The sequence below is a fragment of the Pelodictyon luteolum DSM 273 genome (assembly GCF_000012485.1).
GTDB classification, from domain to species: Bacteria; Bacteroidota; Chlorobiia; order Chlorobiales; family Chlorobiaceae; genus Chlorobium; species Chlorobium luteolum.
The window spans coordinates 1,500,871-1,558,541 of the sequence record NC_007512.1; the positions used below are offsets into that span (position 1 = coordinate 1,500,871).

Sequence of the window (57,671 nt, forward strand, 5' to 3'; positions counted from 1 at the left end):
AGGTCGGAAGCTGCGCCGAGCACTGGAGAGACCACGGCGACAAGCAGCATGGAAATGCTGACGCCGGCACCCCAGAGGGCGTCTCCGGAAGGGTCTCCCCCGCAGATGACGTTCTTGAAGTAGAGCGGGAAGACGAAGGTGACCATCATCACGCTGAAGGAGGTGTTGGCATAATCAAACAGCAGCCATGCAAACACCTTTCTTCGCTGGGTCACGATGGTGGCGGGAGTTAAAGTTGCCGGAAGAGAGATGCGAAGAGGCGCCGTCCGTCTTCGGAACCGAGCAGTTTTTCGCTGGCGCGCTCGGGATGCGGCATGAGGCCGAGTACATTGCCATTGCGGTTCATGATGCCGGCAATGTTTCCAACCGAACCGTTGGGATTGGCCTCATCACTGACATGGCCCTCACGATCGGTATAACGGAACACCACCTGGTCATGCTCCTCAAGGCTTTCAATCACCTCGGGCGGGGCAAAATAATTGCCCTCCCCGTGGGCGATCGGGATGCTGAGCACCTCATCCTCACGGTAGAGACCTGTAAACATGGTGTTGCTGTTCACCGGACGGATGTACGTGTCGCGGCAGAGGAATTTCTTGTCACGGTTTCTGGAGAGCGCACCATCAAGCAGTCCGCTCTCAAGCAGCACCTGGAAGCCATTGCAGATACCGAGCACAGGAAGCCCTTTTCCTGCAGCATCGACCACCTCCTGCATGATGGGCGAAAAGCGAGCGATGGAACCGGCGCGGAGATAGTCGCCATAGGAAAAGCCGCCGGGAAGGATGATCGCCTTAGCCCCCTGGAGGTCATGCGAGCCGTGCCAGAGCATGACGGGTTTCACGCCCTCGAACGATGCGACGGCATGCATGGTGTCATGATCACAGTTCGATCCGGGGAACACAACGACCCCTATGGTGATGTCAGCCATGTGTAGTAGCGAATTTGGTGGGTGAGCTGAAAACCGGCACTCAGGCTTTTTCCAGTTCGAATGAATAATTTTCCATAACGGGGTTCGAAAGCAGCTTCAGGCAGATTTCGTTGCAGATGCGTTCGGCTGCAAGGGCATCGTCTTCATTGATGCTCACCTCGATGTACTTGCCGATCCTTGCCGAACCCACGCTGCCGTAACCAAGGTTCAGGAGGGCATGCTCAACGGCTTTTCCCTGGACATCAAGAATGGACTGGCGGAGCGTCACCTTAATCTTAGCGGTATATGCCATGGTCGGAACAGGTGGTTTATTGGTGGAGATTCAGCCGGCCCGCTGCCGCACGAGCAGCATCAGCGAGCGCAGGATACCGAGCAGAATATACAACAACATGGCAAGAAAAAAAGCCTTCGACTGAAAGACAAGAACCGAGAATCCGGCCAGGGCGTAGAGCGCCATCTGAAACGGCCTCTGGCGGATTGATTCTACGGTCGGCTTGGGAAGAGCGTCGTAATTGACCTTGCTCACCATGAGCAGCGCCAGCGTCACCGACAGCCATGCAATTACTGTCGGCATCATCTCAACGGGGAAAAAGCGTTCGGACTGCATCCAGAGGACAAAGCCCGAAATGGTCAGGGCCTGGGCGGGGGTCGGAAGCCCCGAAAACGAATCCTTGCTGTAGCCGATCATGCTGATGTTGAAGCGGGCCAGCCGGAGCCCGCTGCCAATCATGATGAGGGCGCTCACCGCGATGCCGAGCATGCCCGGCATCCCCTCGAGCCCGAATTTATAGACCAGGTATGCAGGAGCTGCGCCGAAGGAAACAAGGTCGGAGAGTGAATCGAGCTCAAATCCGAAATCGGAGATTCCGTTGGTGGCCCGGGCGACGAATCCGTCAACGGTATCGAAAAAAGCCGCAAGGATGATGAACCAGCAGGCTGCCACATAACTGCCCTCGCCGGACATGACGATGGAGGCGTAGCCTGAAACCATGTTCATCACGGTGAAGACGGAAGGGAAAAACGAACGGGAAACGAAGCCGAAACGCTGCGGCCGCACACCGGACTCCTCCGTAATGAAGGGCGGATAGTGTTTCGAAGCATTACTGTTGGGGGGGTCGGCCATAGAGGATAATCAATTCAATCATGAAAATCGGCAGCCTGGAGCACGCCGTATAAAGTACAATGTTTCACCGGAGCTGTAAAGCTCCGTGGCCATTTCAGGAGGCTCAGTAGCTTTCATCGACCGAGGGAAATCCGCCGCTCCGCACATCCTCCACATACTGCCGGACGGCCTGTTCGATGACGGTGTTGAGATCGGCGTACTGGCGGACGAACCGTGGATGGAACTCCCTGTTGAGGCCGAGGATATCATTGACGACGAGTACCTGCCCGTCACACTCAGCCCCGGCACCGATACCGATTGTCGGAATGGAAAGCAGGCGGGAGATCTCAGCGGCAAGGCCGGCAGGAATCTTTTCAAGCACAACGGCAAACGCGCCCGATCGCTCGAGCGTCACTGCATCCTCGAGCAGTTCTTCGGCTTCGGCCGGATCTTCGGCCCGCACCTTGTAGCTGCCGTATTTATAGATGGACTGGGGCATCAGGCCGAGATGGCCCATCACCGGTATGCCCGCATCGGTGATGCGCCTGACGGTATCGGCGATGGTGCGCCCGCCCTCCATCTTGACGGCATCGCACTCATGCTCCTTCATGATCTTGCCGGCATTGCGAAGCGCATCTTCCGGCGAGAGCTGATAGCTCATGAACGGCATGTCCACGACAACCATGGCCCTGCTGGTTTCAGCCTGCACCCCGCGCACGACCCCCTTGGCATGGTAGATCAACTCATCGACGGTGATGGGGAGCGTGGTGTTGTGGCCTGAAAAGACATTGCTGGCAGAATCACCCACCAGGATGACATCAATGCCGGCCCGGTCGAGGATCCTGGCCATGGTATAGTCGTAGGCGGTCAGAACGGATATCTTCTCACCGTTCTGCTTCATGTCGTAGAGTCGCCTCGTGGTGACATGGGCTGCCTTCTGCTGTGAATTTTTGTTCATGGTGCCAAGCTCTCCGTGATGGATGAAGGTAAAAGCCGTCCGTCGGGCCCCGGTGCCCCGGGAGACCGAAGCCGCACCGGCGCACTGCCGCCATGGGTTTCAAGTGCGGCAAGCATCAGCTCCACAAGCCGCCCGTAGGATGGAATGTAACCAAGAATCTCCTCAAGGGAAACGGTTTTCCGCTCCATCTCCGCCCTCAGATCTTCTGCATCCGCAATCCCACCCCCCGGAACGTACCGGGAAAGGTCCATGTGACGGCGGGACAACGGCAGCGAACCGTGCTGGAGCAGCACCCTTCCGCTTCTACGCTGCGCCGACCCCACCAGCTTCCGTCCGTCAACCTGCAGTTCATGGCGCGCCGAGGCGGTGAAGCATGCAACAGGAGCCGTGACGCCGCGGGCGGGCAGGGTCGAGCGGCAGAACTCTGCATGGACACCGAGCCCTTCAAGCGCAATCCGTATAACTTCATGCACATGACGATACAGCTCGGTGTTCTCTTCGGGAGAATCCGCAATAAAACTGTAGGTAAATTCCTCGCCATGCAGGACCGCCCTGCCGCCGGTCGGCCGCCTCACGACATCAATACCCTCCATCCGGCACCTCCCGGTATCGAAAAGAGCGATATCCTGATTGTAGCCGATGGTAAGGGCATGGGGCCGCCAGCCGTAAAACCGCCAGAGGCAGCTCCCCTCCCCGAACTCTTTCTGGAAGAGACCATCGGCGAACGCCTGCATCATGCGGCGGTCGAACGCCATGTTCTCCTCCCCGGTCCCGAAACCGGTGTCGATAGCCAGTACCGCTGAAAAAGAGGGATGCACGGCAGTCAGTCGTTCTTCAGACATTTATCGTTACGGACAGTATGGGGACAGCGCCAGATGGAGCCGGTCTCGATAATGCCTAAGATAGCCCAAAAAGTACGCGTCGGCAATACGCAGGACGGATCGGTCCCCCGCAACCGTCGTGGGACCCCGGGAAAACAGACGACAGGACTGATGCAGAAAAAAAAGCAGTTTCAGGACCTTATTGTGGCCCGAAGCATTGTTTGTCTCCTCCTCGAGGGGTATTTTCATGAAAAATCTGGTCTGCCCCGCACCCGGCCGCCAGCTTTGTAACATATTCCCCGGCAGATGACATGGGAACACCAGCTCCCTCCATAGAGGACATACTCGGCACATGCCGCGTCCTGGCCATCGTCGGGCTCTCACCGAAGCCGGAACGGCCTTCAAATGCCGTGGCGCGCTACATGATTGCCGCCGGATACACCCTCATCCCCGTCAACCCCGGCCAGACAACGATCCTCGGGCTCCCCTGCTATCCGTCCCTCAAGGCGCTGCCCCCGGAAATTGCCGAATCGGTGGAAATCGTCAACATTTTCCGCAAACCCGCAGATATCCCGCCAGTCGTCGACGAAGCCATTGCCATCGGGGCGAAAGTGATATGGATGCAGCTGGGCATCACCAATGAACCCGCTGCAGAAAAAGCCCGTCAGGCCGGCATCTCCGTCGTACAGAACCGGTGCATTTCGGTTGAACACCAGCGACACTTCATTTGAACCAAGAACACCCGCCGCAGACCACCATGCACCATACAACCGTAGCCCTCCTGTTCGGAGGCCGCTCTCTAGAGCATGAAATATCGGTCATTTCCGCCCGCGCTGTGGCCGCCAACATCGACCGGGACCGCTACCGGGTTCTAGCGGTCTACATCACCCGTGATGGCGGGTGGTATGCCGGCGGAGTAGCCGAACAGATTCTCAAGCTTGACATCGCCGACCTCATCCGCACCACATCGCTTGAAGCCACAGCCGCAACCCTGCGTGAAATGGTGGCGGCATCGGCAGAGCCGCCCTTCAACTTTGATTTCCGGGGTATCGACGTCGCATTTCCGGTTCTGCACGGCTCTTACGGAGAAGACGGCCGGGTGCAGGGCCTGCTTGAAACCCTGCAGGTGCCCTGCACCGGCTGCGGGGTCCTTGCGTCTGCCCTCACCATGGACAAAGCGCTGACGAAACTCGCTGCCGCCGATGCAGGCCTTGCCGTTGCAGTGTCGGTGACCGTCATGAGCCATGCCTACCGCCGTGACCCTGAAGCAACGCACAGGCTGGCCGTTGCATCACTCTCGTTCCCGATGTTCGTTAAACCCGTCAGCCTCGGTTCATCGGTCGGCATAACCAAAGTGAACTCCGAAAGCGAGCTCGCTGAAGCCATCACCCATGCCTGCAGCCTGGACTCGAAGGTACTGATTGAACAGGCCGTCAAAGGCCGGGAAGTGGAAGTCGCCGTCATCGGCAATGACACCCTGGAAGCTTCGCCCTGCGGGGAAATCGAACCCGGCAGCGAATTCTACGACTACGAAGACAAATACATCCACGACACAGCGAAACTCTTCATTCCCGCCCGAATACCCGGCGATCTGCAGGAAAAGGTCAGGGAGGCTGCGCTCTGTGCCTACCGGGCGCTTGGATGCCGAGGAATGTCGAGGGTCGACTTTTTCGTCGACGAAACCACCGGAAGCATCGTCTTCAATGAAATCAACACCATCCCCGGCTTCACACCGGTCAGCATGTACCCCCGGCTCATGGCGGCTGCCGGAACCGGGTTCATGGAACTGACGGACCGCCTGATCCGCCTTGCAATGGAACCTGAAGCGGGGGCGTCCGCCTGAAAAAGCCATGCAAGGCAACAACACCACAGCACGTATCCGGAACCCCCATCTTTTTTTTGCGGAAGTATCGCTTGACATTTCCCGGGGAGAGTACCAGATGGCACTTGAGCGCCTCAGCCCCCAACGGGAGATGTTCGGGGACTCATACCTCTTCAGTCTCCTCTATGCACGAGCGCTGCGGGGCCTCGGCAGCACCTTGAACGCCATGGACCACCTCAGGAAATGCTGTGCAATCGCACCCGCAAATCAAGTGGCCCGGAGGGAGCTGCAGGAACTCTATACCGCACCTCCCGAAGCGGCAGGGCCGGAAAGCGAAGCACCGTCGATGGGAGAAGCCGGATTCGACCGGGTGACGGCCGAACTCGAAGAGCTCTCGGAAGCCCTCCTGCACTTCGAACCATTAATGACATCGGAAACCGCCGATCCCACCCCCATCGTCGAACAGAAAATGCCCTTCTCCGACGAAGAGGCGATTGAGGTGCCCACCGAGACACTTGCCCAGCTCTTCAGCATGCAGGGCGCGACGAAAAAGGCCATCAAGGTCTATACCCAGCTCATCCGTCTGCAGCCGGAAAAAGCTGCCGGTTACATGCGGAAAATCGATACCCTGCTTGAAAAGCTCTGAGGATCTGCAGCGCTTCGACATCTCCTTCACACGGAAACTTTTCAGCCGATTCGGCGGTAGTAATCTCCATATGTCCCATATGCTTACGGCGGCTTTGCCTGCAGTTGGCTATATTGAGTTTGAAGGGCAACAGCTTGCAGCATGAACCGCTCCGACTGCCCGTAAACCTGTAGCGCATTACCAACATTGACTTCTACACTACGCTCCTTCATCGCCGCAGCCATCATCCTTCTTGCTCCGCCCTTTACCCTGCGGGCAGCTGAAGCAGAGCCGCCGGCCCGGCTCACGCTGAAAGAGTGCGTCAGGGAAGCTCTTGCCACCGCCTCAGAGGGCAAAAAAGCAGAAAACGCCCTGCAGCTCCAGGCAACCGACGTGCTCCGGAGGTATGGACGGTTTCTTCCGGGCGTAACGGCATCGGCCACATACTCGCCTTACAGCCGGGCAAAAGCCTACTCGCCAGCTACCACTCTGGCGGATTACACAACGACCTCAACAGAATCTGCCACTGCCACCCTGACGGCGAGCCTGAACCTGTTCAACGGCTTCAGCGACTACTCTGCGCTGCAGGCGGCCCTGAAAACAAAACGCGCCCTCGGCTACAGCCTCACGAGAGCCTATGAAACCATAGCCTACGACGTAACCCAGACCTACTACCAGGCCCTCCTCGACCGGGAGCTCCAGGCAATTGCCGAAGAGGACCTGCTGGCATCGGAAGACCAGCTGAAGCTGACCGAGAACCAGTTCAGGGTGGGACTTAAATCCATGACCGAACGCTACCAACAGGAAGCCGAAGTAGCCTCGAGGCGTCTTGCATCCATCCAGGCTGAAGCCAGAGCGCAGAGAAGCCTCCTTGAGCTCCTGCGGCGCATCAACCGGACCCCCGCCGTCCCGGTCACCCTCGCCGACGCTCCCGAAGGAACCGGAACCATGCCGCCGTACCTTCCTGCGCTTGACTCCCTCATGACGACGGCCTTCCAAAAAAGACAGGACCTCATCGGAAGCGAACTCGAAGCACGTGCTGCCCGCTGGCAGGTCCGTGAAGCCCGGGGCCAGCGCCTGCCATCCCTTGATGCCACCTGGACCCTCTCGAGCGGTGGGTCCCGCTACCTCAGCGGATCAACCATTACATATCCTACGCCGACCCTTGACGACCAGCTTGAGCGTTCCATCGGCCAGTCGGTCTCCATCGGCCTCAGCTGGACCATCTTTGACGGCTGGCAGACCGGGTACCTGGTGCAGTCCGCCAAAATCGGCTGGCTCAACAAGTCCCTCGACTACAACGACCTGCGTCGCGACATTGCAATCGATCTCGGTCAGGCATATAACGACTTCCGCTCAGCCCGGATGCAGACGGAAACCGCCCAAATCAGCCTGAAAGCCGCACAGTCCGCATATCTGGCGGTCAGAAAGAAATACGAGCTCGGTGCTGCCGGGTTCGTCGACCTCTCCACCGCCCGAGCCGCACTGTTCAGCGCCCGCTCAAGCCTCACACAGGCGCGCTACAACCTTGAGCTCCAGAAGAATGTGATTGCCTATGCCACCGGCACCCTTGAGCTGCCCATGAATCCCCAACCCTGAGAGAGAACCGATGAACAGGAAAAAATCGTCCACGAAAAGAAACCGGCTCCTCCTTATGGGTGCGGCCGCCATTGCCGCGCTCGCCGTTCTTGCCGCACTCTTGTTCGGGAGGCAAAAGCCGGTCGAGGTGACACTTGAACCCGTATTCCGCAAGGAGGTCATTCACCTCGTCACCGCAACAGGCAAAATCCAGCCCGAAACCGATCTGGCAATCTCCCCTGACGTCTCGGGTGAAATCATTGAACTGCCGGTCAGCGAAGGCCAGCAGGTCAAAAAAGGGGCACTGCTCTTCAAGATCCAGCCGGACGTCTACATCAACCAGGTCGAACAGAGTCTGGCGCAACTCAACCAGGCAAAGTCACTGAGCCTCGAAACCCGATCGAAACAGGTCAAGGCAGAGGATGATTTCCGCAAGGCATCCATCCTCTTCAATGAGAAGCTTATCTCGGAAAGCGACTACATCTCAGCCAGAACCAATGCCCAGGCGGCGCGTGCCGCCTATCAGTCGTCACAGTATGCCATCGCCCAGAACCGCAGCCTGCTCGACCAGAACCAGGACCGGCTGAAAAAAACCGTCGTTCCGGCGCCGATCAGTGGCTCGATAATCTCGCTCCAGAGCAAGCTCGGTGAGCGTGTAGTCGGTACAGGACAGTTCCCGGGTACCGAAGTGATGCGCCTTGCCGATCTCGACAGCATGCAGGTCGAGGTGGAAGTGAACGAAAACGACATCGTCAACGTGCGACTCGGCAATCCCGTCTCGGTGACCGTCGATGCATACGGCAAACGGGTCTTCCGGGGAACCGTGCATGAGATCGCCAATTCTGCCATTTCAACGGCCGCCGGCACGCAGGAAGAGGCCACCAACTTTTCGGTCAAGGTGCGCATCTTCAACCACGAACGCCTCCTCAAGCCCGGCATGAGCGCCACGGCGGACATTGAATCCGAACGGGTACCCGATGCTCTGGTGGTCCCCATCCAGAGCGTAACATTGAGGTCACCGAAAGCGGAAAGCGGCAGAAAAAAAGATGACGCCCCGGGAAAGCATCAGGAGGAAAGCCGGCAGGGGGTCTTCGTCTTCAAAAACAACCGGGTCAGTTTCGTGCCGGTCACTACAGGAACGACCGACAACACCCACATCGTCATCACCGGAGGACTGAAGGAGGGCGAACGGGTGGTTTCTGGCAGTTACACAGCCATCAGCACCCAGCTTCAGGATGGAGAGAAGGTCCGTCTCGCAGAGTAAAGAGAGAGCAAGAACCCTACGCCCTATGCCGTCAAATGCAGTCATCACCATGCAGTCGCTCTCGAGGTATTACGAAATGGGGGACCAGATCGTCAAGGCACTCGACAACGTCAGCCTCGAGTTCCTGAAAAACGATTATGCCGCAATCATGGGGCCCTCCGGCAGCGGCAAATCCACCCTCATGAACATCATAGGCTGCCTCGACACGCCAACCTCCGGAACCTACGACCTGAACGGCCAGAATGTCGCCGACATGGACGATGACGAACTGGCCCGCATCAGGAACCGTGAAATCGGCTTTGTATTCCAGACCTTCAACCTTCTCCCCCGCCTCAACTGCCTCCAGAACGTTGAGCTGCCGCTGATATACGCCGGTATCGACCCTTCAGAACGGAGGGAGCGGGCCGAATCGGCGCTTACCCGGGTAGGGCTCGCCGACCGTATCACCCACCGCCCCACAGAACTCTCGGGAGGGCAGATCCAGCGTGTTGCCATCGCCAGGGCGCTCATCAACAAGCCATCGATAATCCTTGCCGATGAACCGACCGGCAATCTCGATACCGCCACAAGCCACGACATCATGGAAATCTTCGGCGAACTCTCCAGGGCGGGAAACACCATTATCCTGATCACCCACGAGGAGGATATCGCGCACTGCACGTCAAGGATCATAAGGCTGCGCGATGGAAAGATAGAAAGCGACGAACGGCGATGAACGACGGCATGCACCGTTTCCGTTACGAATCGGCGGAAAGTTTCAGGATGGCCCTGTTCCAGATTAGGGACAATAAGATCCGCTCGTTCCTCACCGCGCTCGGCGTCATTATCGGCATCGTGGCCATCACCATGATGGGAACGGCCATCAACGGCATCGACAGCGGTTTTGAACGGAGTCTGGCCATGCTCGGATACGACGTCGTCTATGTACAGAAATCATCCTGGAGCACCATGGGCCAGTGGTGGCGCTACCGCAACAGGCCCGACTTGAAAACAGGCTACAGCGAAACCATCAACCGCATCATCGAAAGCAACCCCCGCTCGGAGCTCTCGGTCGCCGTCCCCCAGATATCGACCTACCAGGCCTCGGTCCGCTACCTCGGCCAGACGGTCGAGCAGGCATTCGCGCTCGGCACCAACGAGGATTACCTCCAGACCGCCTCCGGCGACCTTGCCGAAGGACGGTTCTTCACCCCCGGTGAGGCTGCCTCAGGCGATAGGGTCGCGGTCATCGGCGACGACATTTCGAGCGGACTTTTCGGTGAAGCATCTGCCGTCGGACGCACCATCATGCTGAAAAACACCCGCTTCCGGGTTGTCGGCACATTCCGCAAACAGGGGAAGTTCCTCGGGCTCTTCAGCTTCGACAACCAGATCATCATGCCCCTCGGCGCATTCGAGCGGGTCTACGGCAAGAACGCGTTCGTCACCATGCGGGTGAAAATACGGGACCAGAGCCGCGTTGCGGAAGCAAAGGAGGAACTGCTCGGCATCATGCGCCGTATCCGGCGCCTCGCCCCCGGAATGGAGGATGATTTTGCAATCAACGAACAGAAAGCCTTCAAAAGCCAGCTCGACCCCATCAAGAACGGCATTGCCGCCGCAGGCATATTCATCACCGGCATGTCGCTTTTCGTAGGAGCCATCGGCATCATGAACATCACCTTCGTCAGCGTCAGGGAGCGAACCCGCGAAATCGGCCTCCGCAAGGCGCTCGGGGCCAGGCGGAAGACCATTCTCATGCAGTTCCTCATCGAATCGGTGATGATCTGCCTCATCGGCGGCTTCATCGGACTCCTGACCGCCCTTGGCATCACGCTGGCCATAGGCAGAATCGTACCGGACTTCCCGGTCAGCTTCTCACTCGGCCTCTTGACAGCAGGACTCATCGTGTCCGTGGCCACCGGCATCGTTTCGGGACTGGCACCGGCCGTCACGGCCTCAAAACTTGATCCGGCCGACTCGCTCCGCCATGAATAAGAACGCCCATGTCACTCATTGAAATCATCCGGCAGGCCGTCTCATCACTCGCCGCCAACAAACTCCGCTCATGGCTGACCCTTATGGGCGTGGCCGTCGGGGTCTTTTCGATCATTGCCGTAATGACCACCATCGACGCCCTCGACAGGAGTGTAGAGTCAGGGCTGGCGAGCCTCGGAGCCAACACCTTCCAGATCCAGAAATATCCCGCCACCGTCTTCGGCAGCGGTCATAGAAGGAACATCTACGTAAACCGGCAGGACATCACCTGGAGGGAGGCCCAGGCGTTCAGGAAAACCATGGAACAGAAGGCGCGCACCATCGGCTTTATCATCTCCAGCCAGGCCAACCAGGCCAAGTCCGGCGACAGAACGACCAATCCCGATGTGGTGCTTACCGGCGGAGATGAACACTTCGCGGCATCAAACGGGTTCGACGTCAAGATTGGGCGCAACCTCACTCCGAACGACATCCGGTCTGCGAAAAACACCGCCATACTCGGCAGCGATCTGGCCGAGGCGCTCTTCCCGGCAAGTGATAGCCCCATCGCCAAACAGGTCCGCATCGGCGGGGAGGTATACACCGTCAGCGGCGTCTTCACAAAAAAAGGTGCCGCGTTCGGCCAGAGCCAGGACAACTTCATGCTGATCCCGATCACCCGCTACATCAGCCATGTCAATGAAAAAAGCAGCCTCGGCATAACGGTGGAAGCCTGGTCGCAGAAAGAGTACGCCCGGACACTCGATCATGCCATCGGAGCGATGCGCCTGGCAAGGGGACTTGGCGTCAGGGAGGAAAACGACTTTGAAATCAGGACGAATGAATCGCTGGTGGAATCCTTCCGCGACATCAAGCGCTCCATCAGCATCGGAGCCTTCATCATCAGCTTCATGGCGCTCCTGACGGCAGGAGTCGGCATCATGAACATCATGCTGGTCAGCGTCACCGAACGGACCAGGGAGATCGGCATCCGCAAATCGATCGGAGCCCCGAAAAGCAGCATACTTCGTCAGTTCCTCTATGAAGCACTGCTTCTTTCGCTTGCAGGAGGCCTCATCGGAGCAGCCGCAGGAGCCGGTGCCGGCAACATCGTGGCGATAAACCTCCAGCTCCCGCCCGTCATCCCCATCCTCTGGGTCGCCGTATCCATGGCGGTATGCTCGGCCATCGGGGTGGCATTCGGGCTCTTCCCCGCCTGGAAAGCTGCGAACCTCGACCCTGTCGAAGCACTCAGAGGGAAATAACTCTCGAAAATAATCCCGGCGGTTTCATATATTTTATATATGCAGTACGTATAGAACAGTGAAACATAAACCGCAGACACCATGACACACCTGCTGAAACTGACCCGACCCCTCGCATTCATCCTCATCCTTGCAACCGCCACCATGACATGGGGCTGCGAATCAACCAGCCGCACCGGGCGTGGTGCCGGCATAGGAGCTACGGCGGGGGGTGTACTCGGCGGCATCATCGGAAGCCGTTCGGGAAGCTGGGTAAAGGGCGCGTTGATCGGCGCGGCCGTCGGTGGCGCAGCTGGAGCGCTCATCGGCAACTACATGGACAAGCAGGCAGCCGAGATTGACCGCGATGTCGATGGTGCGAGGGTCGAGCGGGTCGGTGAAAGCATCCGGGTAGTCTTCGATTCAGGCATCCTCTTCACGACAGGATCAGCCACCATCACGTCCACAAGCCGGTACAACATCGAGAAACTTGCAAGGATCCTCAACCGCTACCCTGACACGAACATGGTCATCGAAGGCCATACCGACTCAATCGGCAGCGAAACACAGAACCAGCTGCTTTCCGAACGGCGTGCCGAATCGGTGGCAACCCTCCTGAAAACCTACGGCGTCTCCAGCTCCCGCCTCTCACCGGTCGGATACGGTGAAACACGCCCGGTCGCATCGAACGAAACCGAAACGGGACGCAGGCAGAACCGCAGGGTAGAGGTGCTGATCTATGCGAATGACGACCTGAAAGATCAGGCCCAAAGCGGCGAATTGAGGATGTAGGGACAGCTGGTCCGAAGGGATGGGATTTAAGAAATCCCGCCGCAGTTGATGTGGCGGGATTTTTTTATCTTCACGCAGGAGAACCTTCATACGGAACCAACAACGATCCCACATGACACACTTCAAGACTGCTGAAGAGATCCTTTTCGGATGGGTCACAAGAGTATGCAGCGCCAATCCCGATGAAATCGCCGCCCTCTACCATGAAAACGCGGTGCTCATTCCGACATTTTCCCCCCATACGGTCATGGGACCCGTAGCCATCCGGGAATACTTCGCACAGCTGGCGACAAGGGAGGGAATGGGCGTGAGACTGCACAGCAAGGCGCTCCGCAAGCACATCCTGAGCGACTCGATCTCCACAATCAGCGGCATCTATTCCTTTGAATTCGAGGTAGACGGGGTGCTGCTCAGTTTCCCGTCGCGCTTCAGTTTCGTCGTGGACATAACCCAGCCGAAGCCTATCATCCACCACCACTCCTCGCAGGTGCCGAGGAATCTCTCCTGAGTGAGCGGAAACGAGCCTTACTAGAGCAGGCGCTCATCGGGTCAGTCCCGTGAAGCGCCCTGCTCTTTGAGTTCCCTGTCGATGCGATCAATCTTCTCCTTCATCGATCCGAGATGGCGGAGCATTGCCTCATGGCGAAGCTGTTCGCGCATAGGCTGGGCAGGATAGCCGCGGAGAGCCGTTCCCGGCTCAAGAAAGGATTTCGACACCCCGGCCTGGGCTGCCACGTGGGTGCGGTCGGCAAGCTCGAGATGGCCGGCAAAACCCGCCTGCCCGCCGATCATGCAGCCGCGGCCCATGATGGTGCTTCCTGAAATGCCCGCCTGAGCGGCAATGACGGTGTGTTCGCCGATGCGGCAGTTGTGCGCCACCTGCACCAGGTTGTCGACCTTCACCCCTTTTGCAATCACGGTGCTGCCCATGGTGGCGCGGTCGATCGTGGCGTTGGCGCCGATTTCGGCATCGTCGCCGATCTCAACGACCCCCATCTGCGGAATCTTCACATAGGAACCATCAGGCTGAGGAGCGAATCCGAATCCGTCAGCACCGATGACGCTGCCGGCATGGATGACCACCCGGTCGCCGATGAGGGTTCCATCGTAAATGGTGACCTGAGGAAAGATGGTGCAGCCCTCACCGATCTTCACGTCATGCATGATGACGGCGTTCGGAGCGATCACCGTTCCGGCGCCTATCGAGCACCGGTCGCCGATTACCGCGTGCTCACCGACCGCAACCCCCTCGCCGAGCGATACCCCCCCGCCAATCGCCGCCGTCGGTGCAACGCCCGGCTTGGCAAGCGTTCTCGGGCGGGCAAATTTCTGGAGCACAAAAACAAAAGCGGTATAGGGATCGGACACCTTCAGGAACGAGCGTTCTCCGGCGTAAAGGGAGACATCGACGGAGCGGTGGACGATGACCAGCGATGCCGAGGTGAGGGAAAGGTAGCGGAGATACTTCTCATTTGCTATGAAGCTGACCTCGCCCCGGGCAGCAGACTCGATTTTGGCCGGCCCGGCTATCACGGCATCACCCTCACCAACCAGTTCAACAGGATCGAAAAACTGGGTAAGGTACTGGCGGATTTCTTGAATGGTCATGTCTCTGGAGCTATGGGGTCGTGGCAAAAAGAGGAAAAAAAAATTAATTTTTAACCCGTTTTCATTATATTCGGAGTCCCTGTAAGTGTATCGGACCTTGAAGGATGGCTGAGGATACCGCGGGGCTTTGAAGTACTGCCATAATATAACCCGTTTCATCCGAAAATGCAGGACACGATGGCAAAACCCATTAAAATTTTTGCAGGCCGCAGTAACCCGGCGCTTGCAGAAAAGATTGCCGCCTATCTCGACATGCCCCTTTGCAACGCAAAGGCGGAGAACTTCTCCGATGGCGAGATTTCCGTCAACTATTTCGAGTCGATCCGGGGCTCCGACATGTTCATCATCCAGTCGACCAACCCCCCGGCCGACAGCCTGATGGAACTGCTCATCATGATCGACGCCGCAAGGCGCTCTTCCGCGGCAAGGATTACCGCCGTCATCCCCTATTACGGATACGCGCGCCAGGATCGAAAGGACAAGCCGAGGGTGGCCATCACGGCAAAGCTTGTAGCCAACCTCCTCACCGAGGCCGGCGCAAACCGCATCCTGACCATGGATCTCCATGCAGCGCAGATCCAGGGCTTCTTCGACATTCCCTTCGACCATCTCTACTCAAGCGTCGTCCTCATCGAGTACGTCCGTCACAAGGAGTTCCGCGACAACCTGGTGGTCGCATCCCCTGACGTCGGTGGCGTAAAGCTCGCCAGGAAGTTCGCCGAAGAGCTCGGCACCGACCTTGTCATTGTCGACAAACGGCGCCCCAAGGCCAATGTAGCTGAAGTCATGAACATCATCGGTGACGTCAGCGGCAAGAACGTACTGCTCGTCGATGACATGATCGACACGGCCGGAACCCTCGTCAACGCAGCCAAAGCCATCCGGGAAGCCGGCGGCCTGAAGATATACGCCGCAGCCACCCACCCGATCCTGTCGGGACCGGCCATCGAGAGAATCAATGCCTCGATACTTGAGAAGGTCATCGTCACCGATTCGGTGGTCACCGGCCACGAATACTCGCCGAAAATCGAAACCGTCACGGTCAGCAACCTGTTCGGCGAGGCGATCAAACGCATTTATGAAGATGATTCCGTCAGCTGCCTGTTCGACAGCAAGAACATCACCCAGAAAATCACGAACAACCACTAAACACTAGCGATAAGAGGATAGGAAGAGCATGGAAACAATAGTACTCGGGGTCGCTCCTCGTGAAATCAAGAAGAATGCAGCTGGAAAGCTCCGCAAAACTGGCGAAGTGCCTGCCGTCGTCTACCATAAAGGTGAGGCAACCATTGCGGTGAGCGTCAATGAAATTGCGCTCAACAAATTGGTGCACTCGGCAGAATCGCACATCATCGACCTGAAATTCCCTGACGGGAACGTCAAGCGCTCCTTCATCAAGGACGTGCAGTTCGACCCCGTCACCGACAGAGTCATCCACACCGACTTCCAGCTGGTTTCGGCCAACGAGGTCATCGAGATGGATGTGCCGGTTGCTGTGGAAGGTGATGCCATCGGTGTTGAAAAGGGCGGCAAGCTCCAGATTATCCGCCACAGCCTCACCGTTAAAGGCAAGCCCGGAGACATGCCTGCGCACGTCACAATCGATGTCACGGCACTCGAGATCGGCCACAGCATCCACGTCAGGGAGATCCCTGCCACAGCGTTCCCCGGACTCGAAATCATGGATGACCGCGACACTCCTGTCGTCACCGTCCTTGCATCGAAGAAAGAGGCCGAAGCGACAGAGGCAGTTGCCGGCGCTACCCCGGAAGGCGCAGCCTGACAGGTCAGGACACCGGACCGTTTTTCTACAGGAAAGCCGCTCTCCAGAAAGGAAGGCGGCTTTTTTTGTTTTTTTTCTGTAATATTGTTGGCCCCGCACCTGCACTGCCTCGACTAACCGTGCGAGAGGGCCCTACAGCAAGCCAGAGCGAAAAAGCGACAGCGTGAAACCAGATACCCTTCCGTCGGCATACAGGCCAGATCCCGCCCAGAAGCCAAAGGGCCGGGGATGGTTTATTCCATCGGCACTCGCCATTTTCCTCATCATCCTTTTTAGGGAATCGCAGCTCGTCGCCCTCAGCTTCCGCTCCCTCATGACGTCCGGAGCCCTTCTGCTCATTGACCCCTCGGCCCTCGGCAGCATCTTCACCCCCGAAATAACGGCGTTCTGGATTGCAGCGTTCTACCTCATTCTTGCACCCGCCATCCTCGGCCTGATCCTCTGGAAACAAAGATCGAATAAAAACCAGCAGGAAGCCCGTCCCGAAGAAGAAAGCCTCAGGAACATCAGCCTCAGGGCCTTCATGCGGCAGAAAATCGCCCTTTATGCATCGGCCATCATTTTCGTGCTCTATTCCGTGGCATTTCTTGCCCCGTTTCTCGCTCCGTTCAGCCCTTACGACCAGCAGGATTTCCTCGTCACCGCATACAAGCCTCCCCTGACCGAGCTTGAGGCACTTGTGCTCAAGCAGTCGAAAACCCTTGAAATCCCCCTGCAGGAAGGAAGCGGCATAGCCGTCGACCTCGCCAACAGCCTCGTTACGGACTTCCGTGCCCTCAAAACCCGGAACCTCCCCAATGCCATCCGCTTTGTCGATGAATACCGGATTGAAAACGGAACCGTCACCTACCGCCAGGGCATGCGGACAAAGACAATGCCGGTCGAAGAGCTCAAAGACCCCCTGCACCCCGCCCTCAGCCGGACATTCGTTCTCGGAACAGACCAGTACGGGCGCGACATCCTGAGCCGGCTCATATACGGTTCACGCATCTCGCTCTCGATCGGGTTTCTGGTCGTATTGATCTCCGTGACCCTCGGTACCGTTGTGGGCGTTACATCGGGCTACTTCGGGGGATGGATCGATGCGGTCTCGATGCGCATCGTCGATGTCCTGATTGCTTTTCCTGCGCTCTTTCTCATCCTCATCATCATCGCGACCTTCGGCAACTCCATCTACCTCATCGTCATCACCCTCTCATTTACCGGCTGGATGGGCGTAGCGCGCATTGTCCGCAGCCAGGTACTCTCCTTGAAGGAACAGGAGTTCATTCTCGCAGCACGCTCGCTCGGGCTTTCGCACCTGCGGATCATTTTCCGGCACCTAGCCCCCAACACCCTCACCCCTGTCATCATCGCCGCTACCCTGCGCATCGGCAGCATCATCCTCACCGAAGCGGGGCTCTCGTTTCTCGGCCTCGGGGTCCAGCCTCCCGTTCCAAGCTGGGGGAACATCATCAACGAAGGGCGCGACAGCCTGCTGAACCACTGGTGGATATCGACCTTCCCCGGCATCGCCATCCTCATCACCGTCGTCTGCTTCAACCTGATCGGAGACGGGGTGCGCGATGCCCTTGACCCGAGAATGCGGGGGCAGGACGCATGAGGCTGAAAAACAGCCGGAAGTCCGATGAATGTCTGAACAGCCGGAAGTCCGATGAATGTCTGAACAGCCGGAAGTCCGATGAATGTCTGAACAGCCGGAAGTCTGATGAATGTCTGAACAGCCGGAAGTCTGATGAATGTCTGAACAGCCGGAAGTCTGATGAATGTCTGAACAGCCGGAAGTCCGATGAAGAATGCACTGGAAGCGATGAACCGCAGCCGTGGACGATCCTCGGCACCGAGTACCTGCACAGGGAACCGTGGTTGACCCTGCGTCGCGATCGAGTAAAGCTCCAGAATGGCAAAGTCATCGACGACTATTTCGTGCAGGAATTTCCCCCGTGGGTCAATGTCATCGCCGTGTGCGAAAACGGCCGCATCGTGCTCATCCGCCAGTACCGCCACGGTATCGGGAAAGTCTATTATGAACTGCCCGCCGGTGTACACGACCGGGAGGGCGAAAGCCTGCTTGAGGCTGCCCGTCGTGAACTACGGGAGGAGACAGGCTACGGCGGAGGCCGCTGGACCCGGTGGATGGAGCTCAGCGCCAACCCGGCGCTACAGGATAATATCTCAACGACCTTCCTTGCCGAAGGAGTGAAAGCACTCGGCAGCCAGGAACTCGATGCCACCGAGGAGATTTCGGTCACATCCGTCACCCCCGAAGACCTCTTGAGAATCATCGACAATGGCCAGATGGTGCAGGCACTCCACACAGCCCCGCTGCTCCGCTATCTCATGACAGGCGGAAACGGCGGACTCGGCAGAGGGAGCTTCGGAAAGGAGAACGGATGAAAAAAACAGCACAGCTGGCGTTGCTTGAAGCCGCCCTCCGAAAAGAAGGCTACAGGCTCCGCTATGAAAAAGGCAACTTCCTCGGTGGCGACTGCAGGCTTCGTGAAGACCGTGTGGTCGTCGTCAACAAGTTCCTGCCGATTGAGGGAAAACTCATCACCCTTGCCAAAGTCATTGGCAAAATCAACCCGCCCGGGCTCTCTCCAGACGTCGGCGCCGTCATCGACAAAATGCTCAACAGCGGACTCTTCGGCAGAAATAAAGCCTGATTTATCCAGTCTTACCTGAACACCGCCTGTGCCGTTTTCGAACGGATTTGCACCCGGGGGTTCCGCCGGGCAAAACTGCCAAGAAAACCCCTCTCTTTTTTAGGCATCAGCGGACCCGGTATGAGAATACAGCTGCCGGGCGCAACATCGCCAATCCAGCCTGACAACGCCGCCTCGTCTTTCCGCCTAAACCGGTGCAGCCGAACCACGGCAATGTCAGCGCGCCGCAATGCCCCACCCGAAGTGAAGAGCCCCTCTAAACCCTTCACCATAAGCAGCGAACGATGGCGGCTCCATACCCGGAGCACACCCCCTGCTGGACGGAATGCGACAATGGAAGGCAGAGAGAGCACGCTGTCGGCCGAGAGCATTAGACGTGCAACGGGTACACGGGAGATCACGGAGTCCTTGAGCGCAAACGCTACAGCCGCACTGAGGGGGGGAAGGCCATACCCTTGCGCCTGATTTGCTATGCGCCCGAAGGCGCGTTCATCCCGACCGGCATCTATCATCACGCTCTCCCTGCCGGAACTGAACAGCATCGCGACATCCCTGCCGAGGTTGACCGTCACGGCCGAAGGCGGACCAGCCAACCCGCCTGAAAACAGTGGCACCCAGACGAGGATGTCAGCCACGGCGAGCAGCAGCAAGACGGCTCCTGCTCGCCTTGCGGACATCATAAACAGCAGCAGTGCGGCAAGGAGCGCATACCAGACCAGCGCACCCGCTGCGCCAACACTGAAGGGCACCGAAGCAAAGGGCACAGCGCTGAACCACCTGGCCGCATCAATGGCAAGGCCCGAAAAATAGACTGCCGAAGAAGCAAAGAGGGACGCAACCGGGCCTGAAACGAGGTTCACGAGGAGCATCGGCAGGAGGGCGTAGACCATCAGTGATGAGAAAAAGACGACCGGCAGGTTGGCTGCGATTCCAACGATCGAGACACTGCCGAAATACATGGCGATGACGGGAGCGACCCCCACGGTCGCTGCAACCGTCAGGGAAAGGCTTCCACGGAGTGCATGCCATCCGCCGGCCAGAAGCCCGCCTCCGCTCCCGGCTGGCGGATGCAGCCTCGGAAGAAGGAGGAGTATGCCGGCAACGGCTCCATTGGTCATCTGGAAGCCCGGATTGAACAGTTCAAGGGGATCGAACGAAAGGAGGAGAACATCGGCAAGAGCGAGGGAGTTCAGGGGAAAAGCCTTTCTGCCCGACACTCCGCCCCCGAGCAGCGCCATCGTCATGAGGGAGGCACGCCGCACCGAAGGCGCGCCGCCGGCCACCGAACCGTAGATGATGAGCACAAAGGCCGTCAAAAGAAAAACTGCCCAGCGTCCGGGACCCGTCACCCGAAGGCGGTGCAGGAGCAGATTGACAACAAGCACAATAAGACCGACATGGAGCCCCGACACGGCGAGGATGTGCGCAGTTCCTGTCCTCTGGAACGCTTCACCGAGATCCTCATCCAGCCCTGCCCTTTGCCCGACCAGCACCCCTGCCATGAACTGACGGCGGGGACCGTCAGGGAAAAACTCCCCAAGGGTGTTGATGACATAGTCGTGGACAGGATCCACGAACAACCGGTCGAACGTCCCGATGTCGCGACCTCCCTCATGCAGGATCTGCCATGGGCCCTGGCAGTAGATCGATGCCGAAACACGCTGCAGGCGTGCTCTCCGGTGCGGATCGAACTCGCCGCGATTGGCCGGGCCGCCCGGGATCCCCACCGCCCCTCTGACCAGCACCAGATCCCCGTCCCGGAGCGGGAGCACCTCCGCCTTCGGGTTCCTGACGTAGACGGAAGCCCTGTCATGCATCGCTTTTTCCGCCCCGTCCGCGTAAATGCTCGAAATATCCAGAACGAATGCGGTGCCGCGAGAGGAAACTGCCGGACGCCCATCGATCCTGCCTGATACCACGACAGAGCTGCCGGCCTGCTCAAGCAGGCCCCGGCGGGGTACATGATTGAAAAGAAAGTCACCATACGCGCCAAACGCCGTAAAAACCAGGGCCAGATAGAAGATCGTCGTGAAAGGATCGGGAAAACGGCCGGAAGGACGGCGGAAGCTGAGAGCAAGTCCGATCGCAGTCAGGGCAAGTGCCACACTGAATGCCACAATCCATATGTCAAGGGAAAAGGGGTGGCGGGTTCCGGCGAGAATGCCGGCAACAACAGCAGCAAGAAGGCGGAGCGCAGGATAGGGAGCAAGCCCGGAGGAGGGGGGTGCATGGAACGGGCGTATAATTTTTACGCGCCCTAAGCCATTGTTTCGTATATTCTTCTTTTTCAAAGAAAGCTCCTAACCCACTGTGTGCATGCTGGTCAAAGAGATCCTGAACACGGCCGAAAAGCCGGTATTCAGTTTTGAGTTCTTCCCCCCGAAAAAAGATGAAGATTGGGAGACGCTGTTCGACACCATCAAAGCTCTCTCCCCCCTGAACCCTTCCTATGTCAGCGTCACATACGGCGCAGGCGGTTCAACCCGTACCCGCACCCATGATCTGGTGACCCGCATCCAGAAAGAAACCGGCCTGTCGGTCGTTTCACACCTGACCTGCATCGCTTCAAGCAGGGAAGAGACCGGAATCATCCTCGAAAACTACCGCCGGCACGGCATCAACAATGTCCTAGCCCTCAGGGGCGACAAGCCTGCCGGAGCCGCCACGCTTGCTGAAGCCATAAAGGATTTCCCCCACGCCATCGACCTGGTAGGGTTCATAAAATCCAACTACCCCGACTTCGGTGTCGGCGTAGCAGGGTTCCCCGAAGGCCATCCCGAAACGCCAAACAGGCTTACGGAAATAGAGTATCTGAAGGAAAAAGTAGATGCCGGTGCAGACTACATCGTCACCCAGCTTTTCTTTGACAACCGGGACTTTTTCGATTTCAGGGACCGCTGCAGACTTGCAGGCATCACGGTACCGATCATTGCCGGCATCATGCCGGTGACGACGAAGAAAGGCATGATCAGAATGTCCGAACTCGCTCTCGGTGCACGGATTCCCGCTCCTCTTCAGGAAAAAGTGATGGCTGCCTCAAGCGAGGGCGAAGTTGCCTCGATCGGCATAGAGTGGGCAACCTGTCAGGTCCAGGAGCTTGTCGACAACCATGTCCGCGGCATCCATTTCTACACCCTGAACATGGCCGACGCCACCCTCAGGATCTTCAGGAACCTCCACGCCTGAGCCGTATTCACCGTTCACCGTTCCGGTCCGGATCCCGAACCGGAATCTCCCTCCCTCTACACTTCATTCTGAATCAGCTGTTCAAAGCTTTCACGGCGGCGGATGACCTGCACGTCACTCCCCTCCACCATAACCTCGGCAGGACGAAGCCGTCCATTGTAGTTGCTTGACATCACCGCGCCATAAGCGCCGACCGTCATCACGGCAAGCAGCTCGCCTTCAGGGGCATCGCCGATGGCACGCTGGCGCGCAAAAAAGTCACTGGACTCGCAGATCGGACCCACCACATCGGCAACAACCGTTTCATCATGACGGGTCACGCTGAGCACCTCATGATGCGACTGGTACAGCGCCGGACGGATCAGCTCCGTCATGCCGCCGTCGACAACAAAGAACTCCTTCCCGGTATGGTTGCGCTTCCGGTACAGAATCCTGGTCAGGAGCACAGAAGCATTGGCAAGCAGAAACCTGCCCGGCTCAAAAATAACCTTCACGCCGGTAGGCTTCAGCATCGGAATGATCTTGTCGGCAAAGCGGTCGAGCGGGGTCTCGGGTTTCATCGGGTCGTAGGTTGCAGGGAACCCGCCACCGATGTCAAGGAACTCCACCCCAAAGCCCTTACTGCGTGAATAATTGAAGATATCGAGCAGTTTGGTAATGGCTGCGACATAGAACTCGGGGTCAAAAATCTGCGATCCGATATGCATGTCGAGCCCCACCAGGCGGACATGCTGCAGCTCACCGAGAAGCGAGAACACCTCGGGAAGTTCAGCCTCGTCGATGCCGAACTTCTCCTTGCTGTCGCCGGTCGTGATGTAGGGGTGGGTTTCAGCGGTGACATTGGGGTTGATGCGCAGGGCAACAGGTGCCGTGAGGCCTCGTTCTGCGGCAATGGCATCGATTGCCCGGAGCTCCGAGAGCGACTCGGCTTTCAGCATGAGCACACCGCTCAGAAGCGCGTAGGAAATCTCATCGGGGCGTTTGCCGACACCGGCGAAAATGATCCGGCTGCCGGGAACCCCGGCCTTAAGGGCTCGGAACAGCTCACCGGCGGAATTGACGTCGCACCCGCATCCAAGATCGCCAAGGGTCTTTATGACACTGAGATTGAAATTGGCCTTCACCGAATAGCATGTGAAGTGTTCAAGACCGGAAAAAGCCGCTTCAAATTCGCGGTACCGGTCTTCGATGCTATGCTTCGAAGTGACGTAGAGAGGGGTCCCCCACCTGGAGGCCAAATCTTTAAGGGCGACGCCTTCACAGAAGAGCGCTCCGTTGTCGTAGTGGAATGCAGTGCGGTCAAGCAAGATGCAGCAGAATTTTGTGGTTGTCAATGGAAAGTAACTGGGTACTGAATAATGAAGATACCAAAATTCCCCCGGTTTTCGGAGCAGTCCCCCAAACCTCCGGAGCTCCGGGTGCATAAGCCGGAGGAAATCCTCACTGCCGCCGGAACCAAATCAGAGCGAAGGCTGTTTTTGAAACGCCTGCAGCCATAACGGTATGGCTGCAGGCACGCGCAGTATGATGATGACCCGAAGTGGTGCTTGATATCATGAAACCAATCAACAGGAGAGAACATGTCGAACAAGAGAAACGAAGAGATGCCCGAACAACAGGTCAACAGGGAAGAGGAAGTCAGGCTTGCGGCTTACTACCTCTGGGAACAGAAAGGCAGGAGGATCGGTTGCGAGGTTGAGGACTGGCTTGAGGCCGAACAATGCCTTATGCAGTAGGCTGCAATACCTGCAGAGACGCCCTCAATGGGCCGCTCCATAGGGGCGGCTCTTTTTATTGAAGCATCACAGCATCAGGAAGAAAGGAAAGAACTGGTTCCTGCTTGCAAAATCTAGAGGGCAGTCGTATATTCACTGCTCTTTACAATTTATCCCCTACATACCAGGAAGCGAACCATGGCCAAAGGAAAAGAAAACAGAATCGTCATCACGCTTGAGTGCACTGAAGCCAAAAAAGAAGGAAAGACGGTTTCGAGGTACAGCACGACGAAAAACAAAAAGAACACCACCGACAGGCTCGTCCTGAAGAAATACAACCCCAACCTGCAGCGCCACACCCTGCACAAGGAGATCAAGTAATTTTTGTTTTTTGCATTGTAGCCAAAAAGAGCTTATTTGTTTTTGTTTCAGCATAACGCGTTGCCCGAATGGCGGAACTGGTAGACGCACTCGTTTCAGGGACGAGCGCCGCAAGGTGTAGGAGTTCGAATCTCCTTTCGGGCACAAACAAGTTTTCTTAGCGATATGCACAAGAGGTCCCTCATAAAAGTTTCTGCAGACGATTCAGTACAGTCTGTTATTTCACATACCACCCGGCAGAGCGTGCACCTTTTCACTGAAAAGGTGCTTTTTTTATGCCTCAATAATCCAAAACACAAGCAGTAGTGGATCATACGAAAATCAACCTCCTCGTCAGGCTGCAGCACCTTGACAACCAGATAGAAAAAATCGTCAGCCTCCAGAAAGGCCTGCCTGAAGAGATCAGCGCCCTGGAAGAGGACCTGGCGTTCACAACCCGCCAGATCGCAGCCCGCAGCAAAACCGCCGAGGAGCACCTGAAGCTCCGCCAGTCGTTCAATGAAATCATCAACGGCTGCCACGAGAGGATCCAATCCTTCAAGGAGAAACAGACCCTTGCCAGGAACAACAAGGAGTATGATGCCCTCTCCAAGCAGATCGAGTACGAAGAAAAGGAGATCGCCCAGGCCGAAATACGTCTGCAGGACATCAGCCAGGGAGAACAGCGCAAGGAAGAGCTCCAGAAAAAAGGCCGCCAGCTGATTGAGGAAAACCGTTACGACGAAATGACGGAAGAGATGATGCCCGACGATGTCCTCAAGCAGCAGCTGACCGATCTGGATAAGCAGGTCGAACATAAAAAAGAGGAACTCAACAGCATCGTCATCGAGACCGAGGACGAGGTCCAGCAGCTCCGGAAGAAAATCGAAGCGCAGAGAGCGATCATCAATACTGAAGCCAAGCGCCTTCTCGACAAATATGACCACCTCCGCAGCGGCACCCTCCAGAATGCCGTGGTCCGCCTGAACCGCAACGCATGCTCAGGCTGCAACACCCGTGTGCCTACCAACCGTCACACCATGATTGTGCAGGGCGGGTTCTACCTCTGCGAGTCATGCGGCCGCATCGTCGTCCACGAACGACTGTTCGAAGAAGCTGAAGGCTGATATTCAATTCCCCGGAATGATTTTCAGGCATTCCATGTTCTTTTATTCGTCACTCAAGAAATTCATTTGCTGAAACCGCAAGTGTGCAGCCGCTCTGCGCCTTTGGGCGCAGGGAGGAAAGTCCGAACTTCACAGGGCAGGGTGCCGGTCGAGATCCCCGAAAGGGAATCAAGCCCGGGTATGGCGGTGCAAACCGTCCATAACAGAGAGCGCAGCAGAAAGCAGACCGCTCCGGGAAACCGGAGTAAGGGTGAAACGGCGGTGTAAGAGACCACCAGGCATTCCGGCAACGGAATGCGCTATGCAAACCTCCCCGAAGCAAGGCTGAATAGGAAAGCTTTTCCCGTAAGGGAAAGAGGGCGGCCCGCCCGATTCCGCAAGGAGAGTTTTCGGGTAGGCCGCATCAGATAAATGGCTGCAGTTTTATCCGGCACGCCGGATAATTCACAGAATTCGGCTTATATCTTCGGTTTCGGCTTTTTTATTTTCCCTCCGGGGCCGGCAATAAGCCCCGATACCCCCTCGATCAGATCCTTTACGGAAAACGGCTTGTGCAGATGCCCGACCCCCGATTCCGGAACCCCTTCTTTTTCAAGCACACTCGCGGCATAGCCCGACATGAAGAGAACCCGCATGGCCGGACAGAGGTGGCGCAGTTCCAGATACAGTTCACGGCCATTCATCCCCGGCATGATGATGTCGGTAAGGAGCAGATCCGGACAGCAGGAGCCGTCCTTAATGGCAGCTTTGGCAGATGATGCACCATCCGCCTCACTAACCCGGTAGCCGTAATGACGGAGTGCGTCGGCAACAAACGAACGAACAACTGCACTGTCCTCCACCACCAGCACGCTTTCGCCGCCCTCCACCGGAGGGCTGAAAAGAGTGGCTGCATCCGCCACCGATGAAACGGGCTCTCCAGAAGAAACGGGAACATACACGGTAAAGGAAGCGCCTTCTCCCGGGGTGCTTGCAACCGCAACCATCCCGTTATGCTGGCGGGCGATGCCGTAGACAGTAGCCAGACCGAGACCGGTGCCGCTCCCCTTCTCCTTCGTCGTGAAAAACGGCTCGAAAACCCGCTCCAGCGTATCGCGGTCCATGCCGGCACCGCTGTCAGTGAAAGAGAGGGCCACACAGTCCACCGGGCCGATCTCATCAAGAACATCTCTCGGCAACAGGCCGGCCGCAACCATTTCTGTAGAAATCGAAAGTTGGCCTCCACCCGGCATGGCATGCTGCGCATTGACGGCAAGGTTCATCATGACCTGCTCGATCTGCCCGATGTCCCCCTCAATTGCAACCACGCCCTCGGCCAGTGCTTCCTTGATTGCGATATTCTCCGGCAAGGTTCGACGCAGGAGGGGCAGGAACCCCCTGACGACGGCATTGAGATTCAGCACCCTGAAATCAAGCGACTGACGGCGGCTGAAAGCAAGCAGCTGGCGGATCAGGTCGCGTGCACGGACCCCTGCGCCGTGGATGGCCCGGATATCCTGCAGTCGTTCATCGTCAGGGCCGAACTGCCCGTCCAGAATCTCGGCATATCCGAGAATAGGCGTCAGAAGATTATTGAGGTCATGGGCCACGCCGCCGGCAAGCCTGCCGATGGATTCCATTTTCTGAGACTGGAACAGATCCTGCCGAAGCCGTAACCGCTCCTCTTCAGCACGGTGCCGTTCAGTGGTATCATGCACGAACACCAGAGCACCATGCTGGCCGTCATGCATGAACGGAACCGCTGAGACATCGGCATCGAAAAATGATCCGTCGCAGCGCAGGAACCGACGTTCTTCAGGAAACGGAAGGCCGATCCTCTCCTCGTTGAGCTTCCGGATCCGCTCAAGCACCCGTTCACGGAAATCCGGATGCAGATGATCGACCACCGGCCGGGAAAGCATCTCCTCTTCCTTTGCCGCCCCGAACATCCTGAGCGCTGCCGGGTTCAGGTAGGCGAAGGTGTCGCCGGTCTGGATGAATATCCCGTCGGGAGCCGATTCCACAACAGCACGAAAACGCGACTCGCTCTCCCGGAGAGCCTTTTCGGCCTCACGACGCTCCGTTATGTCTTCAGCCGTAACGATCTGATAGAGCGGATCGCCATGCTCGTCACGCACGAAAACAATGTCGACCTGCACCGGCACCAGCGAACCGTCCTTGCGGCTCTTGAAGGCCTCGAACTTGCAGGATCCACTCTCGGCGGAACGAAGGAGGCAGGAGCTGACAACATCCTTCTGTGAATCCGGATAGAACTCCATCAGGTGCAGCCCGGTCATCTCTTCGACCGTCCGCCCGTGCAGCCCGGCAAAAGCAGGGTTGCAGGCAAGGATCCGCCGGGTATCGGGATCCTCGATTGCCAAGCCGTGGGTACAGTGCTGAAACGCATCGGTCAAAAGACGGGTCTTCCGGGCAGCCTGCATCCGTCCGGTAATGTTGCGGGCAACCGCATAGACAACACCGTCTTCGGCCGGGGAAGCATTCCACTCCATCCAGAGCCAGTCACCGCTCCGGGACTGCATGCGATTGATGAAATTGACGGTACGCTGTCCGGACCGCTGTCGCTCCATCTCCCGTTTCGTCGAAGAGCGGTCGTCGGGATGCAGAAGACGATAGAGCGACATCGAGAGCAGTTCCCGGGAAGTGTAGCCGAGATGTTTCTGCCAGGCGGCATTCACCTGCAGAAGCTTTCCCTCGATCGACATCCTGCAGAGCATGTCGGGAACAAGTTCGAAAAAATGGCCGGCGTCAAATGGACGCTCAATGTATCCCCTCTCATTTTGCATGACAATGGTACAGTTACGTTGTCAATTTCGGCAAAAAGCCCGCCTGATGCTTGACCGGCAGGCAGGCACATGCTTGGGGAGCGGGGGATGCTCCGTCAGGAATCTTCGGGACGCGCCTCGACGGAAGGGGTGCCGTTCGAGGCAATCGCGACAACAATGGTGACCGGCTTGCAGCAGACAGGACAGTCCTCGGTGTATTGCTGATTTCCTGCAGCACAGTCGATCTCAAGATCCATGGTCTGCCCGCAATAGGGGCAAGGCACAGAAACGGATTCCAGGAGGTTCATGGCTTTATAGTAGTTTACGGTTTACAGCACCATACTCCTTCGTAGGGACAGCACATACCCCAACTGATAAAATATAACAGCGGTAGCCCTCAATCGGTTGCCTTCAGCGAAGAAACTGCAGGCGGCGGCACGCTTCATCAAGTACCGCGTCTTCTTTTGCATAGCAGAACCGCACAAACGACTCCCCTTTTCCTCCGCTGTAGAAAGCACTGCCGGGCACTGAAGCCACGCCGGTCTTATGAAGGATATGGATGGCCCGCTCAAATGCATTCCGGCCGGGTATCCCGGTCACATCCGCAAGAACATAGTATGCTCCGTCCGGAACGGCGGGCCTCAGGCCTGCCGCCGACAGCGCTGAACAGAACCGGTCCTTTTTCAGGCGGTATTCCTCTGCAAGATCCCGGTAGTAGTCATCCCCGAGTTCATCCATCCCGCAAGCAACGCCGGCCTGCAGGGGTGCTGGAGCACAGACATACACCAGATCGCTGAAATACCCGATTGCAGCCGCCCACCGAGCATCTGCAATGGCGTAACCGATCCGCCATCCCGTCACGCTGTAGGTTTTCGACGCCCCCGAAATGGTGATGGTCCGCTCTTTCATGCCCGGAAGTGTCGCAAAGGGCAGGTGAGAAAGCCCCCCGTAGAGGAAATGCTCGTAGATCTCATCAGTGAAGACAAACAGGTCAAAGCGTTCGGCAGCGGCAGCAATGACCTCCAGTTCGCTGCGGGAAAACACCTTTCCGCAGGGGTTCGCGGGAGTGTTGACGATGATTCCCCGCGTCTTTGGTCCTACGGCGGACATGAGGTCTGCTTCGCTAAAAGACCATCCTTCGGGATTCAGTGGCAGAAAAACGGGAACGGCCCCTGCAGACTGCAATGTGGTGATATGATAGCCGTAGAAAGGCTCGAACACGATGACCTCGTCACCCGGATCGAGCAGAGCCTGGAACGCACAGTAAAGGGCCCCTGTGGCACCCGCCGTGACAACGATCTCACTGTCGGGGTCGCACACCATGCCATACATACGCTGCTGCTTCTGCGCGATGGCCCGCCGAAGGGCACCGATGCCGACATGCGGCGTATAGGTGTTCAGGCCTCTCTGCATGGCATCGGCAGCCCCCCGCAGAACCACCTCAGGAACCGGGGTATCGCAGACACCCTGCGCGAGGTTGATGCCGCCCTGGCGGCTGCATTCGAGGCTCATGCTGCGGATTTCCGACTGCATGACCGTACCGTGACGGTTGCTGAGGTGGAGGCTCATGGATTGAAATGTTATCGAAAAAGCTGTTGCAGGTAGCTATCCTCCCTCTCCGTCATACGGCGGCGGTCTTCGGGCAAATGGTCGTCATACCCGGCGAGGTGGAGGACGGAGTGGATGGTGACACGAAACAGTTCACGCTCGAAGTCCGTATTGAAGCGCCGGGCGTTCTCTTCAATGACGTCGAGGCATATGTAGAATTCGCCCTCGACGTTCCCGCCGCTCCCGTAAGGAAAGGAAATGGTATCGGTAGGCCAGTCATGCTGCAGGTACTCCCGGTTGATGCGGCGGCTCATCCTGCTTCCGCAGTAAACCGCAGCAATCTCTAGAGCATGCCTGCCTTCGCCCTGGATGACGGTCTCCACCGCTCGACAAAGGAGTGCATCGTCGAGTTTCCGGCGGGTCGTGTTATGAATCTGCAACTGCATGTCCGGCCTCTTCGCTATGCCCGGTGAGGGCGTCGATATGCTTCAGTCTGTTCTTGTGCACCCTGTAGGTCAACTCGACCTCTTCGTCGACGCACCGCCGGCCGGTAACTTCGGTATGCTCATAAAGGTAGCCGATGATCTTGTAGTCGGCGACATGTACCCTGATCCGGCGTTCACTGTAATCACGGCCGACATGCTCTGCGATGCACTCTCTCAATGCCGTCAGGTTTATGCCACGCGCGGCTGAAATGAACACCGCATCGGGGTAGCGTGCCCTGAGGTCACGAAGCACCGAAGGATCCGCAAGTGCATCGATTTTGTTGAACACGTCGATGATATGCTGGTGCTTCACGCCGATCTCGCGAAGCGTGCTCTGCACCACCTGCATCTGTTCCTCGAAACCCGGATGGCTGAGATCGACGACGTGCAAAAGGAAATCGGCCTGCAACACCTCGTCAAGCGTGGAGCGGAAGCTTTCGACGAGGGTATGCGGAAGTTTGCGGATGAATCCCACCGTGTCGGAGAGAAGAACGAGTTTATTTATCTTCAGCTCGAGACGCCGGGTCCTGGTGTCGAGCGTAGCAAACAGCCTGTCCTCTGCGTATGCACCGGCATCGGGACAAAGCTGGTTCATAAGGGTAGACTTCCCCGCGTTCGTATAGCCAACAAGCGCCACCCTCGGCACGCTGCGCCGGCTGCCGGTCTGGGTATCGTGCTGCAGCGACACGTCCCGGAGTTTTTGCTTGAGTGAAGCGATACGGTTCCTCACCAGCCGACGGTCGGTCTCGATCTGGGTTTCGCCGGGTCCCTTGGTTCCGATACCGCCCTTCTGCTTCGAAAGATGGGTCCACTGACCCGAAAGCCGGGGCAGCAGATATTCAAGCTGGGCGAGCTCAACCTGCATCTTCGCCTGGTGCGACTTGGCCCTGATGGCAAAGATCTGGAGAATGAGGCCGGTGCGGTCAATGACCTTGCAGTCGAGCGCACGCTCAAGGTTCCGGGTCTGGCCCGGAGTGAGGTCATCGTCGAAAATGACAATATCCACCTGATCCTCCTTCGTCATCTCCAGAAGCTCATCCACCTTTCCCCGGCCTATGCAGTAGGCCGGATCGCGGAGCTTCCTTTCCTGGATGAGTGTCCGGACAACATCGGCTCCCGCAGTATCGGCAAGGAAAGCCAGCTCGACAAGGTACTCCTCGACAAGTGAACGGGGTATTTCGGGAGGAGAGGGAAGGCCGACCAGTATGGCCCTCTCCCTCGGGTGTTCAGTAACGGGCGTATTCGGCAACAGCGGTATGATTACTTAAGTGGTGGAGCGGCAACAATCTGCAGGAGTGCGTGTTGCGATATTAGATGCATTGTTTTATCTTGCCCACGCTTCCTCTCTCTGAATATTCCATGGCTATGTCCATAGTTATGTCCATAATAACATTCCGCAGGCGCTGAAAGTTACAAATTTCTGAGGCGACGCCATACCCCGGAAAGAGAGAAAAAAAGGAACCGAAGCGGACGGCCGACAACAAGCGCACGAGGTGATGCATCACGACAACGACAGGGAAACCATCGCCATCAAGGCAGCCGGAGGCTCTACGCCGCTAGACTCCGCATACCGGTACTGCCGGGAGATTGCAAAGCATCACGCAAAGACATTCTACCTGGCGACCCTCTTCCTCCCCAAACCCCAGCAGAAGCCGATTTTCGCCATCTACGCTCTCCTGCGCACGGTCGACGACCTTGTCGACAATGCCCAGGACCAGCTTGAGGCGGGCCATATCACCCGAACCGACATCAACCGGATGCTTGAGGAGTGGATGGAAAAGCTGCAGAACTGTTATCAGGGAAAGCACGGCGGCGACCCGATCATGATGGCGTGGCACGATACCCTTCTGCGCTGCAACATCCCCATAGAACTCCCGCTCGAACTCATCGAGGGGGTCGCCATGGACATCGAATTCAATCCCTTCCAGACCTTCGACGAACTCTATGTATACTGCTACAAGGTTGCATCGGTGGTCGGGCTCATGACCTCCGAAATCTTCGGATACAGTGACCGCCGGGCGCTCCAGCACGCCATCGACCTTGGCATTGCCATGCAGCTTACCAACATCCTCCGCGATGTCGGGGAGGATATTGACCGCGGCAGGATCTACATCCCCCTTGAAGACCTCGAGCGGTTCGGGTACAGCAGGGAGGAGTTCATGCAGAAAACCATGAACGAACGATTCAAGAAGCTCATGCAGTTCCAGATCGAACGGGCTCGCAACTATTACCTTTCCGCCGACGAAGGGATCCCGATGCTTGAAAAAAGAAGCCGTTTCGCCGTTGCCGTCAGCAGCGTCAATTACGGCAACATCCTTAACGCAATTGAGGAAAACGGCTACGACGTCTTCACCAAAAGGGCATACCGGTCGTTCATCCAGAAAATCAGTACGATCCCCCACGTCTGGCTCAAAACACGAAACACACAGTAATCCCACGCCCCATGCACCAGGACAACGAACAGCTTTCCCTGAATGACCAGATGCAGCGCCGTTTCGACGAGCGGCGCCACCTTCAGGAATCAGGCATCAACCCCTATCCCTGCAGCTTTGAGGTAACCGGCCATTCCAGGCAGATCATCGAGCACTTCAAGGAAGACGCTGAGGAAAAAGTATCGGTTGCCGGTCGCATCATGGCCATCCGCAGGATGGGCAAAGCCTCCTTCTTCCATATTCAGGACAGCGATGGCCGCATGCAGATCTACCTGAAAAAGGACGAAGTCGGAGACGATGCCTACGCCACATTCAAGCTGCTCGACATAGGTGACATCGTCGGAGTCAACGGCTACACGTTCCGTACCAGAACCGGTGAAATTTCGGTGCATGCCGAGTCCTTCGAACTGCTCTGCAAATCGCTGCGTCCCATTCCCGTCGCCAAGGAAAAAGAGGTGGAGGGAGAAAAAGTGGTATTCGACGCATTCGCCGACCGCGAACTGCGCTACCGCCAGCGCTACGTTGACCTCATCGTCAACCCCGAAGTCCGCAGCACCTTCATCAAGAGAAGCGCCATCGTATCACACATCCGCAGCTTCTTCACGTCCCAAGGGTGGCTCGAGGTTGAAACCCCCATCCTCCAGCCCATTTACGGAGGAGCGGCGGCACGCCCGTTCACTACCCACCACAATGCGCTTGACATGCAGCTCTATCTGCGCATTGCCAACGAGCTCTACCTCAAACGCCTCATTGTCGGCGGCTTCGACGGCGTATTCGAGTTTGCAAAGGACTTCCGCAACGAAGGCATCGACCGCTTCCACAACCCGGAATTCACCCAGGTCGAACTCTATGTCGCCTACAAAGATTACGACTGGATGATGCGGCTCGTCGAGGAACTCTTCCAACAGACCGCCATTGCCGTAAACGGAACGGCAATGACAACGTTCCTCGGCCATGAGATAAGCCTTGAAGCACCCTTCCGCCGCCTCACCATCGCTGATTCCATTCGGGAGTACACCGGTGCCGAGATTGAAGGTAAAACCGAAACGGAACTCCGCAACCTGGCCAAGGACCTCGGACTGGAACTCGATCCGAAAATAGGATCCGGAAAAATCATCGATGAAATCTTCGGCGAATTCGTAGAGCCGAAGCTCATCCAGCCGACCTTCATTACCGACTACCCGACCGAGATGTCTCCCCTTGCCAAGCCCCACCGCTCCAAACCGGGACTTGTCGAGCGCTTCGAACTTATCGCCGGCGGCAAGGAGATATGCAACTCCTTCTCGGAACTCAACGATCCCGTGATCCAGCGCCAGCGGCTTGAAGAGCAGGCGAGCCTCCGCCAGCGCGGTGACGATGAAGCCATGGTGGTCGACGAAGACTTCCTCCGTGCCCTTGAATACGGCATGCCTCCCACGGCAGGCCTCGGCATCGGCATCGACCGCCTCGTCATGCTCATCACCGGAGAGGAATCAATACGCGATGTCATTTTCTTCCCGCACCTTAAGCCGGAATAAGAGTCCGTTCTCCAGCCTTACGACAGAAAAAGCCCCGGGATACCAGCACCGGGGCTTTATTGCAACGTACCCTGCATACAGTGCAGAGGTTTGCATAGCATAGACTTATACGACAAAACTTAGCGACACCGGACGCCACACTTGTCCAAGAAGCCACATACCACTCCTGTCTGCGTATTTAAACAAGTGAAATGGCCGAATATCGCCGTGCGCCCTAAACTTCTTGGAATTTAGATGTGACATGCGCTTTTGAATTTAATCCGCATGCAACTGCATCATGACAAGAACCGGACAAGCAGCATACCCCCGGATTATGTGTCTTTGCGTCAGAGAAAGGCGGGTCAATAAGTTCATATTGATAAAATCCGTATCAACAGATAACATAGCCGCATTTTGATCTGAGATATGAGGAGTACGTCATCCAAGATGTTCAGCAGCTCAATCACAGAAAATGTGATGGCCTGTGCATATCTTCATTCAGTAACCCGAGACTGGACGACGTCCTCGTCAGCCGCGTCTTCCGCTCTCTTCAGCAATACGGTAAACTGACTCCCCCGGTCCAGTTCGCTCTGCACTCCGATGCTCCCCCCCTGCATTTCGACAATATCCTTGACAATGGCCAGACCGAGTCCGGTGCCCTCGATTTGGAAAGCACTAGGAACGCTCCGGTAGAATCGATCGAAGATCTTTTCGTGATCCGATGCGGCTATACCAATGCCCGTATCATCAACCGTAATAGAAACCATCTCTTCCGCCCCCGAGATACTGACCTTCACCCGACCACCCTTCGGAGTGAACTTCAACGCGTTACCAAGAAGATTCATCATGACCTGCTTGAGGGAGTCCTGGTCAAAGACGACACGGTGTTCCCTGTCCGGTTTCTCTTCAACAAGCTCAATCCCTTTCTCCTCAGCCTGCCGTCTCAGGATGGCAACAACAGCCGAAACAGGCTTTACGGGGTCAAAGATTTGCCGGCTGTACTTCGCCTTGCCGCTGTCAATGCGCGAAATGGTGAGAATATCCTCGATAAGACTTGAAAGCCGGACGCTCTCGTCATGGATGATTGAGGTGAACTCAAGACGGGTTGCAGGGTCCAGCGAGCCGCTTTCTTTGAGCAACGTGCTGGAAAAGCCGAGGATGGAAAACAGCGGAGTCCTGAGCTCATGAGAGACGCTGGAAATAAAATCGTTTTTGAGGCGGATGTTTTCCTGGATCTGACATTCATGTTTTTTCCGTTCACTGATATCGCGCATGGTGCCGACTATTTTCATCAAGCCGTCAGGTACACCCTTGATGAGGCTGATTGCCAGTGATACGGTAATCGGCTCACCGCTCTTCGTGAGAAAATGGGCCTCGAAGTCCCTGAGGCTGCCCATGTCGGCCAATGCGCTGATCAAGCGGTCCCTTTCTTCCGGATTAACATAATAATCGAGCGACTGGCGGTGCAGGATTTCGTCTCTTGTATAGCCGAAAGAACTGATGGAGGGGCTGATCTCCTCAATCGTACCCGTGGCAAGATTTACTTCAGCATAGACATCCTGAATGCTCTCGAAAATCGCACGGTACTTTGCTTCCCGTTCCCAAATCTGCTGCGCTGACTTTTCACGGTTCAGGGATCCGAAAATAAGATCACTTGCTAGTTGCAGGAGGGGTATATGATCTTCATGAAGGTTTAGAACTGAACTATTGACCCAGTCCAGCCCCAGAAATCCTCCAGAGAAACCGGCGGTCGAAACCGGCACGGCAACGAGAGAGCGGATGCCTTGGCGCTCAAGGTGTTCCTTTTCCACCTTCGCCTCCACGGGAAGAGCCGAAACGTCCGGGATAAAAATCGGTTCATGCCTTTTGATGCGCTCCATCCACCACGGAAACTCGTCAACAGCAAGCTGCTGCAACCCGTGTTTCTCCGCCGCTACACCTGCCGCACACCACTCGTAAGTATTGCTGACCACCAGCCCGTCATCCGTGAACTGGAAGATGAAGCAACGGTCAGCCTTGGTAAATGATCCGACAAGTCCCAGAACGTGCTCAATACTCTCATCCAGCACTTCACCAACCGGGGTCATGAGATACGTTGAGATATTGGCTAGCAGGCCCTGAACACCAAGCTTTGCCATCAGCTGCTGTTCACTGGCCATCAGTTGCTGGTTTGCCGCCATCAACTGCTGCTCACTGGCCTGCAGCTGCTGGTTTGCCACCATCAACTGCTGTTCACTGGCCTGCAGCTGCTGGTTTGCCGCCATCAACTGCTGCTCACTGGCCTGCAGCTGCTGGTTTGCCGCCATCAACTGCTGTTCACTGGCCTGCAGCTGCTGGTTTGCCGCCATCAACTGCTGTTCACTGGCCTGCAGCTGCTGGTTTGCGAGGCGGATTGCCTGCTCAGCCTCCTTACTTTCAGTGATATCACGAAAGGCCCCGATAAGGCAAGGCTTGTCGTTTACTACAACCTGAGCCGCAGTAACGCTTACTGGGATCCGCTTCCCCGATGCCGTCAGCACCTCCGACTCTATCACACGCAGCTCCCCTTTCGCCTGCCGTTCAAAAGCGCATAGCTGAGCCTCAAGCACATCAGGGGGATGTATGGAGTGGATCGAACGATGCAGCAGGACGGTGCGGTCGACCTCCATCATCGCTTCTGCCGCACTGTTGCACTGCACGATCTGTTTCGTATCAATATCAGCGACCAAGAGAGCATCGGGAATGCCCTCATACAGAGCATGAAGCTGCGCCGCTTTTGCGGCCAGTTCATCTTCAAGCTGCCTGCGCTCCGTAATATCATAGTTGATGCCGATCATCTTCAGCGGTACTCCTGCTTCATCATACTGTACAACCGCGCTGGCTTTGATATGATGGACATCTCCTGATGGATGTACGACCCGAAACTCTGTATCAAAAGGCTTTCCGCCGGTCATCGCCTCATCGGCTTCTCGGGCAGCACGTTCCATATCATCAGGGTGCAAACCATTCACCCAAGCCTCATATGCCCCGGAAAATCGATCAGGCTCAATGCCGTAAAGCCGGTACATCCAGTCGTCCCATACGAGCAAACTACCGGCGATGTCATATTCCCAGATTCCTATCCCTGCACCGTCAACGGCAGCCCTCATGCGGCTGGACAGTTCGCGGTTTTCATTGTCTAGTCGTTCAAGGTCGCGGGCCATCATCCGCTCTTCTGTGATATCGCGATCCAGTCCTGAGTACCCGGCAAAGGCCCGTTGTCGTCATAGATCGGAACTCCGGTGGTAAGCAGGGTTATCAGCCGGCCGTCCTTGTGGATATTGATGTTTTCAATGGCATGAATCGGCTGCCGGCTCTCGACAAGCGATCCAAAAATCCCGCTGACGCGTACTGCCTCTTCTGGAGGCATGAATGCAAAGGGTGGCTTTCCGAGCAGTTCCTCCGGCTCATATCCCAGAGACTCTTTGACCTTAGAGCCAACACTGATATAGTTACCCTGCACATCAACCTGCCAGAGCCAGTCACTTAGGGTTTCATGCAATACCGATTTTTCAAGTGTACGAAAATATTCAGCTGTCTTTCGTTCATCCATAAACGGGCGGCAGATCGCGGCTGACTGCGTTTCAACCCGCGCCAACGACTCCATAAGAGGCTGAATCGCATCAGAGCTGAGGCCTGCCATAGCAAGTTGGGAGTGTAATTCTGCAATATTCTGCAACAGGAGCTCAGCTGACTGTACAAGTGCGTGTCTCATAAGGGGGTGGGGATTACAGAGATCTATCGTTTGATCTGATTTGCGCACATCCGGGGTGCTCAAAAAATTTGAATTAAAATATGGCAGGAAACTTTCTCATTGCCAAGAAAGTACGAAAGAATGCCCTGGCTTAAATGGTTCCATTATTATCGTATATTGATGAGGCAAAAACGCGCGGAGCGCTATGAATCAGCTTATTACTAACCGCCGTATTTAGCCAGACCACGCCCCTCATGGACATGAATACTGATGCCAATATCCTGATAGTCGACGACGAGCAGGATACTCTTTTTGCCCTGAAGCGATATCTGCGGCTTGAGCCCTATACAACCCATTTCGCAAAAAGTGCAGAGCAGGCCTTAGAGACATGCGATACAATCAATATCGCCGTTGTTGTCACCGACCTCCGTATGCCGGGCATGTCCGGCAAAGAACTGCTTGACGCTCTCCAAGAGCGGCACCCGTTGATCGTGCGCATCATCATCAGTGGCACCGAGGATATCGGTATGATCATCGACTCGATCAATTCAGGAGTGATCTTCCGCTTCATCCCGAAGCCAATGGAGCCGGAACGCATGAAGGCAATCATCAGGGATGCCATAGCATTCTACCGGATGCAGCTGGAACACCGGGAGATGTCTGCCCTGGCCGAAAAGCAGAACCGGTACCTTACGCAGATCAATGATGAGCTGCGACTCATGACAACACGGCTTCAGGACAGCGAACAGCGCTTCCGGGCCATGAACGATGCGGCATTCGACCCTATTTTCCTTCTTGATGCAGCCGGCCGTATCGTCTATGCGAATGTGGCGGCCGAAACCATTTTCGGGTATACCCGCAAAGAATTTCTGTCGCTCCTGGTTGGCGATTTGATGACTCCGGAAAATATCAAAGCAGGAATAATTGAAAAACTGCTTACGTCGCTGAACACGGCACCGAAGGAACTGGAGATAGACTGCCTTAAAAAAGATGGAACCGATGTAAACATCGGGATTTCAGTTAACACGGCCAAGATCCTCTCGGTTCCGCATATCATCATGATTGCCAGAGACAACACGCTCCGGGCCCAGGAAGAGAAAAGCCGGCTTGAACTGGAAAAAGTACAGAAGACGCTTGAATCCCAGATTGAACGACGACTCCTGCAGCGACATGTCCCGATTACGCTTGAGGGCGCCTCTATCAGCCACTTCATGCTCTCCTCGGGACACCTGAACGGTGATTTTTCAGACTTCATCGTCTATGAACAACAGCTGGCTGATATCCTGCTCGGCGATGTCATGGGCCATGGCATCCTGTCGGCCCTGGTGGGATCGGGCATGAAATCACTCTACCTGAGGACGATTGCGAGGAAAAGCTTCAGAAAAACCGTTCCTGAACTACAGGAAATCGTCACCGATCTCCACAGGGAGTGCATTCATGACCTGCTGGACATAGAAATCTATGCGACCATGCTCTTCTTCAGGCTTGACCTGAAACACAAGAGACTTTCGATGATTGACTGCGGGCATACTTCAACCATTCATGTCCATGCAGCTGACGCCACATGTTCCCTTCTGAAAGGATCGAACCTTCCGATTGGAATGGTTGAGGAGCAGGACTTCGCCTGCGTCGATGTGCCGATCGAGCACGGTGATACCATCGTCATTTACTCCGACGGGATCACAGAAGCCCAGCTGCCCGATCGCTCGTTTTTCGGAGAAGATCGCCTCATCGAACTCGTTACCCGGCACCAAAAGGCCTGCACGGACGATATACTGCTCGCTATCCGCCAGGAGCTCTCTTCCGCAACAGGCGGAACTACCTTTGAAGACGATGCCTCGTGCATTGTCATCCGCATCAGCTGAATCGACTATGGGCATATCCTCCATCCTCATCATCGGCGGCAAGCCCGGAACCTTCCGCCAAACCGCCCGGGCCCCCTTCAAAGTCACCTATGTGGATGATGCCGGGGATGCTGCGGCAATGGTCAGAGACGACGAAATATTCCAGCTTGCCATCATCACCCTCAGCAAAACCGGACCCGCTGTTCTCCCCTTATGCAACAGCCTGCTGGAAGCCACCCCACCGGCAAAAGTAATGTTAGTTGCGGGTGATGACGAACTGCAGGAGATACTTTCCTGGCTTGCAGGACTCACTCCCGGGGACATCAACAGCTTTACCCGCAGCACCGCGCCTCTGCCGGAGAAAGAAAAAACGGTTACGAGTGCACTCCCGTCCCGCTTCGAAGGCCTCATCGGGGAGTCGCCGGAAATGAAGAAGGTAAAGACCCTGATAGAAAAAATCGCGCCGACGGGCACGACTATTCTGCTGCAGGGGGAAAGCGGTACAGGGAAGGAGGTTCTTGCCAGAGCCATCCACCGCAGCAGCGCACGTAGCGACAGGCCGTTCATCCCGGTTGACTGCGCAGCAATCAGCGGCACGATTATCGAAAGCGAGTTGTTCGGCCATGCTAAAGGAGCGTTCACCGGAGCGGACCGCAGCACGCTCGGCATGATCCGCTCAGCCGACAAGGGAACATTATTCCTTGACGAAATCGGGGAACTCCCGATGAACATGCAGGCCAAACTCCTAAGGACTCTTCAGGAAAGAGCCGTCAAGCCGGTAGGCGAAAGCAGGATCTACCCCGTCGACATCCGCATTATCGCAGCAACAAATCGAAACCTCGCCGAAGGGGTCAAGAACGGGGAGTTCCGTGAAGACCTATACTACCGGCTCAATGCCATCACCATCTATGCCCCCCCCCTGCGCGAAAGAGCTTCAGACATCCCGCTGATCTGCCGCCACATCCTCAATCGCCTAGAGAACGAGGGATTTACACAAAAAACTATTTCAGAACGGGCATTGACCATGCTCTCGGCCTACGGATGGCCCGGCAATGTCAGGGAACTCGAAAATGTGATGCGCCGGGCCACCATGCTCACCAATGGCGACACCATTGATACAGACGTACTGTCCTTTGAATCTGGCCACATGCTTGCCCTTGAAGCCTGCGATGTCAATCCCGGAAGCATGGCTTCACATGAAAAAGAGGCTATCCAGAAAGCCCTGCAGAAAACCTCGGGGAACAGACGTGCCGCCGCCGACCTTCTCGGCATCAGCGAAGCGACCCTGTACCGCAGGCTCAAGACCTACAGCATCTGACCCGCTCCGCTCCCCCCTCTCCACACACGCACAAGCACCTCTCTCGATGAGAGAGAGTATCCACTTTGACTTGCATTCTGAAAGCGAAGGTCCGCATCAAAGAAGACGTAAGTCACCCGAACAGCACGCAGACAAAGGCTCTGAAGCCCTCCCCTCAATTTGGCACTGTTCTTGCTATATTTTTCAAGATAAGAACGAGCCCATTTCCTTTAAACCGAAACAATACGGATGGCTAACGAACAGCTCAACATGACCATGACCCGAACAGGACACATCATGATACTGGGATGCTCACACAAAACCGTGCAGCTGCAGGACCTGCTCGGAAAAAAAGGCCATATGGTATCGGTTGCCGGAAACCATGCTGCATATATAGACGCCATCGAAGCAAAGCCCCCCTACGAGATAACCATACTGACCGACAGCTTCGATGATGCACTCAATAGCTCGCTGCTGACCACTATCAGAACGTCCTGCCAGCCCGGCAACATCATCTGCCTCTGCAGTGGGGACAGCCCTGAAACGGAGCGCCTGATCCGGTCATCAGGCCCGGTTTTCTATGGCAGCTGCGAAAGTTTCATTGCAGAGGCTGACCGGATCATCCAATCGTCATTGGCCGCATCCGGATCAAGAGCAAGCGACAAGAGGGCGGCATCGGCAAAAATGCTTGAGCAAAGACTTCTTACCCCCCCACCATTCACGTCGAACAGCCTCAGGTGCCAAATACATGCCGTGAGAACTGGTGCAGTTACAATAGCGGGTCGCTCAATGGAAGTACTTATGGCTCTGACGCTCCTTACCCTGACAGGATTGCCTGTCCTGCTGGTGCTGGCGGCAAGAAAGCTTCTCAAGGGAACGCCGGTACTCGATACCGTTTCAATACGGACATCAACAGGAACGGCAGTGAAAGCCTACCGGTTCCATTCCACCGGACATGCTTTTCGCGACATTCCGCTCGCAGTCCTGATTCTTTTGGGGAAACTCTCAATCATTGATACGAATCAGCCTGACCACAACAGCGTAATGCAGTGGAATGCGCTGATACGTGATTTGCAATAGGAACACCATGGAACTCGACCCGACCGTCAGAAAAGAGCTGATCGAGAAAATCAGCGAGACCATCAGCCCTGCAGCCCAGAGACACAGGGCAATGCGGGTATACATCTGGGAAGCGACAGTCCGGGTCTCCTATAGACTGAAACGGCTGCTCGACATCACCGTATCGGTTGCTGCGACCATCCTGCTCATGCCGGTTTTCCTCATCACGGCGGCAGCAATCTGGATCGAGAACCCCGGACCGGTACTCTTTGCCCAAACCAGGGTGGGTCGGAACGGCAGGCACTTCAGGTTCTTCAAGTTCCGCTCCATGGTAGTCAATGCCGACTGCATGAAAGATCAGCTTGCCGCAATGAATGAATCAGCGGCCGGAGTGATTTTCAAGATGAAAAAAGACCCAAGGATTACGAAAGTAGGGCGTATAATCCGTAAGTTGAGCATCGATGAACTCCCTCAGCTGCTTAATGTGCTGAAAGGTGACATGAGTCTGGTGGGCCCGAGGCCTCCGCTTCCACGGGAAGTCGCGGAATACACCCTCGAAGAACGCAAACGGCTGCATGTCATGCCAGGCATCACCTGTCTCTGGCAGGTAAGCGGAAGAAGCGACATCCCGTTCAACGAACAGGTCCTGCTTGACATGCAGTATATTCAAAGTTCCAGCATCACCAACGACATCGCCCTGCTTCTCAGGACAGTTCCTGCAGTGCTTACTGGAAGGGGCGCATATTGACAACGAGAGCCACTATGGAATTCAGTGTCGACACATCAGCTGGAGTACGGGTAGGAGTGGCCATCCTTCCCGAACGCATCGACGCTGCCAGCTGTGCAGAGCTTCAGGCAGCGGCTGCGGGGTGGCTGAAACAGACGGCAAACCTGGTATTTGACTGCTCCGGCCTCGACTTCATCGACAGCAGCGGCCTCGGTGTTCTGGTTTCGACCCTAAGAAAGACCATTGAGCAAGATGGGGATCTCAAACTTGCCTGCCTCGGCATGAAAGCCTCCATGCTGATGGAGCTCACCAAGGCAAAACGGCTCTTTTCAATCCATCCTGATGCCGTATCTGCCATAGCGGCCTTCCATGGAGGAGTGCGGCAATGAACACAGGATCAGTGCAGACCCTCATCGTGCTGCGGGAAGAGGAACACGCATGACTCCAGGACCTGTTCAGAAGCCGCCACCCGATGCTGGTGACACTCTGCAACAAGCCCTTCATAGAGTATCTTATCGACTTTGCCATTCTTTCCGGCAGCGAAGCCTTAAGGATCGCAAGCGACAGCCCGATCACCGACCTGGAAAACTACTGCGGGAACGGAAGCCGTTGGGGCATCACCATCGACTATGCACATATTCTTTTCGAAGATGACCAGGAACGGCTCCTCGAAAAGAACCGACAGTTCTGCTCCAGAGGCAAGACGATGCTGATTGAAAAAACGCTATTTGTGGCCTACGACAAAAAAAACGACTACAGACTATGGCTCAGGGCCTGTCCGGAAGGAGTCGCGGTTTCCGGCACGAGCGGATCAATCACCATCCTGGGTAACAAACAAGAGAACGCCATACCGGGACCCATTCCCGGGCCATCTCTTCCAATGCTCCTCACCATAGGGGAATACTACCGCCTTGCTGACGACACACTGAAGAACGCAGATCGCTACATCCTCCCTGGCTACAGCAGCGAGCCCGACTGTTTTCTTGGAAGAAATGTGGTCATCCAGAAAGGGGCAGAGATCCGCAAGCCCGTCATGATCGGCAACAATGTACAGATCTCGGCAGGCTCGATCATCGGCCCCGGTGCCATCATCGGCAGCAACATCATCATCGACAGGGAAAGCGTTGTTTCCGGAAGCATCCTCATGGACAACACCTTCATTGGCGAGCAGCTTGAAGTCAAAGGGAGGATTGCTGACGGCAGCCTCCTCATTGATCCCGAAAGCGGAGCGACGCTGCAGATGGAAGACCCTCATCTGATGAGCGTCATCCAGCCCGGTGCATCGACAAAGCAGATCATCCGCCGCCTTATCCACGCCCTTGCAGCCCTCGCCCTGCTCATCGTCCTTGCCCTCCCGTTCCTCGTTCTCCGTCCCCTGCTCGGATTGCGCAGGAACTGGCATACGAAGAAACGCCTCTTCCCGCCGGGAGCAACAGCAAAAAAACTCACCATTGAACAGGTCGTGATCAGACCCGAGGGAGCAGACGGCAGACTCGCCATTGCACTATCCATCGATCGATATCCCTCGCTTTTCAAGGTACTCGGCGGAAAACTCCGGCTGATCGGGCACCGTCCGGCAGTATCTTCGGATACATCAACAATCTCTTCAGGCTGTATCGCCATGAACCCTGCCGTTTTCGGTTATGCAGAAACTGAAGAGTGGCCCGAAAATGAGCGCGATGAACTGATGGTCGACCATTATCATCTTCTTCATAGCGGATCGCTTAACGACATCGGCCTGCTTCTGAAAGCTTTACTGAACAAAAAACATATGTAACACGGGAGGAAACATGAATATTGCAGAATCCACCATCAACGGCATAAAGGTACTCTCACTGGAGGGAGTACTCAACGCAGCTTCATCGCCAAAGTTCAAAGCCTATCTTGAAACGGCAGATCACTCCGGACCCATGATCATCAATCTGGAGCAGGTCGAGTTCATTGACAGCAGCGGGCTGGGGCTGCTGGTTAGGCTTGCCAGACAGAAAAAATCGGCCAATGAAGCCCTGAAACTGGCAAAGATGAATGACCGGGTGAAGCGCGTGTTCGAGATCACTCAGGCACACAGCCTCTTCGACATATATGATGACATTCAGGCAGCTGCCGGCAACTAATACCGGAGACCATAGTATGACTCAAATTCTTTCGGCAACCCTCAAAGCTGAACTTAGAAACAGCCGGATCGCCGCAAATATCGCCCGCTCAACCGCTGAAGTTTTTGCCGAAGAGCGCCACTTTTCCGGAAATGTCCAGGAGTTCGGCCACACCTTTGAACTCGCCGTAAGCGAAGCGTTCACCAACTCCGTCAACTACAGGGATCCGAGCATCAAAGACATTACCGTGACAATCGGCTTTGAGGAGGAAAGCAACGCACTGACGGCCAGCGTGACAGACATGAACGCCCCGTTCAACATCCACCCTCCTGAACCCGAAATCACTGAATATCCGGAAGGGGGATTCGGACTGTTCATCATCTGGAAGCTCATGGACGAAGTCTCATGCAGTCGGGAAGGACAGAGCAATGTGCTCTCCATGAAAAAATTCATCAGCAGGCCTGAAAACCCATAACCCCCCTCCCCAACACATGGTATCGGTCATCATCGTCAGTTTCAACACCCGGGAAATCCTTGCAGAGTGCCTCATGAGCCTGTTCCGACATGCCGGAGAAGTCCCTATGGAAGTCTTCGTTGTCGACAACGCGTCCAAAGACGGATCCCCGTCGATGGTCAGGGAACGGTTTCCTGCAGTCCGGTTGATTGAAAACAGTGACAACCGGGGGTTTGCAGCAGCTAACAATCAGGCATACACGCTCTCGCAGGGTGACTATGTCGTCCTGCTCAACCCGGATGCCTACCTTCAGCCCGAATCTCTGGCCAACGCGGTTGCATTCATGGACAGAACCACCGGATGCGGGCTCTCTGGCGGAAAAATCATCTCCCCCAAGGGAACGCTCGAACCCTCGGCAAGGCGCTTTCCCTCAATCCGCTCAAAACTGCTGACCATCTCCGGCATCAGCGGCAGGTACCCCCGCTCCCCCATCCTGAACCGCCATGAATTCGGTGGATTCAACCACGACGCCCCCATGGAGGTCGACTGGGTCCCCGGGACCTTCACCATCGTCCGCCGGAGCATGCTTGAGTCGATCGGTTTTTTCGACGAACGCTTCTATCTCTATTACGAAGAAACAGACCTCTGCCGCCGTGCGAAAAATGCAGGCTGGAGCGTGTATTTCATTCCCGATGCGTCAGTCATACATATCGGCGGAGCATGCAGCAAGACGAGAAAGGAAAAGACTTTTGACGATTCAGGATCACAGGTGCTCTCCTTCCGACTCCGCAGCGAATGCCTCTACTACAGAAAAAACCATGGAGCTGCAATGCTTATCGCATCAACAGGACTTGAAATCTTCTGGAACCTTCTGATCTTCACCAAAAACATGGTTATCCCCTCGGAAGAGGCGCAGAGAAAACGCACGGCATCGATTGGCATCGGCAAACAGACCCTCCGTGCACTAAAAGACACCCGCTTTGGCACAATCTCACCACCAACTCCATGGTAATCATGAGACAACCCGCTCCCCGACAGCCAGACAGAAAAACAGCCGATACGATCAACATAACAGAGTAACATCCCATTAACATTATGGCACGGATTGTCTGATTTCTGTGGCAGTAATGAAGGAATAATTCCCCCTGCAATGCACCACAAATTTTCTTCTCCCCTGATACAACCGCCAGTCGTCAAGGTTTTACAGTGTCTTTTTCTGGCCTTGCTGCTCACCTCATGTGCGGGGCTTTCACCCAAGCCTACCAAAAACCCTCAATCACCGCCTCCCGGCAGGGACTTTACCATAAAGCTACCAGACAAATCCCCCATCTTCGCCAAGAAAGAAGACCTCAATAAAGAAATAAGCGAGGCAAAACCTTTCGAATACCGCCTCGGACCGGGAGACATCATCGGCCTCAAGGTTTGGCGACGCCCCGAACTCTCGGAAGAACGAATGATCATCTCTCCGGATGGGTTTATTGCTACCCCCAGGGTCGGAATGCTCAATGTCAACGGTAAAACCCCTGACGAAGTCAAAGAATCGATTACTACAAAACTTGAGGTCCTGTACATCAAACCGGAAGTCACCATACAGGTACATGATTTTCAGAATAACAAGGCCTATGTGCTTGGCAATGTCAACAAACCCGGGTTGGTACGATTCTCAGGCAGGGGGACGCTGCTCGAAGGCCTATCGCTTGCTGGCGGGGTCCCGAAAGAAGATCGTATGACCCGCTGTTCAATCATCAGGGGGAACGATCAGGTGATTTGGATCGATCTGCAGGATCTGCTCTCGAACGGAAATATGAGCCTGAATACCACCATCCACAACAACGATATCATTTATGTGCCGGAACACGCCCACGACATGATTTATGTCATGGGAGAAGTCAAGACGCCCGGGGCAATCCCCATGCATGACGGCATGAGCGTACTCAAGGCAGTCATGATGGCAGGCGGCATCACACGAACGGGCAATGAGGAAAAAGTCTTCATCATCCGTCAGCAGGATACGAATGGCACAGTGGCTGAAATCAACCTCAAAAGACTGGTTGAAAACGCTGATTTCACCCGAAACTATACCCTCATGCCCAACGACATCATATATGTCAGCCCCTCCGGCATGGCAAAGTTCAACTACACGCTTCAGGATATCATGCCGACGCTACAAATCATCAATCTGGGAACATCTGCGCTGAATTCAGTCAATTCAACCATTATAATCCCATCTCAGCCTTAACAGGTAATTCCGCCCAATCATGCTGAAAGAACAGTCAACAAAAGATCCGCTACCATTGGGGAAACCCAGAAAGGCTTTCGACTTAGCGGGCTTTATAAAAAGGTACGGCTTATTCATCCTCCTGCTTGGCGGTTTCCTTTTCGCCATGCTGACACCGCTTATCTTCATCATAAAAAAACCATACTACGAAGTTCATGCCCTCATGCAGGTTGACCCGACGGTACCTACCCTTTTCAGCAATACTGAAGAGTCCTCCATCGTGAGTTACTACCCGCGCTATATCAGCACTTCGGCTCAGGCAATGACAACCATCGACATCCTGATAAAAGCGCTTGATTCAATGAAACCGGCTGACAGAGAGGCGCTCTTCCCCAAAGGGGTACCCACGGAAACTTGCGCAGCAATTCTTCACAACATGGTGTCGGTTACTCCGGGCAACAGGGATCACATACTCACCCTTCAGATTTCCGGGAGCAAACCTGAGGGGCTTGCAGAGTTCCTCAATACTCTCATGCAGACCTATATGGAGGAAACCCGCAAAGCGAGCAACAACTCTAACAGCGACAGGCTCAAATTCCTCTATGCCCAGAAAAATGTCATCACGCAGGAGATGTCGGCCATTGAGCGGGATCTTGACAGCCTGACCCGGGATATCGGCACATCATCTTTTTCTGAAACCTTTAATATCGCAGCAAAAAACAGCGACAACCTCTTACGGTCCTACAACTCTGTCCTGAATGAACGACTTGCATATGAAACAAATTACAGGGCCCTGCAGCAATCAAATAATGCGTTAAAAAAAATCGCTCTTGACCCCTTAGTCAATGAAATTGTCTTGAATAACAATGCCTTGACTAATACAGAATCATGGACCTACCAGCAGCTCCAACAGCTGAGAAGCACCACCGACGGGCTGACAGAAATAAACCCGGAGCGTATTTATGTAGAAGGACAAATGAAATCAATGAAATCCTATGCACAGGAGCTCCGTGAAGAAGTACGCAACAAGGCAAAAAACATCACCCTTGGCAAAAGAGATATAGACATGCAAAAGTCGGTAATCATCGCCAAAAACAATTATGAAGCCGCACAAGCAAGAGAAGACACCCTGCGGGTTGCAATCAATGAAAACAGCAAGGAAGCAAAACGCATCTCGATAGGCATCCACAGAGGCGAGTATCTTTCAGCCAACTGGCAAAACAAGTTCGACCTCCTCAACAACATTGAAAAACGCATTACAGAAATTGAAATCGAGAAAAAATCCCCCCTGCGCCTTTCCGTTCTCTCTATTGCCCGCACACCGAAACAGCCGCTGAAATCAAACATCAACAAGATAACGATCCTGCTTCTCGTCGGCAGTTTCGGCCTCGTGGGCGGGGCGTTTGCAACATATGAATTTTTTGACGACACCATTAGAAGCAGCAAGGATATCACGCATGCACTTGGGCACCCTCCCGTGCAAACCATCGTCAACCTCAGGGCGCCGAATGCAGAGGATCAGGAACAGCTTAGCCTTGCTCCCGATGATTTTCGGGCACATCAGATCGGGAGCCTTGCCGTCAAATTCTTTAGGGAAAGAACATCGAGCAATGCTAGGGCGCTCATTTTCACAGGTACGGATAAGGGGGTAGGATCATCAGCCATCACATTCAGCTGTGCCAAAGCCCTCTCGCAGCTTGTCCCGAAAGTACTCATTATCGATGGAGACATCGAAGCCGCGCCAATCGACGAGGACGATGAATTCCAGATCAGCCTGCCGGGGCTCTGCGATTACCTGGCCGACTCAATGACGCTGGAAGAATGCATAGTCAGCACTCCCGGTGACAATATTGATATGATGTATGCTGGCAATATCACCGGTAGAAGTGTCCCGCGCCAGAAAATTCCTGAACTCTTTGCTGAACTGAAAGAGAAATACGATTTCATCTGCGTGGACAGCACCCCCCTTCTCAAAAGCCACCTGGCTGAGCAGTTCGCCATGCATGCCGATATCGTAACACTGATCTCACTCGGCGATAGCTCTAAATTCAGGGATCTGAGAAAAGCTGCAGCTTTGCTGGTTCTGCTTGGAGTACCGAGCATCGCGCCCATCCTGAATTTCGGGGGGATCCGCAAAACTCTGACTATTGCCGAAATGTTCGACAACCCCCCCGCCCTCATAAGCAAAGTGGTTCCAGAAAAGATGATTGACGGCATACGGCGTTCGCCGGTCGGGATCCGCATGATTGACAAGCTACTGCAGTTCACACAGAAACTCCAGCAAACAAAAGATTAGTATGAAGACAAGCCGGCAGGTGATTTCAGCAACAGAGCCAGACTTGAGCAGAGAACAGGCCATCCCGGGCAAATACGAACCGGGCAAATACCTTCTGGCATCAATACGGCGCTATCAGTCTTTAAGAACAAAAGGCCCTACAGGTAAGTTGCTTTCAAAAATCACCGTACTACAACACCGATTCTGGAGCGCGGTTTGTGGAGCGGACATCCCAATCAATGCCAACCTCGGAGGAGGTCTCCTGATCCCTCACCCAAACGGCATCGTGATCCATCCTGCGGCAATAATCGGTCCCAACTGCCTGATCATGCATCAAGTCACTATCGGCACTACGGGAAAAGGGACTCCAATCATTGAAGGCCATGTTGATATAGGTGCTGGCGCCAAGATCTTGGGAGAAGTACACATTGGGGCCCATGCACTAATAGGAGCCAATGCGGTGGTACTCAAAAATGTACCGGCAAACACGACCGCAGTCGGCGTACCGGCAAGAATCAAGGGTAATCCGTGAAAAAGAAACCGTATGATCAATTGCGGAAAATGAAAGAGAAACATTCGACACGGTTATGCATAGCTTACGCTGCCGGACCGGGTGATATCGTTAAAACATTTTCCTACTGGCAGAAAGGAAACGACGACCCTCATCAGGTTTCGACAACCTATAGCGCAATGTTCTTTGATGCATGCCGTTCGCTCAATGCGAGGGGTATCGCCATTTCTTCATGCCCCAGAAAAGACCGTATCGTCACGGACCGGTTCCATGTCGAAAACCTCCCTAAAAATCCGCAAGCGAATGCCATTGCGTTTCATAAGGAACAGGTCAGCTATGTTCTAAGGGTTGCTGATTTTGCTAAAAAGCAGGGTGCAGACTTCCTGATCCTCAGTGAGGCTACAGGATATTTTTTCCCGCTTCTATGGGCAATACCCTCAAGGATGAAGCTGATCCCCACGCTGCACTGCAACCTCAAGTCTCGTTTTCGGCCTCTCTCTGCAGCTCAGAAGCTGATACAGTTCATGAATGCTATGTTTTTCATCAGAAAAGCATCGGCCATCATGTCCGTTTCACCAAGCGTAACCGAACAGATTGAGGGGATGACTTACGCCATGGCCTCACCGGTCCATCGCTTCTATCAGCTCTATCGACGAAAGTATTTTGAGTGTATCAACCCGCCAATACATCATAATAAACCCTTCAATATTCTGTTCGTAGGGCGGATGGAAACCGATAAAGGCATTTTTGACCTGCTTCAGATCGCCAGGGACCTCAGAGAAAAAGGACACACGGACATCGTCATCAATCTTTGTGGTGGAGGATCAGAAGAAACCGGGCTGCGCATGGCAGCATCAGCGTATGGGATAGAGGAAACATTCCGAATCCATGGCTTCTGCCGCCAGGACGAAATGCTTGAGCATATCAACAATAGCCATGCATTCATCGTGCCGACAAGAACAACATTCGAAGAAGGGTACAACAAAGCACTTGTGGAGGGGCTGCTTTCAGGAAGACCGGTCATCACATCCATTGTATGCGCCTACCCCCACCTTGAAGAGCTCAACAGCGGAATCATTCTTGTCCCGCCTGATGAAACTGAAGGGTACCGTGAGGCCATTGAACGACTGGCTTACGACAGCGCATTTTATGCAGAAAAACAAAATGGAACTCAGAGGGGCATGGAACCATTTTTCGACCCGGCATGCTCTTGGCAGGCCGTGCTAGAACGCATCATTACAAACATACGGAAGCATGGGTAATCCCGGAGCTAACATTCTGGTGCCCTTAGCCTTTTTCCTCTGGCCTGGCGTTGTCATTCTGCTGTACAAGAAGCTGGATAAACGACTTGTACCGGTCATTGCCTATGTCGCAGGCTGGATGTTTCTGCCGTGCGCGGAGTATGATATCTTCATGCTGAAAAACACCAAATCAACAGTAATTGGATACAGCCTGCTTGCCGCAACATGGCTCTTTGACAAAGAAAAACTGCTCAGCTACCGATTCCGCAGCATAGATATCCCCATAATATTATGGTGTACGACCCCTTTTTTCTCTTCACTCGCCAACGGGCTGGGAATATATGATGGCTTGGCCTCAACACTCTACACCACAATTAAATGGGGGATCCCGTACTTTTTTGGCCGGGTCTATTTTAACGAAAGCGATATTCTCAAGACCCTTGCAATAACCATTTTCATCGGCGGGATCATCTATATCCCTTTCAGCTGGTTCGAACTCATCATGAGCCCGCAGCTTCACCGACTCACATACGGATTTCATCAGCATGACTTTCTCCAGACACTCAGGGAAGATGGAGGATATCGCCCCATGGTCTACATGAACCATGGCTTGATGACCTCTATGTGGATGATGCTTGCTTCACTCCTTGGAATGTGGCTTTACATCACGAAAGTCCTTCCAAAGAAAATCTTTTTTCTTCCGTCATCCTTACTGCTGGCCCTCCTGATTGGTACATTTTTAATGTACCAATCAATGGGAGCCATATTTTATTTCGCGATGAGCCTGCTGATCCTATACATTGGCATCAAATGGAAAAACGCCGTTCTCGTCATAGTCTTGCTCGTGACGCCATATATCTATATCTTTTCAAGATCTACTGGATCTTGGGATGGAACAAATCTCACCAATTACATCGCAGAGAAAATCAGCCCGGCCAGAGCACAGTCACTGCAATTTCGCTTTGACAACGAAACGATCCTCATTGATAAAGCGCTTCAGGGCAGTTTTTTTGGCTGGGGAGGCTACGGTCGGGCAAGGGTCTTTACTGATAGTGGAAAAGATCTTTCCACTACAGATGGCCTTTGGGTCATAACACTCGGAAATCAGGGGAGCTATGGATTGTTATGGCTGCTTTTTGCTGTACAGCTGCCAACCATATTTTTCATCAGCAGGAAAAAGCCCGTTCAATGGGAATCGCCTGCATATGCGGCGCCGGCAGCAATGGCTGTTTTCATCGCGTTCACAATGGTAGACAACCTTCTGAATGCGATGGTCAACCCTATTTATCTCGTCTTTGCAGGGGGGCTTCATGGTTTACTGCTCAACAAAACGGACTTAAGCCTTGAATCGAGCGAAGAAACAGAACTCGACCTGTTCAGAGAATTCGACAAACTAACAAGCAGATTCCTTTCTGATCCTGGAAATTCGCAATCAAAATTCATCAACTGACTCCCATGTCAACCAAGAATAAACTAAAAACAGCCTGGCTGGCCGCATTCATTCTGCTCCTTACGGCAAGCTTTTCTCCGGGAACAGATTCCTCAAGGGTGTTCGGACTGGATATCGTTTTTCATCTCGGGATCTATGCCATCCTGGCGGCAGTTCCCCTCATTGCCCTGAAAAAACGCCTGACGGCGTTTCTCGTCGCATTAGCCATTGCCCCATTGGGCCTTCTGTTTGAAACGATGCATGGTTCGACAACCGGATACGGCTTCAAGATGATGGATGCTTTTTACAATAACCTGGGGATTACGGTTGGCATGATCACTGGCATCATGGTTCGATTGAAACATCATTACGAAAAATAATCCCGGAACCACATCGCATAGACACCGCAAGTACCTATAGCTCTCAATTAGAGAGCCCCCTAGCAGTCCACACCTCTCCAGATGCCAGCACGGCCTCACCGCCGCATCCAGCAGATCCCGTAAGCCTTTATAAATGAACGGCATAACGATTCGCATGGTTTTGGCACATGTTTTGCGTGTATGAGTCAGAGTACGATTCATCCAGCAAAAAACTGCGCCCCATGCATCTCACAGAACTGCTCGCTCTCGGATTGAAGCACGGACGGAACACCATAGCCGAATCGGCCTATATTCTCGCCGATATCGATTTCACCCGGCCAGTCACATTCCATGCCCTTCTCAATGAAAGGTGCAACTGCCTTTGCCGTCACTGCGACCACTGGCGCCTTGACAAATACACTGACGAGATGGGGATAGATGAGTGGAAAAAGACACTGCTGAGCATCAGAGACTTCACTGGTTCCTATGCAATAAATTTCAGCGGAGGTGAACCTCTTATCAAGAAAGGCTTCATTGAGCTGCTGAATTTTTGTTCATCAAACAGCATATACGCCGGTATGACTACCAACGGAATGCTGCTTGAAAGACACGCGGCCGAACTGGTTGCCGCAAGGCCATTCAATATCAACATTTCACTCGACTCCCATAAGGCAGACACGCACGACTATATCAGGGGACGCGAAGGACTGCACGAAAAAATATGCAGGGGGATAGCACGCCTGAAGGAAGAGCAGAACCGCCAGGCAATCAGCTTTCCCATCATCATCAAGCCGACCGTCATGTCGCTCAATTACAGGCACCTGCCCGAGCTTGTACATTTTGCTGAACAACTCGGCGTATCAGCAGTAAACTTCCAGCCGCTCGGGAGGTGGACGGAAGAGACCAATAATGAACTGTGGATCGAAAAGGAAGAGTGGCCAAACCTCGAGAATGTCATGCAACGCCTGATCGTCATGAAACGGGAAGGCGCTCCTATCATGAACAGCGAGGAAATACTCGGATTGATGACCGCCAGTTTTCGGGAGGAAAAAGCATCCACGGATAACCTACCCTGCCGCATCGGCCTCCACGAGTACTTCATTCGCCCAGACGGTGACGTCAAGCTATGTTTCCATTTCCCCTCCGTCGGTAATGCATCTAAGCTCTCGGCAAAAGAAATTTGGCGGGGAGCGGAGGCACAAAAAATCCGAAAAGCCACGCTTCAATGCGACAAACTATGCCTTCTAACCTGCCTCTCACAGAAATCACTAGGCAACAAGATCAGTCAAGCAATCACGATGCTTTCGGGACAAAAAAAGTAATGCACAAGGAACCTCCGGCCATGACCCATTTGAGCAGCAAGACACAAGCGCCCGATAACGCTTTGCCTCACATCGACTGTGTACTCATCGGAATCAATAGTGAAAAAACGGTGGGCCGCTGCATCGAATCTATCCAGGCAGCAGATTACCCTAGGGACAGACTGCATATCTACTACGTCGATGGAGGATCTTCAGATGCAAGTATTCTCATAGCCAAACAGTATGAAGGGGTCATAACCATTGCACTCAGGCCAGTGCATCCAACCCCTGGACTCGGCAGAAACGCCGGCTGGCAAACCGGTTCATCTCCCCTGATCCAGTTTCTCGATTCTGACACCATACTTGATCGCAACTGGTTCTCGAGCGCAATCAAAGCGATAAGACCTGAGAAGATCGGAGCCGTTCAGGGGATACTTAGCGAATTGTACCCTGAGAGGTCTTTCTATAACTGGATCGGAAATCTGGAATGGAACGGCCTGAAAGGAGAATGCGAATCATTCGGGGGTAATGTGATCGTCAAGCGTGATGCCCTTGAAATGACCGGCGGCTATGATGAGGAGATGGTCGGAGGAGAAGACCCTGAACTCAGCAGACGAATCATCAGAGCTGGCTGGAAGGTCATTCAGACCGGGGTGCCGATGGCGCAGCATGATCTGGCAATGACACGTTTCAAACAGTACCTCCGCCGAACTTTCCGCACCGGCTATGCCTTTGCTGCCGTAAGAGAGCGGGAACGCTCCGCTGGAAGTCGTTTCTGGCAGTACGAATACCGAAAGATCATTATCAAGGGGGGAGGATTTTCCTTCAGCCTACTTCTTGCAATCCCCCTCATGGCAGTCGGAGCTCCAGCACCTAGCATCACAGCACTCGCGTTGGTAGCGCTGGGCACAGCCCTGCTCCTGAACCCGCGAATTTTCAAGGTAGGCCAATTCATGCGTGAACAGCAGCTTGAGCGCAAAGATGCCAGGATATATGCTTGGCACTGCTCTCTTGTCGTACTCCCACAGCTAGCTGGAGTACTCCGCTACCACATAGGACGCATATTTAATCAACCTCTTCGGAACCGGCCGGCCAGGATAGCATCAGAAATTTCAGTCCAGACACCATGAACAAGGCCACAACCATAGCCTACCTCTGTAGCGAATACCCAGCCGTTTCGCACACTTTCATTTTCAGGGAAATCGAATCGCTCCGCCAGGCAGGCATTCTGGTACATACCGCCACCATACGCAGGACGTCAAACTTGGGATTGATGACCGCGAGCGAACAGGATGAGGCCAAGCGCACCTTTGCCGTGATCACCGAGCCCCTCCCCGCAATATTCAAGGCTCATGCAAAAAGCCTGATCAGAAACCCGGCAGGCTACCTGCGTATGGCCGCCGCGGCACTGAAGCCGGCATTCACCGGCCCCTGCAAGCCAATCAAGGCCGTAGCATACTTCATCGAAGCAGGCATTCTTCTCGAATGGCTACACGGACTAAGCATCACTCACGTCCACGAGCATTTCGGAAACCCGACCGCCATTGTTGCCATGCTGATGAAAACCTACGGCGGCATTTCCTACAGCATCTCAGTCCACGGCCCCGACATTTTCTATCAGATTGATTCAGCCATGCTCGATGAGAAAGTCCGCCATGCCAGCTTCGTCCGCTGCATCAGCCATTACTGCCGGAGCCAGATCATGCGCATCAGCCCCTCGTCGATGTGGGAAAAACACCATATCGTCCGGTGCGGGGTTGATCCTGACACCTGGTTGCCGCGCCCCGAGCCCGATAACGAGGTGCCACAGTTGCTCTGCGTAGGCAGGCTAGTACCGGCAAAAGGCCAGCACATCCTGCTGAATGCCTGCGCACTACTGAAAAATGAGGGGGTGCGCTTCCATCTCACGCTTATCGGAGACGGCCCTGACAGGACATCACTGGAACAGTTCAGCCGTGAACATGGGCTTGAAGGCGCAGTCAAATTCACTGGCATCCAAGGCCAGGACAAGGTGCGGGAATGGTACGACATGGCTGACATGTTTATCCTTGCCAGTTTCGCCGAAGGTGTTCCCGTCGTCCTGATGGAGGCCATGGCCAAGGAGATTCCGGTCATCTCCACCCGAATCACCGGTATTCCCGAACTTATCGAACATGGCCATAACGGACTGCTTGCAACCCCCGCAGATACCGAAGACCTTGCCAGAAAGATCCGCACCCTGATTGAAGATCCTGAAATGCGGAAACGATTGGGCCGTGAAGGACGGAAGAGCGTCGAACGCCGATACAACCAACACATCAACAACAATAAAATGGTCGACCTGTTCAAACAGGCCGTTGCGCAGGCATGACAATCCCATCCATTTTTCTTGTTACGCTGATCATCATAACAGCTGTACCCTCACTCTATCTGCTGATCACGACGATTGCATCGTTCTTTTTCAAGAAGGCAGCGCCCGCAACCAATCGGTTTCTCAACATAGGTGTTCTGATCCCTGCGCATAATGAAGGCATTGCCGTCCGAGAAACCATAGAGAACGTCCTCCGGTGCGACTACCCTGCAAACAGGTTCGAAATCTTCGTCATTGCCGACAACTGCGACGATGACACGGCTGATCATGCCCGCAACGCAGGAGCCACCGTGTTTGAACGCTCGGACACAGACAACCGAGGTAAAGGACAGGCCCTCGACTGGTTCCTGAGGAATCATAGCAGTCGATACAGGACCACAGATGCCATCACCATCATTGATGCAGACGTCACTCCAGACGTCAACTACCTCCGAGAAATCAGTGCGTCACTCAGCATTCCCGCTGTCAGTGTCGTCCAAGGATACAACGGGGTCAACAATCCGTCAGCAGGATGGCGACCGGCTCTTGTAGATGCGGCATTCA

At 55.0% G+C, this 57,671-nt stretch carries 55 protein-coding genes, 1 tRNA gene, 1 other RNA gene and 1 pseudogene (2 of these 58 only partly in view); 42 read left to right on the plus strand and 16 right to left on the minus strand.

The features are described 5' to 3' along the window. The 6 genes from PLUT_RS06860 to PLUT_RS06885 all read right to left on the minus strand — a co-directional run. A protein-coding gene (locus PLUT_RS06860) for an MFS transporter (RefSeq protein ID WP_011358055.1) crosses the window boundary here: on the minus strand, positions 1–215 show its start. 1,063 nt of this gene lie to the left of the window's left edge; 215 of the gene's 1,278 nt are visible here — the first part of the coding sequence; its start codon is at positions 213–215; the stop codon falls past the left edge of the window. A gap of 14 nt (positions 216–229) precedes the next feature. Next, entirely contained in the window at positions 230–925 is a 696-nt protein-coding gene (gene purQ, locus PLUT_RS06865) for a phosphoribosylformylglycinamidine synthase subunit PurQ (protein WP_011358056.1), read from the minus strand. A gap of 40 nt (positions 926–965) precedes the next feature. Then, positions 966–1,217, minus strand: a complete 252-nt coding sequence (purS, locus tag PLUT_RS06870; RefSeq protein ID WP_011358057.1) for a phosphoribosylformylglycinamidine synthase subunit PurS — start codon at positions 1,215–1,217, stop codon at positions 966–968. Between the two features lie 30 nt (positions 1,218–1,247). Beyond that, positions 1,248–2,048 (minus strand): CDP-diacylglycerol--serine O-phosphatidyltransferase, encoded by an 801-nt coding sequence (gene pssA, locus PLUT_RS06875; RefSeq protein WP_011358058.1) that lies wholly within the window; start codon positions 2,046–2,048, stop codon positions 1,248–1,250. 103 nt (positions 2,049–2,151) lie between these two features. Next, positions 2,152–2,985, minus strand: coding sequence for a 3-methyl-2-oxobutanoate hydroxymethyltransferase (gene panB, locus PLUT_RS06880; protein ID WP_011358059.1), 834 nt, complete (start codon positions 2,983–2,985; stop codon positions 2,152–2,154). Continuing rightward, the gene (locus PLUT_RS06885) at positions 2,982–3,827 is read right to left on the minus strand and encodes a lipoate--protein ligase family protein (protein WP_011358060.1); all 846 of its coding nucleotides are present in this window, start codon (positions 3,825–3,827) and stop codon (positions 2,982–2,984) included. Before PLUT_RS06885 ends, panB begins: the two co-directional genes overlap by 4 nt. Positions 3,828–4,117: 290 nt before the next feature. Here PLUT_RS06885 and PLUT_RS06895 point away from each other — a divergent pair, with 290 nt between their 5' ends. The 10 genes from PLUT_RS06895 (at position 4,118) to PLUT_RS06940 (ending at position 13,595) form a co-directional block, all read left to right on the plus strand. Continuing rightward, a complete protein-coding gene (locus PLUT_RS06895; protein ID WP_011358061.1) occupies positions 4,118–4,537 on the plus strand; it encodes a CoA-binding protein in 420 nt (139 codons plus the stop codon). 26 nt (positions 4,538–4,563) lie between these two features. Continuing rightward, on the plus strand, positions 4,564–5,649 hold the full coding sequence (locus PLUT_RS06900) for a D-alanine--D-alanine ligase family protein (protein ID WP_011358062.1): 1,086 nt from the start codon (positions 4,564–4,566) through the stop codon (positions 5,647–5,649). Positions 5,650–5,656: 7 nt separating this feature from the next. Beyond that, complete coding sequence (locus PLUT_RS06905; protein ID WP_011358063.1) at positions 5,657–6,274, plus strand: hypothetical protein; 618 nt, start codon at positions 5,657–5,659, stop codon at positions 6,272–6,274. A 186-nt stretch (positions 6,275–6,460) separates the two neighbouring features. After that, positions 6,461–7,852 (plus strand): TolC family protein, encoded by a 1,392-nt coding sequence (locus PLUT_RS06910; RefSeq protein ID WP_011358064.1) that lies wholly within the window; start codon positions 6,461–6,463, stop codon positions 7,850–7,852. Between the two features lie 10 nt (positions 7,853–7,862). After that, the gene (locus PLUT_RS06915) at positions 7,863–9,095 is read left to right on the plus strand and encodes an efflux RND transporter periplasmic adaptor subunit (RefSeq protein ID WP_011358065.1); all 1,233 of its coding nucleotides are present in this window, start codon (positions 7,863–7,865) and stop codon (positions 9,093–9,095) included. A 25-nt stretch (positions 9,096–9,120) separates the two neighbouring features. Continuing rightward, on the plus strand, positions 9,121–9,810 hold the full coding sequence (locus PLUT_RS06920) for an ABC transporter ATP-binding protein (RefSeq protein WP_041463855.1): 690 nt from the start codon (positions 9,121–9,123) through the stop codon (positions 9,808–9,810). Then, positions 9,807–11,072 (plus strand): ABC transporter permease, encoded by a 1,266-nt coding sequence (locus tag PLUT_RS06925; protein WP_011358067.1) that lies wholly within the window; start codon positions 9,807–9,809, stop codon positions 11,070–11,072. The genes PLUT_RS06920 and PLUT_RS06925 overlap by 4 nt, the downstream gene beginning before the upstream one ends. Before the next feature lie 8 nt (positions 11,073–11,080). Next, positions 11,081–12,316 (plus strand): ABC transporter permease, encoded by a 1,236-nt coding sequence (locus tag PLUT_RS06930; protein WP_011358068.1) that lies wholly within the window; start codon positions 11,081–11,083, stop codon positions 12,314–12,316. A gap of 81 nt (positions 12,317–12,397) precedes the next feature. Next, a complete protein-coding gene (locus PLUT_RS06935; protein WP_011358069.1) occupies positions 12,398–13,087 on the plus strand; it encodes an OmpA family protein in 690 nt (229 codons plus the stop codon). Positions 13,088–13,199: 112 nt separating this feature from the next. After that, the gene (locus PLUT_RS06940; protein WP_011358070.1) at positions 13,200–13,595 is read left to right on the plus strand and encodes a hypothetical protein; all 396 of its coding nucleotides are present in this window, start codon (positions 13,200–13,202) and stop codon (positions 13,593–13,595) included. 41 nt (positions 13,596–13,636) lie between these two features. On the opposite strand, the gene lpxD is transcribed toward PLUT_RS06940, so the two are convergent. Next, a complete protein-coding gene (lpxD, locus tag PLUT_RS06945; protein ID WP_011358071.1) occupies positions 13,637–14,695 on the minus strand; it encodes a UDP-3-O-(3-hydroxymyristoyl)glucosamine N-acyltransferase in 1,059 nt (352 codons plus the stop codon). Positions 14,696–14,872: 177 nt separating this feature from the next. On the opposite strand from lpxD, the gene PLUT_RS06950 reads away from it, so the two are divergent. From PLUT_RS06950 to PLUT_RS06970, 5 genes are all read left to right on the plus strand, one after another. Continuing rightward, positions 14,873–15,844 (plus strand): ribose-phosphate pyrophosphokinase, encoded by a 972-nt coding sequence (locus PLUT_RS06950; RefSeq protein WP_011358072.1) that lies wholly within the window; start codon positions 14,873–14,875, stop codon positions 15,842–15,844. Between the two features lie 28 nt (positions 15,845–15,872). Next, on the plus strand, positions 15,873–16,481 hold the full coding sequence (locus PLUT_RS06955; RefSeq protein WP_011358073.1) for a 50S ribosomal protein L25/general stress protein Ctc: 609 nt from the start codon (positions 15,873–15,875) through the stop codon (positions 16,479–16,481). Positions 16,482–16,644: 163 nt separating this feature from the next. Next, the gene (locus PLUT_RS06960) at positions 16,645–18,084 is read left to right on the plus strand and encodes an ABC transporter permease (protein WP_011358074.1); all 1,440 of its coding nucleotides are present in this window, start codon (positions 16,645–16,647) and stop codon (positions 18,082–18,084) included. Continuing rightward, a complete protein-coding gene (locus tag PLUT_RS06965) occupies positions 18,081–18,878 on the plus strand; it encodes an NUDIX hydrolase (RefSeq protein ID WP_011358075.1) in 798 nt (265 codons plus the stop codon). Before PLUT_RS06960 ends, PLUT_RS06965 begins: the two co-directional genes overlap by 4 nt. Next, a complete protein-coding gene (locus PLUT_RS06970) occupies positions 18,875–19,147 on the plus strand; it encodes a hypothetical protein (RefSeq protein ID WP_011358076.1) in 273 nt (90 codons plus the stop codon). The genes PLUT_RS06965 and PLUT_RS06970 overlap by 4 nt, the downstream gene beginning before the upstream one ends. A gap of 11 nt (positions 19,148–19,158) precedes the next feature. On the opposite strand, the gene PLUT_RS06975 is transcribed toward PLUT_RS06970, so the two are convergent. Beyond that, positions 19,159–21,438, minus strand: a complete 2,280-nt coding sequence (locus PLUT_RS06975) for a ComEC/Rec2 family competence protein (protein WP_011358077.1) — start codon at positions 21,436–21,438, stop codon at positions 19,159–19,161. Between the two features lie 25 nt (positions 21,439–21,463). On the opposite strand from PLUT_RS06975, the gene metF reads away from it, so the two are divergent. Next, positions 21,464–22,333 (plus strand): methylenetetrahydrofolate reductase [NAD(P)H], encoded by an 870-nt coding sequence (gene metF / locus PLUT_RS06980; protein WP_011358078.1) that lies wholly within the window; start codon positions 21,464–21,466, stop codon positions 22,331–22,333. A gap of 56 nt (positions 22,334–22,389) precedes the next feature. Here the strand turns inward: metF and lysA are convergent, their stop codons facing one another. Continuing rightward, positions 22,390–23,640: a diaminopimelate decarboxylase gene (gene lysA, locus PLUT_RS06985; protein WP_011358079.1), complete on the minus strand. Its 1,251-nt coding sequence runs from the start codon at positions 23,638–23,640 to the stop codon at positions 22,390–22,392. A gap of 273 nt (positions 23,641–23,913) precedes the next feature. Here lysA and PLUT_RS11525 point away from each other — a divergent pair, with 273 nt between their 5' ends. From PLUT_RS11525 to rnpB, 5 genes are all read left to right on the plus strand, one after another. After that, complete coding sequence (locus PLUT_RS11525) at positions 23,914–24,069, plus strand: DUF2934 domain-containing protein (protein ID WP_081423687.1); 156 nt, start codon at positions 23,914–23,916, stop codon at positions 24,067–24,069. 177 nt (positions 24,070–24,246) lie between these two features. Beyond that, positions 24,247–24,429 (plus strand): 50S ribosomal protein L33, encoded by a 183-nt coding sequence (gene rpmG, locus PLUT_RS06990; protein WP_011358080.1) that lies wholly within the window; start codon positions 24,247–24,249, stop codon positions 24,427–24,429. A 62-nt stretch (positions 24,430–24,491) separates the two neighbouring features. Further along, positions 24,492–24,573: transfer RNA gene (locus tag PLUT_RS06995), tRNA-Leu, on the plus strand. Between the two features lie 161 nt (positions 24,574–24,734). After that, complete coding sequence (locus tag PLUT_RS07000) at positions 24,735–25,535, plus strand: zinc ribbon domain-containing protein (RefSeq protein ID WP_011358081.1); 801 nt, start codon at positions 24,735–24,737, stop codon at positions 25,533–25,535. Between the two features lie 72 nt (positions 25,536–25,607). Continuing rightward, positions 25,608–26,012, plus strand: an RNA gene (gene rnpB / locus PLUT_RS11185) — RNase P RNA component class A. A gap of 101 nt (positions 26,013–26,113) precedes the next feature. Here the strand turns inward: rnpB and PLUT_RS12180 are convergent. The 5 genes and pseudogenes from PLUT_RS12180 to hflX form a co-directional block, all read right to left on the minus strand. Next, positions 26,114–28,318, minus strand: a pseudogene (locus PLUT_RS12180) (PAS domain S-box protein); the annotation flags it as partial. A gap of 95 nt (positions 28,319–28,413) precedes the next feature. Beyond that, positions 28,414–28,605 carry a CPXCG motif-containing cysteine-rich protein gene (locus PLUT_RS07010; protein ID WP_011358083.1) on the minus strand — a complete coding sequence of 64 codons (192 nt, stop codon included), beginning with the start codon at positions 28,603–28,605 and terminating at the stop codon, positions 28,414–28,416. A 103-nt stretch (positions 28,606–28,708) separates the two neighbouring features. Then, on the minus strand, positions 28,709–29,866 hold the full coding sequence (locus tag PLUT_RS07015) for a pyridoxal phosphate-dependent aminotransferase (RefSeq protein WP_011358084.1): 1,158 nt from the start codon (positions 29,864–29,866) through the stop codon (positions 28,709–28,711). 11 nt (positions 29,867–29,877) lie between these two features. Further along, positions 29,878–30,291: an rRNA maturation RNase YbeY gene (gene ybeY / locus PLUT_RS07020; protein ID WP_011358085.1), complete on the minus strand. Its 414-nt coding sequence runs from the start codon at positions 30,289–30,291 to the stop codon at positions 29,878–29,880. Then, a complete protein-coding gene (gene hflX, locus PLUT_RS07025) occupies positions 30,272–31,579 on the minus strand; it encodes a GTPase HflX (RefSeq protein ID WP_011358086.1) in 1,308 nt (435 codons plus the stop codon). The genes ybeY and hflX overlap by 20 nt, the downstream gene beginning before the upstream one ends. A 247-nt stretch (positions 31,580–31,826) precedes the next feature. On the opposite strand from hflX, the gene PLUT_RS07035 reads away from it, so the two are divergent. Continuing rightward, positions 31,827–32,762, plus strand: coding sequence for a phytoene/squalene synthase family protein (locus PLUT_RS07035; protein WP_011358087.1), 936 nt, complete (start codon positions 31,827–31,829; stop codon positions 32,760–32,762). An 11-nt stretch (positions 32,763–32,773) separates the two neighbouring features. Continuing rightward, positions 32,774–34,279 (plus strand): lysine--tRNA ligase, encoded by a 1,506-nt coding sequence (gene lysS / locus PLUT_RS07040; protein ID WP_011358088.1) that lies wholly within the window; start codon positions 32,774–32,776, stop codon positions 34,277–34,279. A 473-nt stretch (positions 34,280–34,752) separates the two neighbouring features. On the opposite strand, the gene PLUT_RS11140 is transcribed toward lysS, so the two are convergent. Beyond that, entirely contained in the window at positions 34,753–37,443 is a 2,691-nt protein-coding gene (locus tag PLUT_RS11140; RefSeq protein WP_011358089.1) for a PAS domain S-box protein, read from the minus strand. Further along, positions 37,440–37,991, minus strand: a complete 552-nt coding sequence (locus PLUT_RS07050) for a PAS domain-containing protein (RefSeq protein WP_011358090.1) — start codon at positions 37,989–37,991, stop codon at positions 37,440–37,442. Before PLUT_RS07050 ends, PLUT_RS11140 begins: the two co-directional genes overlap by 4 nt. A gap of 233 nt (positions 37,992–38,224) precedes the next feature. On the opposite strand from PLUT_RS07050, the gene PLUT_RS07055 reads away from it, so the two are divergent. From PLUT_RS07055 to PLUT_RS07145, 19 genes are all read left to right on the plus strand, one after another. Beyond that, a complete protein-coding gene (locus PLUT_RS07055; protein ID WP_011358091.1) occupies positions 38,225–39,835 on the plus strand; it encodes a SpoIIE family protein phosphatase in 1,611 nt (536 codons plus the stop codon). A 7-nt stretch (positions 39,836–39,842) separates the two neighbouring features. Further along, positions 39,843–41,132: a sigma-54 interaction domain-containing protein gene (locus PLUT_RS07060; protein ID WP_011358092.1), complete on the plus strand. Its 1,290-nt coding sequence runs from the start codon at positions 39,843–39,845 to the stop codon at positions 41,130–41,132. Positions 41,133–41,360: 228 nt separating this feature from the next. Next, entirely contained in the window at positions 41,361–42,191 is an 831-nt protein-coding gene (locus tag PLUT_RS07065; protein WP_041463857.1) for a hypothetical protein, read from the plus strand. Between the two features lie 7 nt (positions 42,192–42,198). After that, the gene (locus PLUT_RS07070; RefSeq protein WP_011358094.1) at positions 42,199–42,918 is read left to right on the plus strand and encodes a sugar transferase; all 720 of its coding nucleotides are present in this window, start codon (positions 42,199–42,201) and stop codon (positions 42,916–42,918) included. A gap of 14 nt (positions 42,919–42,932) precedes the next feature. Next, on the plus strand, positions 42,933–43,286 hold the full coding sequence (locus PLUT_RS07075) for an STAS domain-containing protein (protein WP_011358095.1): 354 nt from the start codon (positions 42,933–42,935) through the stop codon (positions 43,284–43,286). 83 nt (positions 43,287–43,369) lie between these two features. Continuing rightward, a complete protein-coding gene (locus tag PLUT_RS07080) occupies positions 43,370–44,674 on the plus strand; it encodes a sugar transferase (protein WP_011358096.1) in 1,305 nt (434 codons plus the stop codon). 13 nt (positions 44,675–44,687) lie between these two features. After that, positions 44,688–45,011 carry an STAS domain-containing protein gene (locus PLUT_RS07085; RefSeq protein WP_011358097.1) on the plus strand — a complete coding sequence of 108 codons (324 nt, stop codon included), beginning with the start codon at positions 44,688–44,690 and terminating at the stop codon, positions 45,009–45,011. A gap of 16 nt (positions 45,012–45,027) precedes the next feature. Further along, positions 45,028–45,465 (plus strand): ATP-binding protein, encoded by a 438-nt coding sequence (locus tag PLUT_RS07090; protein WP_011358098.1) that lies wholly within the window; start codon positions 45,028–45,030, stop codon positions 45,463–45,465. A gap of 16 nt (positions 45,466–45,481) precedes the next feature. After that, complete coding sequence (locus PLUT_RS07095; protein WP_011358099.1) at positions 45,482–46,456, plus strand: glycosyltransferase family 2 protein; 975 nt, start codon at positions 45,482–45,484, stop codon at positions 46,454–46,456. Positions 46,457–46,594: 138 nt separating this feature from the next. Further along, positions 46,595–47,683: an SLBB domain-containing protein gene (locus PLUT_RS07100; RefSeq protein WP_011358100.1), complete on the plus strand. Its 1,089-nt coding sequence runs from the start codon at positions 46,595–46,597 to the stop codon at positions 47,681–47,683. Between the two features lie 19 nt (positions 47,684–47,702). Further along, positions 47,703–49,958, plus strand: coding sequence for a GumC family protein (locus PLUT_RS07105; protein WP_011358101.1), 2,256 nt, complete (start codon positions 47,703–47,705; stop codon positions 49,956–49,958). 1 nt (position 49,959) lies between these two features. Continuing rightward, positions 49,960–50,469, plus strand: coding sequence for a serine O-acetyltransferase (locus tag PLUT_RS11550; RefSeq protein ID WP_011358102.1), 510 nt, complete (start codon positions 49,960–49,962; stop codon positions 50,467–50,469). A 422-nt stretch (positions 50,470–50,891) separates the two neighbouring features. After that, a complete protein-coding gene (locus PLUT_RS07115; protein ID WP_162010067.1) occupies positions 50,892–51,710 on the plus strand; it encodes a glycosyltransferase family 4 protein in 819 nt (272 codons plus the stop codon). Beyond that, complete coding sequence (locus PLUT_RS07120; RefSeq protein ID WP_011358104.1) at positions 51,703–53,139, plus strand: hypothetical protein; 1,437 nt, start codon at positions 51,703–51,705, stop codon at positions 53,137–53,139. Before PLUT_RS07115 ends, PLUT_RS07120 begins: the two co-directional genes overlap by 8 nt. Positions 53,140–53,144: 5 nt before the next feature. Continuing rightward, entirely contained in the window at positions 53,145–53,498 is a 354-nt protein-coding gene (locus tag PLUT_RS07125) for a hypothetical protein (RefSeq protein WP_011358105.1), read from the plus strand. 221 nt (positions 53,499–53,719) lie between these two features. Continuing rightward, entirely contained in the window at positions 53,720–54,799 is a 1,080-nt protein-coding gene (locus PLUT_RS07130) for a radical SAM protein (protein ID WP_041464137.1), read from the plus strand. Continuing rightward, the gene (locus tag PLUT_RS07135; RefSeq protein ID WP_011358107.1) at positions 54,799–55,908 is read left to right on the plus strand and encodes a glycosyltransferase; all 1,110 of its coding nucleotides are present in this window, start codon (positions 54,799–54,801) and stop codon (positions 55,906–55,908) included. Before PLUT_RS07130 ends, PLUT_RS07135 begins: the two co-directional genes overlap by 1 nt. Beyond that, entirely contained in the window at positions 55,905–57,128 is a 1,224-nt protein-coding gene (locus PLUT_RS07140; protein ID WP_011358108.1) for a glycosyltransferase family 4 protein, read from the plus strand. Before PLUT_RS07135 ends, PLUT_RS07140 begins: the two co-directional genes overlap by 4 nt. Beyond that, on the plus strand, positions 57,125–57,671 hold the start of the coding sequence (locus tag PLUT_RS07145) for a glycosyltransferase family 2 protein (RefSeq protein WP_011358109.1). The gene runs 644 nt beyond the window's last position; the window shows 547 of its 1,191 coding nt (coding positions 1–547); its start codon is at positions 57,125–57,127; the stop codon falls past the right edge of the window. Before PLUT_RS07140 ends, PLUT_RS07145 begins: the two co-directional genes overlap by 4 nt.

Excerpts from the sequence above, each read along its gene's own strand:
- purQ (WP_011358056.1), bottom strand. The coding sequence starts at position 925 with ATGGCTGACATCACCATAGGGGTCGTTGTGTTCCCCGGATCGAACTGT.
- purS (WP_011358057.1), bottom strand. The coding sequence starts at position 1,217 with ATGGCATATACCGCTAAGATTAAGGTGACGCTCCGCCAGTCCATTCTT.
- pssA (WP_011358058.1), bottom strand. The coding sequence starts at position 2,048 with ATGGCCGACCCCCCCAACAGTAATGCTTCGAAACACTATCCGCCCTTC.
- panB (WP_011358059.1), bottom strand. The coding sequence starts at position 2,985 with ATGAACAAAAATTCACAGCAGAAGGCAGCCCATGTCACCACGAGGCGA.
- PLUT_RS06885 (WP_011358060.1), bottom strand. The coding sequence starts at position 3,827 with ATGTCTGAAGAACGACTGACTGCCGTGCATCCCTCTTTTTCAGCGGTA.
- PLUT_RS06895 (WP_011358061.1), top strand. The coding sequence starts at position 4,118 with ATGGGAACACCAGCTCCCTCCATAGAGGACATACTCGGCACATGCCGC.
- PLUT_RS06900 (WP_011358062.1), top strand. The coding sequence starts at position 4,564 with ATGCACCATACAACCGTAGCCCTCCTGTTCGGAGGCCGCTCTCTAGAG.
- PLUT_RS06905 (WP_011358063.1), top strand. The coding sequence starts at position 5,657 with ATGCAAGGCAACAACACCACAGCACGTATCCGGAACCCCCATCTTTTT.
- PLUT_RS06915 (WP_011358065.1), top strand. The coding sequence starts at position 7,863 with ATGAACAGGAAAAAATCGTCCACGAAAAGAAACCGGCTCCTCCTTATG.
- PLUT_RS06920 (WP_041463855.1), top strand. The coding sequence starts at position 9,121 with ATGCCGTCAAATGCAGTCATCACCATGCAGTCGCTCTCGAGGTATTAC.
- PLUT_RS06925 (WP_011358067.1), top strand. The coding sequence starts at position 9,807 with ATGAACGACGGCATGCACCGTTTCCGTTACGAATCGGCGGAAAGTTTC.
- PLUT_RS06930 (WP_011358068.1), top strand. The coding sequence starts at position 11,081 with ATGTCACTCATTGAAATCATCCGGCAGGCCGTCTCATCACTCGCCGCC.
- PLUT_RS06935 (WP_011358069.1), top strand. The coding sequence starts at position 12,398 with ATGACACACCTGCTGAAACTGACCCGACCCCTCGCATTCATCCTCATC.
- PLUT_RS06940 (WP_011358070.1), top strand. The coding sequence starts at position 13,200 with ATGACACACTTCAAGACTGCTGAAGAGATCCTTTTCGGATGGGTCACA.
- lpxD (WP_011358071.1), bottom strand. The coding sequence starts at position 14,695 with ATGACCATTCAAGAAATCCGCCAGTACCTTACCCAGTTTTTCGATCCT.
- PLUT_RS06950 (WP_011358072.1), top strand. The coding sequence starts at position 14,873 with ATGGCAAAACCCATTAAAATTTTTGCAGGCCGCAGTAACCCGGCGCTT.
- PLUT_RS06955 (WP_011358073.1), top strand. The coding sequence starts at position 15,873 with ATGGAAACAATAGTACTCGGGGTCGCTCCTCGTGAAATCAAGAAGAAT.
- PLUT_RS06965 (WP_011358075.1), top strand. The coding sequence starts at position 18,081 with ATGAGGCTGAAAAACAGCCGGAAGTCCGATGAATGTCTGAACAGCCGG.
- PLUT_RS06970 (WP_011358076.1), top strand. The coding sequence starts at position 18,875 with ATGAAAAAAACAGCACAGCTGGCGTTGCTTGAAGCCGCCCTCCGAAAA.
- metF (WP_011358078.1), top strand. The coding sequence starts at position 21,464 with ATGCTGGTCAAAGAGATCCTGAACACGGCCGAAAAGCCGGTATTCAGT.
- PLUT_RS11525 (WP_081423687.1), top strand. The coding sequence starts at position 23,914 with ATGTCGAACAAGAGAAACGAAGAGATGCCCGAACAACAGGTCAACAGG.
- rpmG (WP_011358080.1), top strand. The coding sequence starts at position 24,247 with ATGGCCAAAGGAAAAGAAAACAGAATCGTCATCACGCTTGAGTGCACT.
- PLUT_RS07010 (WP_011358083.1), bottom strand. The coding sequence starts at position 28,605 with ATGAACCTCCTGGAATCCGTTTCTGTGCCTTGCCCCTATTGCGGGCAG.
- PLUT_RS07015 (WP_011358084.1), bottom strand. The coding sequence starts at position 29,866 with ATGAGCCTCCACCTCAGCAACCGTCACGGTACGGTCATGCAGTCGGAA.
- ybeY (WP_011358085.1), bottom strand. The coding sequence starts at position 30,291 with ATGCAGTTGCAGATTCATAACACGACCCGCCGGAAACTCGACGATGCA.
- PLUT_RS07035 (WP_011358087.1), top strand. The coding sequence starts at position 31,827 with ATGCATCACGACAACGACAGGGAAACCATCGCCATCAAGGCAGCCGGA.
- lysS (WP_011358088.1), top strand. The coding sequence starts at position 32,774 with ATGCACCAGGACAACGAACAGCTTTCCCTGAATGACCAGATGCAGCGC.
- PLUT_RS11140 (WP_011358089.1), bottom strand. The coding sequence starts at position 37,443 with ATGATGGCCCGCGACCTTGAACGACTAGACAATGAAAACCGCGAACTG.
- PLUT_RS07050 (WP_011358090.1), bottom strand. The coding sequence starts at position 37,991 with ATGAGACACGCACTTGTACAGTCAGCTGAGCTCCTGTTGCAGAATATT.
- PLUT_RS07055 (WP_011358091.1), top strand. The coding sequence starts at position 38,225 with ATGGACATGAATACTGATGCCAATATCCTGATAGTCGACGACGAGCAG.
- PLUT_RS07060 (WP_011358092.1), top strand. The coding sequence starts at position 39,843 with ATGGGCATATCCTCCATCCTCATCATCGGCGGCAAGCCCGGAACCTTC.
- PLUT_RS07065 (WP_041463857.1), top strand. The coding sequence starts at position 41,361 with ATGGCTAACGAACAGCTCAACATGACCATGACCCGAACAGGACACATC.
- PLUT_RS07070 (WP_011358094.1), top strand. The coding sequence starts at position 42,199 with ATGGAACTCGACCCGACCGTCAGAAAAGAGCTGATCGAGAAAATCAGC.
- PLUT_RS07075 (WP_011358095.1), top strand. The coding sequence starts at position 42,933 with ATGGAATTCAGTGTCGACACATCAGCTGGAGTACGGGTAGGAGTGGCC.
- PLUT_RS07080 (WP_011358096.1), top strand. The coding sequence starts at position 43,370 with ATGCTGGTGACACTCTGCAACAAGCCCTTCATAGAGTATCTTATCGAC.
- PLUT_RS07085 (WP_011358097.1), top strand. The coding sequence starts at position 44,688 with ATGAATATTGCAGAATCCACCATCAACGGCATAAAGGTACTCTCACTG.
- PLUT_RS07090 (WP_011358098.1), top strand. The coding sequence starts at position 45,028 with ATGACTCAAATTCTTTCGGCAACCCTCAAAGCTGAACTTAGAAACAGC.
- PLUT_RS07095 (WP_011358099.1), top strand. The coding sequence starts at position 45,482 with ATGGTATCGGTCATCATCGTCAGTTTCAACACCCGGGAAATCCTTGCA.
- PLUT_RS07100 (WP_011358100.1), top strand. The coding sequence starts at position 46,595 with ATGCACCACAAATTTTCTTCTCCCCTGATACAACCGCCAGTCGTCAAG.
- PLUT_RS07105 (WP_011358101.1), top strand. The coding sequence starts at position 47,703 with ATGCTGAAAGAACAGTCAACAAAAGATCCGCTACCATTGGGGAAACCC.
- PLUT_RS11550 (WP_011358102.1), top strand. The coding sequence starts at position 49,960 with ATGAAGACAAGCCGGCAGGTGATTTCAGCAACAGAGCCAGACTTGAGC.
- PLUT_RS07115 (WP_162010067.1), top strand. The coding sequence starts at position 50,892 with ATGAAGCTGATCCCCACGCTGCACTGCAACCTCAAGTCTCGTTTTCGG.
- PLUT_RS07120 (WP_011358104.1), top strand. The coding sequence starts at position 51,703 with ATGGGTAATCCCGGAGCTAACATTCTGGTGCCCTTAGCCTTTTTCCTC.
- PLUT_RS07125 (WP_011358105.1), top strand. The coding sequence starts at position 53,145 with ATGTCAACCAAGAATAAACTAAAAACAGCCTGGCTGGCCGCATTCATT.
- PLUT_RS07130 (WP_041464137.1), top strand. The coding sequence starts at position 53,720 with ATGCATCTCACAGAACTGCTCGCTCTCGGATTGAAGCACGGACGGAAC.
- PLUT_RS07135 (WP_011358107.1), top strand. The coding sequence starts at position 54,799 with ATGCACAAGGAACCTCCGGCCATGACCCATTTGAGCAGCAAGACACAA.
- PLUT_RS07140 (WP_011358108.1), top strand. The coding sequence starts at position 55,905 with ATGAACAAGGCCACAACCATAGCCTACCTCTGTAGCGAATACCCAGCC.